This is a genomic window from Myroides sp. C4067 (assembly GCF_038039665.1).
Taxonomy (GTDB): domain Bacteria; phylum Bacteroidota; class Bacteroidia; order Flavobacteriales; family Flavobacteriaceae; genus Flavobacterium; species Flavobacterium odoratimimum.
In genome coordinates this window covers 1-57,671 of sequence record NZ_JBBPHJ010000008.1, presented here as the reverse complement: position 1 = coordinate 57,671, position 57,671 = coordinate 1, and the positions used below count along the sequence as shown (strand labels likewise).

Genomic DNA, 57,671 nt, shown 5'->3' with positions numbered 1-57,671 from the left:
TTTATACTGAATATAGGTATAATTCTTTCTTTTTTTATGTTCTCAAAGATTAAGAGTAAAGTTAGGTACATATATTTAGGGGCAGCATTGCTTTTTGTATGCTATATGATGTTTATAGCTATCCGTATTCAATTAGTTTCATTAGTATGTATAGGAGTAATCTATTATATTTTCTATAATAAGATGAAGGTGTTGTATAAGTTAGGATTACTGATATTGTTACTATCTTTTAGTATTGGGATAGTATCAGTTAGTCCAACTCTTAAAAATCGCTTTGAAGTAGATACTTTAATTGGGACAAATGTGATTGATAAGTTAGCAGAAAAAGAACCTAGAATAGTAATATGGAGATGTGCTAGTTCTATAGCAAAAGGAGAAGATTTTAGTCCTATAGTAGGAGTGGGTAATATTGGTATTATAGATAATAAATTAGCTCAATGCTATGATGACTCTACACGTGATAATAAAATGAGACAATATTTTCTTGATGCATTATTTAATACTCATAACCAATTTATCGAATATTATTTATTATCAGGTGCTATAGGTGTATTGTTGTTGTTTAGTTTATTTTTTAGAACGGCAGTAATAGTTAGAAAAAACTTTTTTTCAATAGGATTATTGGTTTGTCTATTTAATTTTTGTTTTGTTGAAAACTTATTAGATAGACAATTAGGAGCTTATTTGTTTGGGTTTACTTTGTTTTTGATAGTTAGTATAAAGTTTTTTGATAATAAAAAAGAGGCTTAATGAAGAAAGCATTGGTAGTAGATTGGTATGATAAATATGGTGGGGCGGAACGTGTAGTAGCTATTTTGAATAAAGAATATAGTTTTGATGAAACATATACAATGGTAAATGTTATGTCTGAGAATGATTTGAATAAAATTTACACTCTGCAGAATAGAAAAATTATTACGTCATCATTACAGATATTTGGTAAGTTTTTTAGAGTGTTATTTCCATTGTTTCCTTTTTTTATTAGAAAATTGAAAGTTGACTCAGATATAGAGGTGATTATCTCATCTTCTCACTGTGTAGCTAAAGGAATTAGGAAAAGTAGAAAAGAGCAAGTACATTTTAGTTATTTTCAAGCAAGGAACTTTAAGTATATTTGGGAAGAAGCAGCATTGTATTTTGGTGTATTTACACCACTTTTCACACCACTTTTTAGATTTCTTCAGAAACAAGATTATAAGCAAGCACAGTTACCAGATTATATTATAGTAAACTCTAAGTTTGTTCAACAATGGGTGAAGAAGAACTATAATAGAGATTCAATAGTTATATATCCACCAGTTAATACAGAAAAGTTTAATTTATGTATTGATAAAGAAGACTATTATGTAACTGTAGGTAGACTTGTAGAGTATAAAAGATTTGATGTTATAGTTAAAGCTTTTAAAGATAATGGCAAAAGATTAGTTATTATTGGTGATGGAAGTATGAAGAAAAAACTAGAAACTATTGCCATAGACAGTCAGAATATTGAATTTAAAGGTTTTTTAGAGTCAGAAGATGTTTATAAATATATTAGTAGGGCAAAAGGGTTTATTCATGCTGGAGTTGAAGATTTTGGGATTGCACCATTAGAAGCTCAAGCATGTGGAACACCTGTTATTGCATATGGTCAGGGAGGTGTACTTGAGACTGTGATTGATGGCGTTACTGGTGTTTTATTTGAAGAGCAGACAGAAGTGTCATTGAATAAAGCTATTCAATTTTTTGAAAGAATAGAGTTTGACTTGAATTTAGTAAGACAAAATGCTATGAGATTTTCAGAAAATAATTTTGTAAAAAATATAGATAGTTATATTATGGAAAAGCTATCATATATTGTTTTAAATAAATGATGGTGTTATAGTTGCTGTAACAGTATGTTTGTAATTTTTTAGTTTATTTAAATTAACTATTAATGAGATTTCGTTATAATATTCAAGGGCTTAGAACTGTTGCTGTTCTATTAGTTTTTATATTTCATCTCTCTCCTTCCTTTCTGTAAGGAGGGTTTGTTGGTGTTAATATATCTTTCGCTATATCTGTTTTTTGGTTAGTAGTATTATTCTAGATAAGAAAAGTCGAATAGCTTTTGATTTCTCATAGTTTTATTTAAAATAGATTAAAAGAGAATAGTTCCTGTTTTTGTTGTATTATTAGTTTTAATAGGTGTTCTTGGAGATTATCCAATGTTAAAAACTAATCTTGTCCTAAGATATAGAAAATATATTTGAAAAGATGTCAGTAGTAATGATAGCTTAGAGGTTAATCCATTATCATCTTATGTAAAAGAACTAATAAGTAAGTCAAATAAAGTGGTGTATATGAATCTAAATTGTAATAGAGTTATCAATCAATTGCCATTTATTAATGACACTTTAGGATATTATGATGATTCACATTTTAATGAGTATGGTAGCAGAAAGCTTACTAATTATTTAGATAAGGATTTAGTTCTTTTTTTTAGGAAAGAGGGAATCATAAAATAAATTGAGATGAAAAAAATATTAATAACAGGAGCAGCAGGTTTTTTAGGCTCGCATTTATGTGATCGTTTTATAGCTGAAGGTTTTCACGTAATAGGAATGGATAATCTAATCACAGGTGATTTAAAGAATATCCAACACCTATTTCAATTAGAGAACTTTGAGTTTTATCATCATGATGTAACGAAGTTTGTGCATATACCTGGAGAATTAGATTATATACTTCATTTCGCATCACCAGCGAGTCCGATAGATTATTTAAAGATACCTATTCAGACGCTAAAAGTAGGTTCATTAGGAACGCATAATCTACTTGGCTTAGCTCGTGTAAAAGGAGCACGTATTTTGATAGCATCTACATCAGAGATATATGGAGATCCATTAGTACATCCACAGACAGAAGAATATTACGGAAATGTAAATACGATAGGACCAAGAGGGGTATATGATGAAGCTAAACGATTCCAAGAATCTATTACTATGGCATATCATACATTTCATAATGTAGAAACAAGGATAGTACGTATTTTCAACACTTATGGCCCTCGTATGAGACTTAATGATGGACGTGTTATACCTGCATTTATTGGGCAAGCATTAAGAGGAGAAGATTTAACTGTCTTTGGTGATGGTAGTCAGACTAGATCTTTCTGTTATGTAGATGATCAAGTTGAAGGTATCTATAGATTACTGTTATCAGACTATCACCTACCAGTTAATATTGGAAATCCAGATGAGATTACAATATTAGACTTTGCTAAAGAGATTATTGCCCTTACTCAGTCAGAACAAAAGATTATTTATAAGGATTTACCAATAAATGACCCTTTACAACGTTGTCCTAGTATTGAGAAGGCTAAGAAAATATTAGGTTGGGAACCAAAAGTCGGTAGAAGTGAGGGTATGAACTTGACGTATGAGTACTTTAAAGCTTATTCAAGTGAGGATTTATTAAGAGAAGAACATAAAGATTTTTCAAAGTATATATATTAGTGAGTAAAAATTCAGGTAGATATTCGTATTTAATTAGACCATTGACTATAGCTATTGATTTGTTTGTAATCAATACAATGGCAGCTTTATACTTCTCTAGTTTAAAAGGAGTATATCTATTTCATTTAGTCATTACTATTGGTTGGATTATTGCAGCATGGATGAGCGACTTCTATGGAGTCTTCCGCCATACACGAGTAGTTAAGATTGGAGAGAAAATAGTAAAGCAGTTTGTTCTGATCTTAGTATTGATTACCTCTTTTAACGGGATTGCAGCTAGGTTTGCAGAACCTTTAGATATATTCCTATACTGTGTATATGCTTTTGGGATTATTACAGGAGTGAAGTTTTTTATCTTTTTCTCTTTAAAGTATTTTCGAAAAGTACTAGGGGGGAACTCTAGAAATATCATTTTAATAGGAAAGAGTAAGGAAATATCTTTATTAAATAAACTGTTTATAAAGAGAGGAGATCTTGGATATAGAATAGTTGCTACTTATGATGATGTATTATGTTTAGAAAAAGTAGATGAGATAGAACAACTTATCTTGGAGAATAAGGTAGATGAGATTTATATACAGTTTTCAATAATCCAAGGGGAGGATTATCATAGATTGTTAGAGTTGGCAGATAATAATTTAGTAACATTAAAGTATGTACCTACCCAAAAACAGATTATTACACATAATCTGAAGGTAGACTATTATGACTTGATAGCTATTGTCCCTAGACGTGTTATTCCTTTGGATAAGCCCTATAATAAGTTATTAAAAAGGTTATTTGATATTGTATTCTCTTCTTTAGTGATTGTATTTGTGTTGTCTTGGTTATTTCCTTTACTCGCTATTTTGATTAAAAGAGAATCTAAAGGACCTGTATTCTTTAAACAAAAAAGAACTGGAGTCAATGATGAAGAGTTTGTATGTTATAAGTTCAGGTCTATGGCTGTTAATGATGATTGTGATCAGAAGCAAGCGACTAAGAATGATATGCGTGTAACTAAGATAGGAGCTTTTATTCGTAAAACTAGCTTAGATGAATTCCCTCAGTTTATCAATGTCTTTTTAGGAGATATGTCTATCGTAGGGCCTAGACCTCATATGGTGGTTCATACGAAGTTATATTCAAAGAGAGTAAACAAGTTTATGCTACGTCACCTTATCAAGCCTGGAATTACAGGGATGGCACAGACACATGGATATAGAGGAGAAATAGAAACAGATAGAGATATTATTAATCGATTCAAGTATGATTTGTTTTATTTAGAGAACTGGTCTATACTCTTAGATTTAAAGATTGTGTATCTTACTGTTTACAATGTTTTTAAAGGAGAAAAAAAAGCATATTAATAGGAAAGCATCTAAACTAAATTAGATGCTTTTTTCTTTAGAGTAACTTTCGTTATTGTGTTATTTATATTTATTTTTGGTGTTTAATAACAAACAACACAATTAATGAAAATTTTACTATTAGGTTCAGGAGGACGTGAGCACGCACTTGCTTGGAAAATGCTTCAAAGTTCTAAATGTGAAGAGTTATTCGTAGCACCAGGAAATGCTGGTACAGCGAAAATTGCTAAGAATATAGCGGTCAATCCAAATGATTTTGAAGCAGTAAAGAAGACTGTTCTAGAGCATAAGATTGATATGGTGGTAGTAGGACCTGAAGATCCTCTTGTAAAAGGAATTGTAGATTTCTTTAAAGGAGATGATCTAGTAAATCATATTCCTGTAATAGGACCTTCTATGAAAGGAGCACAATTAGAAGGAAGTAAAGACTTCGCTAAAGAGTTTTTATTTAAACATAATATACCGACAGCTGGTTATGCTACTTTCACAAAAGATACAGTAGAAGAAGGGAAGAAGTTCTTAGAGACAGTAAAAGCTCCTTATGTATTGAAAGCAGATGGATTAGCAGCAGGTAAAGGAGTAGTTATTTTAGAAGACATCAGTGAAGCTAAGGCGGAGTTAGAGAATATGTTAGTAGATGCTAAGTTTGGTGATGCTAGTTCTAAAGTAGTTATTGAAGAATTCTTGTCTGGTATAGAATTGAGTTGTTTTGTATTAACGGATGGTAAATCATATAAGTTATTACCAACTGCAAAAGACTACAAGAGAATAGGAGAAGGAGATAAAGGGTTAAATACAGGAGGTATGGGAGCAGTTTCTCCAGTTCCTTTTGCTACTGATGACTTTTTAAAGAAAGTAGAAGAGAGAGTAGTTATTCCTACTGTAAGAGGATTGCAAGAAGACAACTTAGACTTTAAAGGTTTCGTATTCATTGGATTGATTAAGGTTGGAGATGATCCATTCGTGATCGAGTATAATGTACGTATGGGAGATCCTGAGACAGAAGTGGTGATGCCTAGAGTGAAGACTGATTTAGTAGATCTTTTTGAAGCAGTGGCTAACGAAACACTTGATACAGTAGAGATAGAGTTAGATGAGCGCACAGCTACTACAGTAATGTTAGTATCGGGTGGTTATCCTGAAGAGTATGAGAAAGGAAAAGTAATTACAGGTATAGATGACGTAACAGACTCTATTGTATTCCATGCTGGAACAGCACTAAAAGATGGAGAAGTAGTGACTAATGGTGGTCGTGTATTAGCTGTTACATCTTATGGAAACAGTTACGATGAAGCATTAAAAAAATCTTATCAAAACATAGCTAAGCTAAATTTCGATAAGATTTATTACCGTTCAGATATAGGTTTCGATTTGTAAAAATCGAAACTATTTTAAAAATGAGTGGGCTGTAGTATCTTGGTCATCTTCATTATTTGCTTTGAAGATTTTTAGTTGTTTTAACCAAAAAGCAAAATAGTAGCAAGTAATAAGGATAAACGCCCAAGTAATAATATTTGCAGTCCACCAATTTGTTAATTCTAATTTTGCAAAAAGATCCATTGGAATAAATAGAACTTTTTCAAAAAGGAATCCTAATCCAAGAAAAAATGAAGTCATTGTACTTTATTTTAAATTAAATAAAATTATTTTATTAATCCGTTACTAAACTTATTCAACCGATAAAATGGAAGTATAGGCTTAATATGTACAAAAATATAAAATATATAAATGTTAGCAAGTATTTTTAGTAAAACAAAACCAATTAATTACATTATACTGACCATCTTAATTCTATTAATCAGTGTTTTGTACTTATTTATAGACCAAGATCAGTTGGTTTGGACTACTTATGAGTTTGGTAAAAGAACTGTTTTACTAGCTTTGCTAATGGTGATGATGTATTTATCACAGTTTATTGCTACTCGTAATCGATTAGTAAGGGACAATGCTTATGTACCTCTTTTATTCGTCTCTTTTTTAATGCTATTCCCTACTGTTTTAGTACATAGTAAGGTTATTATAGCCAACTACTTTATCATGTTGGCTCTGAGAAGAATATTCTCATTGCATTCATTGAAGCAGTCTAAGGAGAAGATGTTTGATACCTCTTTATGGATTTTTGTAGCAGGGTTATTTCACTTTTGGAGTGTATTATTTTTACTTCTATTGTTCTTTGCGATAACTTATTTTGGAGCAAAAGATTATAGAAACTGGTTTATCCCAATTATTGCTTTTTTCTGTGTTTCTATATTTTTAGAATTGTACTTAGTGATTACAGACGGTAGTTATTATGACTGGTTCTGGGAGAAGTGTAGAGTGAGCTTTGACTTTATGTATTTTGAAAACGTATATCAGAATATTGCTTTGGCAGTCTATGTACCTATTGCTTTACTATTCTTTGTTAGCCAAGCAGCGAGTATTTCTTCGAAGCCTTTTAATATGCAAAGCACCTATAAGAAAATACTGTTATCTTTCCTTATAGGCGTTGCTATTTATGTGATTTCTGCTGATAAAAACAACGGAACTTTAATATTTACTTTCTTCCCATTAGCTGTATTAGGAGCTAATTATATAGAAGATATTCCACAGAAGTGGAGAAGAGAAGCCATAGTATACAGTGTATTTGGACTAGGAGTATTCTTCTACTTCATGCAGTTAGTATTATAGTTTGTGTCCGTATGCTAGATCTCCAGCATCACCTAGTCCTGGTACGATATAATTGTGATCATCTAATTTCTCATCTAGAGTAGCTACCCATAGATTTACATTATCAGGAAGGTTTTCTTCTAAGTATTGTACTCCTTCAGGAGCAGCGATAACTACAGCTATATGTAGTTCTTTTGGCTTTTCTTCAGCCATTAGCTTATTGATTACAGCTACTAGAGATTGTCCTGTAGCTAACATAGGGTCAATAAGGATCAATATTTTGTCTTGGAATGAAGGTGCCGCTTGATACTCAACTAAGATCTCACTAGCCTCACCGTGTTTTCCATGACGGCGATAAGCAGATACGAATCCATTCTCAGCATTGTCAAAGAAGTTCATAAACCCTGTGTGTAGAGCTAATCCAGCACGTAGGATAGAACATAATACTACATTGTCTTCAATGCACGTTGTGTGTTTTACTCCTAGAGGAGTTTGTACAGCAATATCTTTATAAGGTAACTTCTTGCTTAACTCATAAGACATAATCTCTCCGATTCGCTCGATATTTTTTCTAAATCGCATGCTATCTTTTTGGATATTAACGTCTCTAAGTTGTGCTAGAAAGTGGTTCAGGATACTGTTTTCTGCTGAAATATAATGAATTTTCATCTCGGTATAATTAGTACGATAAAGGTATAAAAACTATATTTGTAAATAAAATAATTAGTATGTTTTCAGAATTAGCATTTCCAATATTCGAAGAGAGTATTCGTGACTATCATAAATTTGATAATGTTGACCAGCCAATCAACAACCCATATCCAAAAGATGATATCAAACATTTATTGTATTTAAAGAACTGGATTGACACTGTTCAATGGCATTTCGAAGATATTATCCGCGATCCACAGATCGATCCTGTAGCTGCATTAACTTTGAAAAGAAGAATTGATGCTTCGAATCAAGAGCGTACAGATATGGTAGAATATATTGATAGCTATTTCTTACAAAAACACAAAGATGTTCAAGTAAAAGCAACTGCTAAGATTAACTCTGAGAGTCCAGCTTGGGCTATTGACAGACTATCTATCTTAGCTCTTAAGATTTATCACATGAATGAAGAAGCTACTAGACCTGAAGCTACTCAAGATCACAGAGATAAATGTCAAGCTAAATTGGATGTACTTTTAGAACAAAAGAAAGACTTAACTACTGCTATCGATGATTTATTAAATGATATCGCTAATGGAGATAAGTATATGAAAGTATACAAGCAAATGAAAATGTACAATGATGAGGAATTAAACCCTGTATTGTACCAAAACAAGAAATAATCATATCTTTGATAAAAAAATATAGAAAGCGTGAGTATTCACGCTTTTCTTGTTCATAACCTAATTTAACTAGTTGTGGCACAGTTGAAACATATATTGGTATTTAGATTGTCTGCTATGGGGGATGTCGCTATGACAGTGCCTGTAGTGCGTGCTTTAGTAGCACAGCATCCAGATGTACGAGTGACTGTAGTATCTCGTCCTTTTTTCAAACCTTTTTTTAAAGATATAGACAGGGTTGATTTCTTTGCAGTTGACGTAAAGAAACGACACAAAGGATTCTTAGGTTTGATTAGATTATTTAGTGACTTAAAGAAGCTTAAGATTGATTATTTTGCTGATTTTCACAATGTACTACGAGCGCAGATTATCAGAACCTTATTTAGTTTAAGTGGTACTAAAGTAGCCGCATTAGACAAAGGAAGAGAAGGAAAGAAAGAACTTACTCGAGCAGAGAACAAAGTCTTTAAACAGTTGCCCACGATGTTTTCTAATCATCAGAATACATTAGCTAAACTTGGTTTTAAAGTGGATTTAACTAATCCTCAGTTCCCTGCTGTACCAGAGTTAGCCCCAGAGTTATTACAATATGTAAAGGAGAAAGATACCGTATGGATAGGAATTGCTCCTTTCGCACAGTATGATACGAAAGTGTATCCTCTTAACTTGATGCAACAAGTAGTAGACTCCTTAGCAGAACGTGAGAAGTCTATCATATTCTTATTTGGAGGAGGAGAAAAAGAAATAGCTTTATTGAACCAGCTAAAGCGCGATAACTATAATGTAATCGTGATGGCAGGTAAGGTGAAGTTTGATATAGAGATTAATCTTATACAGCATTTAGATGTAATGCTATCAATGGATTCAGGAAATGCACATATAGCAGCTATGCTTGGCAAGAAAGTTGTGACTCTGTGGGGAGCGACACATCCTTATGCGGGGTTTGCACCATTTAATCAACCAGCAGACTATTGTATCACTGCAGATAGATCAAAGTATCCATTATTACCTACGTCTGTGTATGGAAATAAGATTGTAGAAGGATATGAGAATGCGATGCATACAATAGATCCACAAGTAGTGTGTGACAAGGTTATAGAAGTAATAAAATCAGATAAATAATTGTATTTTTACAGTATAAAATATTGACTATGAACATAGCAGATTATATTAGAGATATTCAAGATTTTCCGAAGGAAGGTATTGGTTTTAAAGATATCACTCCATTATTAAATGACCATGCAGCTATGGTAGAAGCTACTAATCAGCTATTAGCATTAGTAGGTGATAAGAAGATTGATAGAGTAGTAGGGATGGAGAGTAGAGGTTACTTTTTTGCCACTTTGTTAGCAGAGAAGCTTGGAGCAGGATTTATTCCTGTGCGTAAACCAGGTAAACTTCCTTTTGACACGATATCTGAAGCGTATGGATTAGAGTACGGAACAGATATCCTAGAGATACATACTGATTCGATTAAGCCAGGAGAGAAAGTATTAATCCATGATGATGTATTAGCTACTGGAGGTACAGCAGAGGCTGTATGTAAGCTTGTAGAGCGTTTAGGAGGAGAGATAGTACAAGTAAACTTCTTAATGGAACTATCATTCTTACACGGAAGAGATAAGTTATCTAACTATGACGTGAAGAGCTTAATTAGCTACTAATATAGTAAAAAACATACTTATAGCTCTATTCAGTGTCTTATTATAAGAGACATTGAATAGGGCTTTTTTTATTGTGTTATTGGAGAATAATTCCTCTTTTTTATTCCATTTTATCACCGTTATTATAGGCTAATTTAGTGGAATATTAGGGGTGAAAACGATATCTTTATAGCGTTTAGTTAGAGAATAAAATACCCTTTTTAAAGATGGTTTTTATCTTATTTTAAATATAGGAATAGTGCAGAAATGACGTTCAAAATGAAATATTAGACAATTTGGACTAAAAATATTTTGAATCAATTACGATCAAACTCTTAGTATGTAAGGTGTTGAGCGATGTTTTATTTTTTTAATAAAAACCTTGCATAATCCAATTTTAATTAGAAAACTTTGTTCATGCTTATTTAAGCAGATATAAAACTTATGAAGAGAACCGATTTAAATATTACTTTTATCTCTAACAACATTGCTTTAGCAACTGTTGCGGTTTTCTCATTGTCTACATCGCGGTCATCTCGCGCCCGGGCTTAATCTTTTTTAGCCTTTTTTTAGTATAATGCCTTTTTTGGCATTATATCTGTACATATATCATTGATTTTTTAATGCTTTTCAGACAGTCTGAGGATTATTGTACCTATTCGGTATCAATATCTTGGCTCGTTTGATTCTTAATCACTTGTTTTGAAATGAATTCAAATCAGTTTATCGTTATTCCTGCGAATGAAACACACGTAGGATATGCGGAACAAATTTGTGAAGAAATGGCTCAGTCAGCTCTTGCTAGAGGGACTGGTATTGCTAGAAGAAAACCAGAGTACGTTGCCAATAAAATGGTTGAAGGTAAGGCTGTTATCGCCCTACATGTTGATGGTACTTGGGCTGGTTTTTGTTACATAGAGACTTGGAGTCACGGTGATTATGTAGCCAATTCTGGACTGATTGTGAACCCTGTTTTTAGAAAAGAGGGACTGGCAAAAGCTATTAAAAAATGTGTTTTTGAATTATCTAGAAAGAAATATCCAAAGGCTAAAATATTCGGTCTAACTACAGGGTTTGCTGTTATGAAGATCAACTCAGATTTAGGCTATGAGCCTGTACCTTACTCAGAACTTACTCAGGATGAGATGTTCTGGAAAGGGTGTGAGAGTTGTGTAAACTTCCAAATCTTACAGAGTAAAGAGAAGAAAAACTGTCTTTGTACAGCCATGCTTTGGAACCCAGAAGATAAAGAAAAAGAGCTTCGGAATAAAATAGACCAAAAGACCAAAGCAAAAGAGAGACTTAAAAATATGCAGAAAAAGTACTCATTGCTGAAACGATTGCAAATGCAATTGAAGAAAACAGTCAAAAAAACACATCTATTTTAATTTTAAAACACATCAATCATGAATAATAAGAAAGTTGTATTAGCATTTAGCGGAGGATTAGACACGAGCTTCTGTGTAATTTATTTAAAAGAAGAATTAGGGTATGAAGTACACTCTGTAGTGGTAAACACAGGTGGATTTGATGCAGCAGAAGTGAAGGCTATCGAAGAGAAAGCGTATGCTTTAGGAGTTGCTTCTCACACGACTATCGATGAGACAGAGGACTACTATAACGACAGTGTGAAGTACTTGATCTTTGGTAACGTATTGAAGAATGCTACTTACCCATTATCAGTAAGTGCTGAACGTGTATGTCAGGCTACAGCTATTGCTAATTACGCTAAGAAGATTGGTGCCGAAGCGGTAGCTCACGGTAGTACAGGGGCAGGGAATGACCAAGTGCGTTTTGATATGATCTTTAATATATTGGTGCCTAGTGTACAGATTATTACGCCGATTAGAGATCTAAAATTAAGCAGAGAAGAAGAGATCGAGTTCTTACAAAAACACGGTGTCGAAATCAATGCAGAGAAAGCAAAATATTCAATTAATAAAGGTTTATGGGGAACTTCAGTAGGTGGAAAAGAAACCCTAACCTCTAATCTATATTTACCAGAAGAGGCATGGCCTACACCAGTGACTAAAGCAACTCCTGAAACAGTGGAGATTACTTTTGATAAGGGTGAGCCAGTAGCTTTAAATGGTAAGAAACTAAAACCTACTGAGGTTATCCAACAGTTACAAGACTTAGCTCAACCATTCGGTATCGGTAGAGATATCCATGTAGGAGACACGATTATTGGGATCAAAGGGAGAGTTGGTTTTGAAGCAGCAGGGCCTATTATTTTAGTGAAAGCGCACCACACTTTAGAGAAACATACGTTGACGAAGTGGCAACTAAGTTGGAAGGAGCAGTTGGCGTCATTCTATGGTAACTACCTACACGAAGGACAATTCCACGATCCAGTAATGAGAGATATGGAAGCATTCTTGAGCAGTACACAGCAGACCGTAAGTGGTAAGGTAATCGTAGAGTTACACCCACACCGTTTTGTGGTGATAGGTATAGAGTCAGAGCATGACCTAATGTCTAATAAGTTTGGTAGCTATGGAGAGATGAACAATGCATGGACAGGCGAAGATGTAAAAGGGTTCTCTAAGATCTTTGGTAACCAAGTCATGATTTGGCACAAAGTTAATAACCAAGACCAATAGAACTATGCAGACAATAAAAGCAGGAATAGTAGGAGGTGCTGGCTATACGGGAGGAGAGTTGTTGAGACTTCTCTTACCTCATCCCGCAGTAGAGATCACCTTTGTACACTCTAACAGTAGCGCTGGTAAGCCAGTATATGAGATTCACAGTGACCTATTCGGAGATACAGACTTACATTTTACGAATGTGTTGATGGAGGATATTGATGTATTGTTTTTGTGTATGGGGCATGGAGATTCTAAAGTGTTCTTAGCAGAGAATGACATTGACAAGGAGATTAAGATTATAGACCTCAGCCAAGACTTTAGATTAAAAGATACAGCAGGAGAGTTCGTTTATGGCTTGCCAGAGTTGAATAAAGAGAAGATAAAGAAAGCGAATTATATAGCTAATCCAGGTTGTTTTGCTACAGCATTACAGTTAGCCTTGTTGCCTTTAGCACATGCAGTTAAGATGCCTGAGTCTGTTTATATCAATGCTTTGACAGGGTCTACAGGAGCTGGACAGAGCTTATCTACTACATCTCACTTTAGTTGGAGAGCGAATAATATATCCGTATATAAAGCCTTCACTCACCAACACCTTAGCGAGATAGGAGAAAGCCTTGTACAACTACAATCTGACTATGTACAGAACATTAAGTTTATCCCAGAGAGAGGAGACTTTGCGAGAGGGATTTTTGCAAGTGTGATGTTCGAATCGACTTTGACAGAAGATGAGCTTTACACGATGTACAGTACGTATTATGCATCGCATCCATTTACACACGTAAGTAAAAAGGGCATCGACCTAAAGCAAGTGGTAAATACGAACAAATGCTTGGTGTCTATCGTAAAGAATGGAAATGATGTATTAGTGACTAGTGCGATAGATAACTTACTGAAAGGAGCAAGCGGACAAGCTGTTCAAAACATGAACTTGCTATTCGGATTAGACGAAAAAACAGGTTTACAACTAAAAGCTTCGGCTTTCTAACAACGATTAATTATGATGAAATTATATGATGTATACCCACTTAACCCTATCGAGATTGTAAAAGGATTAGGGAGTAGAGTATATGACAGCAAGGGTCAAGAGTATTTAGACTTATATGGAGGGCACGCTGTGATCTCTATCGGACATACTCATCCACACTATGTAGCGAGATTAACGGACCAATTAAACAAAATCGGATTTTATTCTAATTCTATAGAAATCCCTCTTCAGCAGCAATTAGCTGCATTATTAGGGGAAGTAGCTGGGTTGGACAATTATCAATTGTTTTTGTGTAATTCAGGAGCAGAAGCAAATGAAAATGCTTTAAAATTAGCTTCTTTTTATAATGGTAAAAAGAAAGTTATCGCTTTTGATAAAGCTTTTCACGGGAGAACTTCTCTTGCTGTTTCTGCTACTGATAACCCAAAGATAGTTGCCCCAGTCAATCAGACAGATAATATTATGTTTTTGCCTTTTAACGATGAGCAAGCTCTTGAAGAAGCTTTTGCATCTTATGGAGACGAAGTTACAGCAGTTATTATCGAAGGAATACAAGGTGTAGGTGGGATTAAGGTAGCTACAGATAGCTTCTTAGCGAAAATCAGAAGCCTTACTACACAGTACGATGCAGTATTCATCGCAGACGAAGTACAGTGTGGATATGGACGTACAGGTTCTTTCTACGCAGTGAATGACGGTGGAGTGAGTGCTGATATCTATACGATGGCAAAAGGGATGGGGAATGGATTCCCTATCGGAGCGATAGCGATAGGAGAGCAATTTAAGCCTTGGCACGGACAGTTAGGGACTACTTTTGGAGGAAACCATTTAGCTTGTGCTGCAGCATTATCTGTATTAGAAGTAATGAAGCAAGACAACCTAATGGCAAATACTGCACAGGTTGGAAATTACTTAATCAATGAATTAAAGAAATTAGACAAGATACAGGAAGTAAGAGGAAAAGGATTGATGATCGGAATAGACCTTGCTCCTGAGTTAAAAGATGTTCGTAAAGAACTATTAGTGAAAGACCACATCTTCACGGGTAATGCAAGCCCTAATGTAATTCGGTTGTTACCAGCATTAAATCTGACTCAAGCTGATGCAGATTTATTCTTGGATAAATTCAACAACAGATTACAACAATTCTAAAAAGACAATTACAATGAAACAATTTTTTTCCGTTAACGATATACCTTCTCTATCTAAAGCAGTAAACAGCGCATTAGCGTGTAAGGCAAACCCTTTTGCAGAAGAAACTCTTGGCAAGCACAAAACAATAGGTTTAGTATTCTTAAATCCAAGTTTGCGTACAAGGATGAGTACTCAGAAGGCTGCTGCTAACTTAGGGATGAATGTAATGGTGATGAATATGACATCAGACGGTTGGGCTTTAGAGACTAAAGACGGCGTAGTGATGGACGGAAATACAGCAGAGCATATTAGAGAAGCTGCAGCTGTGATGGGAGAGTACTGTGATATATTAGGACTTCGTTCGTTCCCAGGGTTAAAAGATGCTGAGGAAGACTATAGCGAAGAATTGTTTAGCAAGTTCGCTAAGTACTGTGGCAAACCTGTAGTGAGCTTAGAGAGCGCGACAAGACATCCTCTACAGAGCTTCACAGACTTGATCACCATAGTAGAGCACTTCGACTATAACTATGATGCTGCACAAGATAAATTAGTACCTCAAGGCAAAAAACCTAAAGTAGTATTGACATGGGCACCGCACGTTAAGGCACTTCCGCAGGCAGTACCGAATTCTTTCGCAGAGTGGATGTGTAGAGCTCAGGCAGAAGGTCTTGTAGACTTTGTGGTGACTCATCCAGAAGGTTATGCGCTGAAAGAGGAGTTTACAGCAGGAGCTACAGTGACTACTAATCAGGATGAAGCTTTAGCAGATGCAGACTTCGTATATGTAAAGAACTGGTCGAGTTATGAAGACTACGGACAGATAACGTGTACAGATAAGTCTTGGATGTTGACTCTTGATAAATTAGAAGCAACCAACCAAGCCAAAGTAATGCACTGCCTACCTGTTAGACGTGATTTAGTAATCTCGTCAGAAGTATTAGATAGCGAGCACGCTATCGTGATACAAGAAGCAGGGAACAGAGTATGGGCAGCACAAGCTGTATTAAAAGAAATGCTTAAAAACCAATAAAATATGCAAAGCCTTACAGTTATTAAGATAGGAGGTAATATCGTCGATGACGAGTCTGCGTTAAACGCTTTTTTAGACATCTATGCTCGTATAGAAGGCCCTAAGGTCTTAGTACATGGTGGAGGTAAATTAGCTACGCGTATGGCTGCGCAGTTAGGGATAGAAACTCAGATGGTCAATGGGCGTCGTATCACTGACGAAGCGATGTTGCCTATAGCTGTAATGGTGTATGCGGGTTTAATAAACAAACAAATCACAGCGCAACTTCAAGCAAGAGGTTGTGATGCGATGGGAATCTCAGGAGCAGACGCTAAGCTGATACAGAGTCATAAACGCCCTACTGAGCCAATAGACTATGGTTATGTAGGGGACTTTGAAGCAAGCGATGTGAATGTGGTTCGATTACAACAATTGTTAGAGATAGGGATTAATCCTGTATTCTCTGCGATTACGGCTGATAAGGAAGGCCAACTACTAAATACCAATGCAGATACTATTGCCTCTAATATAGCAGTTGCTCTCGCTACTAAGTATAAAGTAGCTTTAGTATATTGCTTTGAGCACAAAGGGGTACTGCAAGACATTAACGATGAGAACTCTGTGATCACTACCATTAATCAAGAGAACTTTACACAACTAAAACAACAAGGGGTGATAGCTGATGGTATGTTGCCAAAGATAGAGAACGCTTTGGCGGCTGTCAACCAAGGAGTAGATAAGGTATGTATCAAGAAAGCAGAGGATCTATTAGATATAAAAGCTGGTACTACGATTCAACTTTAATATAATATAACAAGACAACTACCCATAACTATACAAAACCACAATGAAAGACAACTTATCACAACAGGCAATAGCTTTATTAGAAAGCCTTATAGCATCTCCATCTTTTAGTAAAGAAGAGCACTTGACTTCTGATCTAATCGCTAACTTTTTAGAGTCTCATGGAGTAGTTATTCACCGAGAGCTTTTTAATGTATGGGCGTTTAATAAGCACTATGATCCGAGTAAGCCTACGATCTTATTGAACTCTCACCACGATACCGTGAGACCAAATAAAGACTATACTCGTGACCCTTTTAAGCCTGAGATTATAGATGGCAAGTTGTTCGGATTGGGGAGTAATGATGCTGGAGGGTGCTTGGTCTCTTTAATCGCTACATTTCTTTACTTCTATGAAAAAGAGGGAATGAAGTATAACTTCTGTATCGCTGCTACGGCAGAAGAAGAGATATCGGGTAATGATGGCTTAGAATTTGTAATACCTAAATTAGGAGAATTAGAATTCGCTATCGTAGGAGAACCTACACAAATGCACTTAGCTGTAGCAGAACGTGGACTAATGGTGTTAGACTGTGTAGCTCATGGGCGCTCAGGACATGCAGCGCGTAATGAAGGAGACAATGCGATATTTAAAGCAATAAAAGATATAGAGTGGTTTAATACCTATCAGTTCCCTAAGGTATCTGAAGAGTTTGGACCTATCAAGATGAGTGTGACAATGATCAATGCTGGTACACAGCATAATGTGGTGCCTTCTACTTGTGATTTTGTTGTAGATGTACGTGTGACAGATGCTTATACAAACGAAGAAGTATTAGAGATGGTGAGACAGCATGTAGACTGTGAGGTCAATGCGCGTTCTACTCGATTAAAGCCTTCGTCTATAGCTAAAGATCACCCTATCGTACAGGCGGGTATAGCACTAGGTAGAGAGACGTATGGCTCACCTACTACGAGTGACCAAGCTTTGTTAAGTATTCCATCGCTTAAGTGTGGACCTGGCGACTCTGCTCGCTCGCATACAGCAGACGAATTCGTCTATGTAAAGGAGATAGAAGAGGGAATAGCCTTGTATATAGAGATGTTAACGCAAATCGTGTAGTAAATGAAATTATGGCAAAAAAACACTACTGTAGATAGTAATGTAGATACCTTCACAGTAGGACAAGATAGAGTGTTAGATATGAACCTAGCGGCATTTGACGTTATGGGGTCACTAGCACATACACAGATGTTAGAAAGTATAGGATTATTAGAGTCAGAAGACTTAGTCCTTATTCAAAAAGAATTAAAACAGATATACCAAGAGATATTAGCTGGTCAATTCGAGATAGAAGATGATGTAGAAGATATACACTCTCAAGTAGAGTTATTATTGACTAGGAGAATAGGTGAAGCTGGTAAGAAGATACATTCAGGACGTTCTAGAAACGACCAAGTATTAGTAGACCTTAAACTTTATTTTCGCCATGAGATAGAGGAGATAGTCACTAAGACGAAGGAAGTATTTGATACATTACAGCAATTGAGTAATCAGTATAAAGATGTTTTACTGCCTGGCTATACGCATTTACAAATCGCAATGCCTTCGTCATTTGGCTTGTGGTTTGGGGCGTATGCAGAGAGCCTTGTAGACGATTTAGAGATGATGCTGGCTGCGTGGAAGGTTACGAATAAGAACCCATTGGGTTCGGCTGCGGGTTATGGTTCATCATTTCCACTAAACAGGCAGATGACTACAGACCTATTAGGCTTTCAATCTATGAACTATAATGTAGTGTATGCACAGATGGGCAGAGGGAAGACGGAGCGTATCTTAGCACAAGGGTTAAGCGCTATTGCAGCTACTTTAGCTAAGTTCGCGATGGACGGATGCTTGTATATGAGTCAGAACATGGGTTTTATCAAATTCCCAGATCATTTGACTACAGGTTCGAGCATTATGCCACATAAGAAGAATCCAGACGTTCTAGAGCTTATTCGTTCAAGATGTAATAAGATACAAGCTTTGCCTAACGAAATAGCCTTAATGACTACTAATTTGCCTTCTGGGTACCACAGAGATCTTCAGTTGTTAAAAGAGAACTTGTTCCCAGCTTTCACTTCATTGAAAGAGTGTTTAGATATTCTGAAATTGATGTTAGACAATATAGAGGTGAATAAAGAGATATTAAGCGATCCGAAATACGACTATTTGTTTAGCGTTGAGGTAGTGAATGATTATGTACTAAAGGGGATGCCTTTTAGAGAAGCATATAAAGAGATAGGGCTGTCGATAGAGGCAGGCACTTATCAACCGTCAAAAGAGGTAAACCATACACACGAAGGTAGTGTAGGTAACCTGATGAATGAAGCAATCAAAGGAGAGTTTGACCGTGTGTACACGTCATTCAACTTTGACCAAGTAAATGAGAAACTAGTAAGTTTAGTGTTGTGATAGATTGAAAGAGGCTTTTCCACGCGGTGGGAGAGCCTCTTGCTATTTATTAATTTATCACTGTTAACTATAATTGATTTAGGGCTGTATGAAGTATAATGCTTTGTACAGCTCTTTTTTATTGTGTTATTGTAATGTGTTTTATATCTCGGCCCAGATTTGCAATCCGCGTGTTATTTCTAAAGTATTAAATGTGCTTTTATTACCTTTTTTTATGGGGTGGTCGGCTAGTGGTCGGCTAGTGATGGGCATTTGGTCGGCTTAAAAGTACCAAAAATAGCCTATCACTAGCCTATCATATAGGGAGCAATAGGCTATCACCTCGGAGTATGATCGCAAAAAAAAGCTCTCCACTGTGGGAGAGCTTAGATTATATCGTATATCTATTATATATCGTCGTAGTCTACATAGATTTCGTCTGATGTAACGATAGCTTGACATGATAGGATAAGTCCGTCTGCTATCTCATCATCTGTAAGGATGCTGTTCTTCTTCATCACAGCAGATCCTTTAACGATCTTACACATACATGAGCTACAGATACCTCCCTGACATGAGTATGGAGCATCTATACCGGCTTTAAGCACACCGTTTAGTAATACTTCACTCTTCGGCATCTCGAAGCTAGCTTCTTCGTCATCTACTAGTGCAGTCACCTTAGTAGTACCTCCTTCTGCCTGTACAGGGTTTACACCATCTGTGTTAGGAGTGAAGATCTCAAAAGCGATTTTGTCTTTAGCAACACCTCTATCTTGTAGAGTAGCACTTACAGTATCGATCATGTCTTCTGGACCACATAAGAAGAAACGAGCGAACTCTTTTTCTTTGTGTTTGTTGTTTACTACGAAGTTGATCGCTGCTTTATCTATACGTCCGAAGATAGAATCGTTCTCTCTAATACGTGAGTAAACGAAGTGGATGAATAGACGCTCTGCGTATTGTTCTTGTAGTTTGTATAATTCGTCGTGGAAGATAGTCTCTTCCGCATTTTTATTACCGTATACTAGTACGAACTTGCTGTTAGGCTCTTGCTCTAATACTGTTTTTAGTATAGACATCACAGGAGTGATACCGCTACCTGCTGCAAAGGCAGCATAGTTATTCGCTACTGAATCATTTGGCTCAAAAGTGAATCTTCCTTCTGGGCTCTCTACTTCTAGCTGATCACCAGCTTTCAGTGTTTCGTTTGCAAAAGTAGAGAACACACCGTGTTCTACTTTTTTTACTGCTACACGTACTTCTCCACTAGTAGGAGTAGAGCAGATAGAGTAAGCTCTACGAATCTCTTTCCCCTCGTGTTGGTATTTAATATTAAGATATTGACCTGCTGTGAATGCAAATTCCTCTTTTAGGTTGGCAGGAATATCAAATGCTATTGATACTGCATTAGGAGTCTCTCTGCGAACTTCTTTTACAGTTAATAGGTTGAATCTTGACATAGGTAGTTTAGTTTGAACTGACAAAAATACAAAAGAGAATGAGTTAAAGGTGTATTTAATGTTATAATGACTAATTCTTTTACAGTTAATTAACGCTTTAGAACTTTCTCTACTTAGGTATTGTCTTATTCTGTGAGAGGATATAGTGGTATGAAGTCAATGAATATGAAGGTTAGCGATGTGATGAGGTATGAAGACTGTATGAAGAGTTCTGTTATTTAGTATAATATCATGGTCAAGGTGTAACAATGCAATAAATACAATGTCTAATAGTTACTATTAAACAAAACCTAACCAATGAAACAATTTGTTACACTTTTTATGCTTCTGATTGGCTTGACTGTATTTGGTCAACTAAAAGGGAGTATAAAAGACACAGAGGGTAATCCCATTAGTTATACTACGGTATATCTAGAGAAAAGCCAACAGAATACAATAAGTAATGAACAGGGACTATATGAATTAAGCTTACCTCAGAAGGGGGAGTATACAATCGTATATCAATTCTTAGGCTATAAGACGCTGCGAAAGAATATTACCTATACTGGAGTTGCCCAGGAGGTAAATGTGGTACTGGAGTCTGAAGACTTCATACTAGAAGATATCGTGATCACAGCTGGTAAGAATCCTGCAGATGATCTGATCCGTCTAGCGATAAAGAACAAGCAGAAGAATACAGAGGGAATGTCTGCTTTCACTGCGGATTTTTACTCTAAAGGAATGCTGAAGACGCTGAAGATGTCTAAGTTTTTTCAAAAGAAGGTGCAGGTGAATGGTAGTGGATTATCTGGTGTGGATTCACTAGGTAGAGGGATAGTGTATCTGTCAGAGACAGTTTCTAGCCTAAAGTATCAAAAACCGAATAAACTAAAAGAACATATTATCGCATCTAAGGTAAGTGGGAGCAATAGTGGATATAGCTTTAATACTGCGGATGAGTCCTTCTATGACTTCTATGATAATCATATCGTGATCGGAGATATGGATACTAAACTAATCTCTCCGATAGCAGATGTAGCGTTCTCATACTATAAGTACACGCTAGAGGCTACCTTCAGAGATCAAGGGGTATTGATTAATAAAATCAAGGTAACGCCTAAGTCATCAGTTCAGCCTGTGTTCTCAGGTGATCTCTACTTAGTAGATGGGATAGGGGCTATCTATGGTATAGATTTAAAAGTAACGGGAGTAAGTGTACAGCAACCATTGATAGAAGAGATCAATGTGAGTCAGAACTTTAGTTATAATGAGGATAATAAGAGCTGGGTGAAGCGCTCGCAGAACCTTGACTTAGTCTTTGGAGCATTAGGAGTACGGATACAAGCCGTGTTCTTAAGTGTGTTTAACAACTATAACTTCACACCTAATTTCACTAGAGCGAGCTTTGATAAAGAGATTTTATCCTTTGCGAAGGATGTGAATAAGAAAGGAGATGATTTCTGGAAAGAGAATAGATTATTTGCTTTGTCAGAAGAGGAGTTGAATGATTATCGCGTGAAGGATAGTATAAGAATAATTAAGGAGTCTCCTGCGTATAAAGATAGTATTCGCAAGAAGCACAATAGATTTAAGATAGGTGATGTGTTCGGTGGATATAACTATAGAGGAGAAGATAATATGTATAGTATCGGCTACACAGGATTAATAGGGATGGATAAACCTGGATTTAATACTGTGCAGGGGTTCAATATGAAGACGGATGTGTATGGTTCTATCTATGATAAGGATAAGATAGGGTATACGTATGGTAAAGCTAGTTTTGGCTACGGGTTTGCCTCTGATAGGTTGAGAGTGTATGGAAAGCTATTGCGCCAGTTTAAAGGAGCGTCTAAATCAGCAATATATATAGAAGGAGGAAGTAAGATAGAACAGTATAATAAGGAGAATATACCTGAGCTACTAAATACTGCATTCTCCCTATTAATGAGAAAGAACTATGCGAAGTACTACAATCACAATGATGTGTATGTGGGGTATTACGGTCAGTTCTTCAATGAAGCTCTAAAGGTACACAGTGCGATAGGGTATGAGGATAGAAGCCCGCTGTATAATAATGCGAATGGCTCATTCTATAAGGGTAGTAGAGCCTATACCTCTAATGATCCGTTAGCTCCTCTAGATATGAACAGTAGTCCGATCACGAATCATCATCTATACAAGTTTAGAGTTGGTACTACGCTATCCTTAGGGATGAACTATGTAAGCTATCCTGACAAGCGTATCTATATGCGCAATCCTAACTATCCTCTGATAGAGGTGAACTATGAAAAGGGATTCAGTGGTAGTGAGAAAGGATTAGAATACGATAAGCTAGAAGCTAGGTTCAGCCAAGGACTAACGGTGAGTAATAAAGGGAGATTCGAGTATAATGTATTAATGGGTAAATATTTTGGAGCTGATGGTATCTCTTATGTGGATAGAAAACACTTCACAGGTAACGAGACTCATCTAAACATCACGAATGATAGATTGACCTCGTTTAACCTATTGCCGTATTATGCTCTAAGTACGAATAAGTCTTATGTAGAGAGTCATTTTGAGTATGATTTTAAAGGATTCTTGATTAATAAGGTTCCTTTGCTAAGAGAGACAGGATGGAATGTAGTATTAGGGTATCACAATGCTATGGTAAGTGATATAAAGCCATATCACGAGTTTACAGCAGGTCTGTCTAACTTCGGATTTGGTAAGATTAATTTCTTCCGTATAGACTATGTACGCTCATATCAAGGTGGGGCGTTTGCTAAAGACGGTATTATGATAGGAGTGAAGAAGAACTTCTAGTTAATCTTCCAGTATTGTTAGATATAAATAGCCCTTATAATCCATGTAGTGATTATAAGGGTCTATATGTAAAGGGATATAAAAAAACACCTCATCTAGATCAGATGAGGTGTTTTTACTATATATCGTTTTCTTATTAGAAGTTCGATTTAAATTGTTCTAAGAAACGTACATCGTTCTCAAAGAACATACGGATATCTCCGATTTGGTATAATAGCATAGCAATACGCTCTATCCCCATACCAAAGGCAAAACCACTGTACTCAGTAGGGTCGATATTACAGTTCTTAAGAACGTTAGGGTCAACCATACCACATCCCATGATCTCTAACCACCCTGTACCTTTAGTAATACGGTAGTCTGTCTCAGTCTTTAATCCCCAATAGATATCTACCTCAGCACTAGGCTCTGTAAATGGGAAGTATGATGGACGTAATCTAATCTTAGATTTACCAAACATCTCTTTAGTGAAGTATAACAAAGTCTGTTTTAAGTCAGCAAAAGAAACATCTTTATCAATGTAAAGACCTTCTACTTGGTGGAATATACAGTGTGAACGAGATGATATAGCTTCGTTTCTAAATACACGCCCTGGAGATATAGTTCTCAGAGGTGGTGTATTCTTCTCCATATAACGAGTCTGTACAGATGAAGTATGTGTACGTAATAGTTGTTCTGGATTCGTCTGAACGAAGAATGTATCTTGCATATCACGAGCTGGGTGATACTCTGGGAAGTTCAACGCAGAGAAGTTATGCCAATCATCTTCAATCTCAGGACCTTCAGAGATATTAAAACCAATGTTATTAAAGATATCAACGATTTGGTTCTTCACTAGTGAAATAGGGTGTCTAGACCCGATCTCTAGAGGGTAACCTGGACGTGTTAAGTCTCCATAAAGACCTTGCACATCTTTAGATTCTAGTTCATCTTGAATAGATTTTACTTTATTCTCGACAGTGCTTTTTAATAGATTGATAGCTTGACCAAACTCTTTTTTCTGCTCATTAGGCACCGTTTTAAAGTGTGCAAATAAGTCGTTTAAAATTCCTTTTTTAGATAAGAATTTAATTCTAAATGTTTCAAGCGTCTCTTTATTATCGGTGTTAAAGTGTTCCGCTTCACCGATGTATTCTTTTATTTTATCTATCATCTTAAGTAAAGTAAAAAGCAAATTTACTGCTTTTCAATTAGACATAAAATTATAAACAGCTATAATTTTTATAATTGTTTCTTATGTTAGTCAATAAACTTACTTTCTAAGAAGTAATTGACTATCGCTTCTTTCATTAAAACCGATTGTTCACCTGCTTTAAGGCTAGGTAGGTTTTCTTTTACATTATAGTGTGGCCATCCGTCCTGGTCAAAGTGATCAAACTCGTAATAACCATAAGGTTCTAATAGACGACAGATAGCAATATGCATTAAGTTCACTTTGTCATCTTTTTTATATCTCTTTTTGATTTTACCTAGTTCTTGTACTCCGATTAAATATATGATAGCTTCTAAGTCTAGTGTCTCTCCGTCTCCGAATCGGTCAGATACTTTCTGAACGACAGCGTCCCATCTAGCTTTTAATTGTTCGTCTCTTGCCATATTGTTAGTTGTAATGGTGACAAATATACTACAGTTCTTCTCTATTGTAATTAATAGAATTGTAATATCTTCGCACAGAATATATTTGAGTATTTATGTTTTTAGATATTATATGCCTTATCGCCGTTATTTTTGCTATTATAAAAGGAGCTAGAGATGGTTTTTTTATTTCAGTAGTTTCTTTTCTATCTCTATTTATCGGAATAATAGGAGCATTGAAATTCTCAAATATTCTCAAAGAATTTCTGATGAATTCTCTAGGATGGGAGTCACCTTCTATTCCTTTACTCGCTTTTGTATTGGCTTTTGTGTTGGCAGTATTAGCTGCACGCTTCATCGCTCAGTTAGCAACTAAGTTTGTACAAGCGGTATTCTTAGGGCTGTTCAACAGACTTTTTGGGGCTGTATTTCAGATCTTGATCGTGATCCTAGTAGGAAGTATCTTTCTCTCTATATTCGATGAGGTTAACGCGATATTTAAGTTCGTCAGTCAGGAGACATTAATGAACTCTACTAGTTATAAAATATATGTATCTCTGTCTGAGTCAGTACTACCTAGTTTATACGATTTAGTTAAATCTCTGTTCTCTAAGAGTATCGATATGATACAGGATATAAAAGAACCCGAAACGATCTAGATATACTTAATCGTATTCTCTTCTATCCATCCTTCTTGTTGATCATCTAGTTTCACTCTGATCCACAATGCTTTTTTCTCTAAGATATACACTTTAGTACCCTCGTGTAGTTCTTTTAGTGTACGAGAGGTGTTCTTCGCGTCTTCTTTCAGGTTTACCTTTTCAGTAAATAAGATAGCAGCTGTAGTCTTAGAAGCATACTTCTGCTCAAATGTAGCTGCGTAGACACTACCTCCTATCACTAGGATAGAAACAAGCATCAATACAAAGCTAATACGCTTAATAGTACTGCTGTGATTCAGATAATATACCACAAAACACAATAGTACTACAAAGGCCATCACTGTGGCTAGTGTAGCCCATTGGTCAACGGATAGCTTCCCTAATGACTGGTGAATTATGTCTTCGTTATCATACTGCTTCACTATCATAATATCGTCTATAAGCTCTTTGCGCGCATAGTTTAGATTAGTCTCTATAGCGGTGTCACTAGGATTAAGCTTTAAGGCTTTCTCATAGTAATAAACAGCATTGACATAATCGCGTGTTTTATAATAAGCATTCGCTAGATTAAAGAATACTTCTGGTGAAGAAGTTTCTTGTTTCTCTATAACTTTAAAGGCTGTGATTGCTTCACTATATTTTTCTTTTTGATACAAGGCATTTCCCTTGTCAAATTGTTGTTTCCAAGAATCCGTTTGTGCCCATGTATGAAAGCTCAAAACAAATATAAAAAGAGTGATGATGTGTTTCATGTTGGTCTATTTGAATTGTTTTTCTAGTTCAGAGATTACTGTAATCGCATTGTCATAATCCTTATTGATATTAACCTGATCAGTCGGAGCGTAACGAGCCCATTCACAAGCGTTCTTTATATCCATAAAGTTCTTAATGGCTTCTTCAGTAATATTTCTATCTGTTAGAATCTCTGTAATGTTTTCATTGCTCATCTCACTAGTCACCATGTCTAGCTTCGCTTTTAGGAAGTTGTGCAGACAGCGCTCTAGTGCTTCATAGAACAATTCTTTATTATTGATGTTTTTCTTCGCTTCTCCTAAGTATTTTCTAGCTAGTCTATTGTTGTTTCTCAATCGGATACCATCTGTGTCTGACGCATATCTACGACGCTGTACCACTACAAGTAAGAATAGCGGTATAGCTGCAAATGGCAGTACTGTAAGGACGTAGAATAACGTAGTGTCCCAATATGTGCTAGTAGAAGCCTCTACTACTGTAGGTGTAGCTTTATTCGGTTGAAACAATTCGCTCTTATCTACTACGTCTGTGTCTTTTGCTTCTGTATTAGTTGGTAGGGTAGGCCCTTCTAGTACATTAATCGCTAAGCTGTCAATGTGAATAGTCTTATACTTCTTAGTACTTAAGTCAAAATATGAGAACTCCATAGGGTCAATCATATAATCCCCTTTATACTGAGGGATAATGATGTAATCGTTCACTCTGCTACCTTGCATACCATGTACCCCAGAAGTAATCTTATCTGAACTAGTAGGGTCATACATCTCTAGAGCAGAGTGCGCAGTAGGGGTGGGAATGGTCAATAAATCCAAGTTACCCTTACCTGCAACTTCAACTTTTAGGTTTAGTTGTTCACCTGATTTAAGGCTTGTCTTAGTTGGTGTTACTTTAAATGTAAATGTCCCAACACCTCCAGAGAAATTGTCAGGCTTACCTGCTTCAGGAAGGTCTTTTGCCTTGATTGTTACTCTACCTGTACTGTATTCTTTCTCCATATACCCAAACTCTGGATATCCGAAGAAGTCACGTCTACCTGTAGGAACTTCTGCTTGTATCATTAACTCAAGAGGATCTATACTAAGATTACCTGCTTCTTGGGCCATTAATACATCTTGTTTTAATATAATGTAGTTATAATCTGTTCCTTTATATTTACCTAGTTTCACTTCAGGTCGTCTAGGGATGTCTACATTGTGCACCCAGAACTTCTCATAAGTAGGTATTTTTCTTCCTGTATATCCTGCGATATTGGTATTGAAGTACAGTTTATATGTTATCGTTACAGGTTCGTTTATATAAGGATTCTGATTCGTCACCTCAGCGACTAGATGTATTTCATCTAGAGCTTTCTGCTGTACTTGATTATACTGCTGTCTAGGGTCTTGCTTTGCTACAGCATCAGATACTGTAATGGTAATCGGTTTGGTTTTATAGACCTGTCCATCTATTTCTATAGATGCTGAACCTATAGATAAAGTTCCTTTCTTCTTCGGTTGTAAGAAGTAAGAATAGGTTTTATTAAAAGACTTTTTACCATTTGTCCAAGCGTAGCTAACAGATTGGTTAGGCCCTCCAACTACAGTGAAATTGTCAAAACGAGGTGGAGAGAAGTTATCTCCATCTTGATTCATAGCAAAGTCAACGCGAACATTGTCGTTAAGCGGTATGTTATCTCTACTTACTGTTGCTTCAAAGCTGATTTGAGCTAAGATTGCTTGAGTGCAAATCAGAGCGAATAATAATATGTAGTAACGCAGTGTTTTCATTGTATTCTACCAGTCTTTTTTTCTTTGTTCATTTTGTCCAGCAGGTTGTCCTTTCTCTGGTTTACCACCTTTAGGACCTCTATTAATTAGCCTCTGCTGTACATCTTTTTCATTTTTATTCATCGCATCTAATATTCGATCCATCTGATCTTGATTAGGTGTTTTAGGGTTATTCTGTTTAGATTGATCTTTTTGATCGTCTTTTCCTTTATCGTCTTTATCCTTATCATTCTGACCATCTTTGTTCTTGTCATCCTGATCTCCTTTATCATTTTGATCTTGATCTTTCTTGTCTTGATCGCCTTTATCCCCTTTGTCTTTATTATCTTTATTTTGGTCTTGATCTTTGTTGTCCTTGTTTTGGTCTTTATTCTGATCTTGATTATCCTTATTCTGATCTTTGTTTTGGTCTTGATTATCCTTGTTGTCTTGATTGTCTTGAGGATTCTCTTTGTTCATTTTCTTCGCTACAGCGTAGTTATAACGCGTCTCATCATCTTTAGGATTGTTTAATAAAGCCTTTTTGTAAGCTTGTTCTGCTGCTTGATAATTCTTAGATTTCATATAAGCATTCCCCAAGTTATGGTAAGCTTGGTGCTTAGCTTCTTTGGTTGTCGCTTTTTGTATCGCTCTAAGGTAGGCAGCTTCTGCTTCTTTGGTTAATTGCTGTTTGTATAAAGAGTTTCCTAAGTTATAATCAGCTACAGACTTACTGTCTTTAGAATTAGCTATTCTATAAGAAGATTCTGCATGAGTATAATGTTTGTTCTCGAATACTTCATTACCTGTGCTCAGTGCTCTACCAGCAGACTGTGCAAATGAGTAAGCAGTAAACAATAAAAATATCGTGATGTAGAATGAGTTTTTCATAATTAATCGCATGCTATTCTTTTTCATTGAACAAATTAAGTTTCTTCATCCAGATAGTCTTTCTTTCTAGTATGAATAAATCGATAAAGATCAGTAAGAAAGCAAATCCTAAGAACCACTGATATTGAGATTGGTACTCTGCGATTTGTTGATCTTCAAAATCTGTTTTTTCTATTTTGCTAAGGTCGTTTTTAATAAGGTCTACAATCTCTTGCGTATTCGAACCGTAATAATACTTTCCTCCAGTAGCATCAGCTATATATTTAAGCGTAGATGGATTGAGCTTTGTAGTAACGATCTCATTGTTCCAATCTCTTTTATATTCCACGCCTTTAGGTGTCTTAATAGGGATAGGTCCTCCTGCCTCTGTTCCTACACCGATGGTGATAATCTTTACTTTCTTTTCTTTTGCTATTTTGATAGCATTCTCCATTTCTTCTCCGTGGTCTTCTCCATCAGAGATAAGGATCATGACTTTGCTTGTATTGGGATTGTCATAGAAATTAGAAGCTACATAGATAGCGTCCTCAAATGCGGTACCTTGTGAAGAGACCATATCTGTGTTCATCGTCTGAAGATACATCTTAGCTACGTAATGATCTGTAGTAATAGGCAACATCGGGAATGCCGTACCTGCATATCCTACTATACCTATTCTATCTGGTCCTAGATTATTGATAATCTGAGAGACTAGTTGTTTCATCTTTGCCAATCTATCAGGAGCCATATCCTGAGCTAACATACTCTTAGATACGTCTAATGTGAATACGATATCAACACCTTGTCTTTTGACTGTAATAACCTTTGTTCCTATCTTAGGATTGATTAAAGCAATTACAATAGATATTAGAGCTACTAGATAAATAGATGCCTTAATGATTGGTTTATTCTTAGATTGATTAGGTGCCAAAGTTTTAATTGCTTTAGCTGTAGCAAATGATTGTTGCTTCTTTTTCTTCCACAAGATATCCCCAATAAAGATTAAGATCAATATTGCTATGATTGAAAATAGAAAAAGATATTGTTTATTGTCTAACTCCCACATAATCTATTATATGAATCCTCTGAATAATGTTTTTTGTAATGTGAAATCAATACACAATAGAATAAAGGCAAGTAACACTAAGAATTGAAACTTGTCATCAGATTTAACGAACTTCTGTTCGTCAATCTTCGTTTTCTCTAATTGATTGATTTCTTCATAAATTGCTTTAAGCTTACTAGTATCTGTTGCTCTAAAGTATTTACCTCCTGTTGTCTTAGCGATAGACTTCATAAGCTCTTCATCTAGTTCTACAGGTACTTTCTCATATACTATTTCACCGTTCTCTCTTATTCCTACTGGAGATTCTGCTAACCCATTAGTACCGATACCAATAGTATATACTTTAATATTGTACTCTTTAGAGATCTCAGCAGCTAATGTAGGGTCTACTGTACCCGTATTATTGACACCATCTGTAAGAAGTATGATAATCTTACTTTTAGCAGGGCTGTCTTTTAATCTGTTTACTGATGTCGCTAAACCTACACCTATAGCAGTACCATCTCTTAGTACATTGTCATATTTTATACTCTTAAGGTCATTTAGTATCAGTAATTTATCACTAGTCACTGGCGTCTTAGTATATGCTTCAGCAGCATAAATAACTAATCCTATACGATCTGTCACACGTTGTGATACGAAGTCTGCAGCTACAGTTTTTAATGCTTCTAAACGGTTTGGTTTTAGATCTCGTGCTAACATACTTCCTGATACGTCCATAGCCATCACGATATCGATACCATGCGTAGAGTGTATCTGTGAATCTACATTCACGATTTGAGGTCTAGCCATACCCACTATAATGGCACTAAGGGCTAGTACTCGTAAGATAATAGAAATAGGCAATAACTTAACTAATAGTGAAGTATGCTCTTGTACACCTTGTATAGTGCTTAGCTTGACAGTAGCACGCTGTTTCTTTCTGTTTTTATACCATACAAATAGGACTATTGGTAATAGTATAAATAACCAGAAGAACTCAGGATTGGCAAAAGTTATATTCTGTATCATTGTTATTTCTCCTCTTTTTTATACTGTATTGAATCAAACATACGTTCTACTAGCTTAGGAGCTATCTCATCTTCTGCTAGATAGAATATCCATACTTGATCTTTGTTAGCACCATTGTCTGTTAATACTCCTTCGAAAATTACTTTTTCTTCTACTTGACTAGTTGGATTCTTGAATGCAAACTCACCATAAACAAGTGTCCCTAGAATACCATTTGCATTCTCAAAGCGTTCATCTTTATACTCTAAGTTTTCTATTTTATTGTTTTGTGTCAGCAATGAAATAGAATAAGTAATCAATTCCTTATCAGTATATTTATATTCCTTAGTGGTAACTACATTATTTAATACAATGTGAATAGGGTCTTCTAGTACACCATATTTAAATTGATTAAGTGATGATATACCATCTGGTTTTCCTTCTTGCAATAAAGGTTCATTCTTACGGATTAGAACTTCAGGAGTTGAGATAGTCAGTCCTGGAGCAGTACCATACGTACTAGTAATCCATTCTTTGTTCATCAGTTTCTTCGTATTGTTGAATGTAAACCAATGATAGTCTTCTTTAGCAGAAGTATTGATAATATACACTATCCCAGTCACAACAACTAAGAAAGCTGTGATGGCTGTAGGGATCCATATACGTATTCTTTTCTTTTTCTTTTTACTTTCCTCTCTTCTTCTGATTAACTCTGTTTGTGTTGCAGCAGAGATAGGATAAGCTGTATTGATACTGTCTATGACATTCTGTATCTTAGAAGTATCTGCTGTTATTTCGCCTTCAGTAGGCTGAGACTTAGCGAACTTAACTAAGTCCGCAGATTCTAGAACTCGTTTTAATTCGTTAATCACCACAGGATCTAGCTTTACCTTCTTATCATTTAAAGTAGCCTTAAGAATAGTGATAATTTCGAAAGTCGTCAATTCTTTCGCTGAGATTCCAAAAGTATCTTCTATAAACCCCCTAGTGATAATACTCATATCAGAATAGTATGGTTTAGCATCACCTCTATTCCAGTTTTTCTTCTCTTCTAGTTTCTTAAGTTTTTTAACTGCTTTCTCATAAGGAGTTTTGTATTTATCATCCTCCGTAAGGTTCTTCTCTTGTTGTCTTCTGATATAGATATAGATACCTATTCCTGCTAGTATAGCGATGAAGATAAACAGTAGATAATACCAATCTGTAGAGAAAGAAGCTCCTTCTTTAGAGATTGACTTGATCTCATAAAGAGGTTGTTTTAATGTATCTACTGCTACATCTTGTACATGTATCTGTATAGAGTCTGTATGAAATAGCTTAGCATCTACTATAACAGGTACAGCAGGAATACTAAAATCACCTGGGTCGAATTGAGTCAAGTGATATTTCTTAATAAGCTCCTGTGTATTATCATTCTTAATCGTATCAATAGGGAATGACTCTACTACATCAAAGTTCCCTATCTGTTCTGTTGCAGGAAATGTAATTAAACTCCCTGTGTTAGAATGGGCCTTTATGGTGTATAGAAAGGTGTCTCCTATTTTTATAGCAGTAGTATCTACTTGCGTTTCTACTCTATTTTGAGCTAGAGTAGAGAAAGTAGCAACTAAAAAAATAATAGCGATATGTAGAAAATTAGATTTCATTGTCCTTATCTCGATTTAAAGTATCCTAGTAATTTTTTGACATAACTATCGTTTACTTCAATATTGATAGTTCCTGCTCCACATTTTTGAAATACTTTGGTAAAGTTTTCTTCTTGCTTGTGGAAGTGAGAAGCATAGGCTTTTCTTACACTAGCATCAGAAGTATTGATTAACTGTTCTGTATGAGTCTCTGCATCGAATACATTGATAAGACCTACATTAGGAAGTTCTTTCTCTCTTTTATCGTAGATTCTTATGCCTGTAATATCGTGTTTTTTTGCCGATATCCTTAAAGTCTGTTCAAAAGAGTGTGTAATGAAGTCTGAAAGCACAAAGACAATAGCTTTCTTCTTGACTACCTTCGAGAGATACTCAAGAGCAAAGCCTACATCTGTCTTTAGACTTTTAGGTTTGAAGTCGATAAGCTCTCTAATGATTCTCAGTACATGTGTTTTTCCTTTTTTAGGAGGAATGAATAACTCTATCTGATCAGAGAACAGTATTAGACCTATTTTATCATTGTTTTGAGTAGCAGAGAAGGCAAGTGTAGCAGCTATTTCGAGTACAATATCCTCTTTAAACTGATCAGTAGACCCGAACGCTTCCGAACCACTCACATCCACTAAGAGCATCATTGTTAACTCACGCTCTTCTTCGAATACTTTGATATAAGGCTCATTATAACGTGCAGTAACATTCCAGTCTATAGCCCTTACATCATCGCCAAATTGATATTGACGCACCTCTGAGAAGGTCATACCTTTCCCTTTAAAAGAAGTGTGATACTCTCCCGAAAAAATATGGTCACTTAATCGCTTTGTTTTTATTTCGATCTTCTTGACCTTCTTTAAGATATCTTTGGTTTCCATGACTATACAGCTTTCAAATTAACAAAATCATCAAAACCTATCTACACTTAACTATAAATAGGTTTTGTATATTAAAAGTTATCCTTGTTCTACTAAGGAACTTCTATTTCATTTACGATTTGGTTAATAATATCTACAGAAGTAATATTCTCAGCCTCTGCTTCATAAGTAACCCCAATTCTATGGCGTAATACATCTATTACTACTGCTCTTACATCTTCTGGAATTACATACCCTCTCTTTTTGATAAACGCATAACATTTAGCTGCTAGAGCTAAGTTGATACTTCCACGAGGAGAGGCACCGAAGCTAATCATAGGTTTTAACTTCTCTAGTTTAAATTGTTCTGGATAACGAGTAGCGAAGATAATATCTAAGATATATTTTTCTATTTTCTCATCCATATATACTTTCTTAACAGCTTCTTGAGCTCGTTGTATTTGTTCTAGAGTTACTACAGCATTAACTTGAGGTTTCTCACCAGCTAAGTTTTGACGGATAACAAGTCTTTCATCCTCTAATTTAGGATAATCAATAACTGTCTTAAGCATAAAACGGTCCATCTGTGCCTCTGGTAGAGGGTAAGTACCTTCTTGCTCTACTGGGTTTTGAGTAGCCATAACTAAGAATGGCTTGTCTAGTTTGAATGTGTCATCACTGATAGTTACTTGTTTCTCTTGCATCGCTTCTAGTAATGCAGATTGTACCTTAGCAGGAGCACGGTTAATCTCATCCGCTAGAATGAAGTTAGCGAATATAGGTCCCTTTCTGATCGAAAAGTCATTTTCTTTTACGTTATAGATCATTGTACCGATAACGTCTGCTGGTAATAAGTCAGGCGTAAACTGGATACGGTTAAATGTTCCATGTACTGCTTTAGATAAAGTATTAATGGCTAAAGTTTTTGCTAATCCAGGTACTCCTTCTAATAAAATATGCCCCTGTCCTAACAAACCAATTAAAAGTCTATCGATCATATGTTTCTGACCAACAATAACTTTATTCATCTCCATGGTTAGGATATCGATAAATGCACTCTCTCTTTCTATTAATTCGTTTAATTCACGGATATCATAATTAGATCCTGTTGTGTCCATATCTATAGTTTTTTTTCTAAAGTAATATACTTTTCTGATTCTTACCGCAAATTCAAAAAATATTCTCTATTAAGTTGTTAATGTATGGTTAAATATAACAAAGAGGTTTCTGATTTAGGTCTGAATTGTGAGTTTCTTTTTATAATTTTAAGAACAAAACAAGAATGTTGTGATTAATAAGCGATTACTTATTAAAAATTTACTAGCGCATTATGATGAGAATAGCTTTTATGATAAGAAGAGGCAACTCAATCTGCACAGTAAATCAGGCAAAGCTAAGTTTTTAAAACATATCTGTGCTTTAGCGAATTCAAATCCAGACAATAGCTCCTATTTATTAGTAGGGATAGAAGATGAAGATAACGAAATAGTAGGTGTAGACTTCTATGATGACAGTAAGATTCAGAACTTAGTCAACGCTTATTTAGATAACCCTCCCCTTATCACCTATGATAATGTGGCTTTTAATGACCTACCCAAAGATAAGGTAGTAGGTCTTGTCTCTATTCGATCAGGTATCGGTCTAACGACGTTTAAGCGGTCAATCAGTGAGATAGCAGAAGGAAGTTATTTCGTGAGGATAGGCAGTACCTCTGTTCCTGATGCAGTAGTACCTCGTAGCACGAATAGGGAAATAGTAAAAAGCATAGAGAAGAACTCTCAGAATGATCTAGCGAGTATCTTAGATAGTGTTATCACCTTTATGACAGATACGCATCGAGATATGAAGCCGAGATATAATGTTTTTAGAGAACAATTTATCATCTGTTGGGCAGGTAATAAAAAGATGGTTAGGGGGATGCCTTTCTATTCTAGAGTTGATATAGAGTTCGTCAATGAGCAGATTAAGTTGTTTTATTCAGATCTAGACTCTGTCACGATTGCGTATAATGGGCATAAGTTTGTGATAACAGAGTATCTAAATCTAGGGCTGAATGATAAGACGAGTTATTACCCATTCGAAGAAGTGATGATCTCCTTCTCAGAGAACGGGACTTATTCTATGACCAACACAGTCTTGTTTAAAGCACCATCCTATAACAGGAATATCCTTGGGCATATCTACGGATCTAGTCTTAATGTTATTTATAAACTTCAGAACAACCTTAAACTGACTTCTAAGGAAGAACGTGTGTTGGGTAAACTATGTTTTAATATGATGCTGTGTTACCTAAACGGTTTTGAAGATGCTAAAGATGAACTAATCTCCGTTAAAGATTATCTAAAATATTCGAATGACCCTCAGCTCTTTATAGCCTTTAAGGAAGTAATGCGTATCTTGCGTAAACTGAAATATGAAACAGAAATAGATGAGTAGAACACTAGTTATAGGAGATATACACGGTGGTTATAAGGCGCTATTACAAGTGATGGAACGCGCAAAAGTAACCCCTTCAGATAAATTAATTTTTTTAGGAGACTATGTAGATGGGTGGAGTGAATCTGAGAAGGTAGTAGAGTATTTATTAGCTTTGAAGGAGACACATAATTGTACATTCTTAAGAGGTAACCATGAGACGCTTTTAGTGAATTGGTTAGAAACAGGTAAGGAGAATAAATTATGGGAAGGCAATGGAGGAGACGCTTCTGTTAAGTCCTATTCTTTAGACAATATCACAAAAGAAATGAGAGAGAAGCATCTCCATTTCTTTAGAAACTTACAGAACTATTATATCGATGAGAACAATAGACTCTTCGTTCATGCAGGTTTTACGAACTTAAGAGGAGTGAAGGACGAGTATATTGAAGAAGGCCTTTATTGGGACAGAACGTTATGGGAGATGGTATTATCTATGGATACAACGATCAGTAAGGAAGACATTAGATACCCGAAGAGATTGTTGCACTATCACGAAATCTTTATAGGACATACACCTGTTACTAATTATGGTTTTAAGTATCCTATGAACTTTGCCAATGTATGGAATATAGATACAGGAGCAGCATTCTTAGGACGTATTTCTATTCTAGATATAGAGACAAAGGAGTATTGGCAGAGCGATGTAGTCGCTGAGCTATACCCAGATGAGGAGGGAAGGAACCATAAATAAAAAACACTTTTATTATATTTGTCACACACAATCTTGTTATATGAAGAAAATATATTTAGTACTATTACTCTTAGTAGGTACAGTAGGAGCTAGAGCACAGGCTGTTAATGAAGTAAAAGTGAATGTGTTTAATACACTTGCACTAGCATCAGTAGAGATCGGGTATGAGCACTTTATTGGGCACAACCAGTCGATAGGAGCTAATTTTAATATCAACGACCGTTTTTCTTACCACAAAGAAAAAGGAGGAAAGAACCAAAAGTTTAATACCAACAGTTTAGTTGTTAACTATAACTACTATTTTGGGTCAGGGAATGATGCACATGGCAGTGGTTATGTAGTATCTCCTTTCTTGAAATACCGCTTTGGAGATTTTAAAGAGAATCTATGGTCAGAAGCAGCAGATACATCTATTAGAACTAAAGTAGATATGAATAGCTTCATCTTTGGAGTAGGCTTCGGGTATAAGTGGGCTTTAGGAGACTCATTCACGATTCATCCTTTTGCAGATATTGCGAGAAACTTCAGTAGTGAAGTGAATGACAGATTCTCTGCTATTGAGTTTAATGCAGGGATTAACTTAGGATATAGATTCTAAACACCTAGATAATAGAATAAAATAGAGGGTGCTTACTAACTGTAAGCACCCTCTATTTTTATAAGTATAGACTAGAAGTCAAATTTAATACCTTGTGCTAATGGTAACTCTGTACCATAGTTGATTGTATTCGTCTGTCTTCTCATATAAGCTTTCCACGCGTCTGACCCAGACTCTCTTCCTCCACCAGTCTCTTTCTCACCTCCGAATGCGCCTCCGATCTCAGCACCAGATGTACCGATATTCACATTAGCGATACCACAGTCAGAGCCTGCATGAGATAAGAATAACTCCATTTCTCTCATACTATTCGTGAAGATAGAAGAAGATAGCCCTTGAGGCACCCCGTTTTGCATAGCGATAGCCTCTTCGATATCTTTGTACTTCATGATGTATAAGATAGGTGCGAATGTCTCAGCCTGTATAATTTCGTAAGTATTCTTACCTTCTATGATACACGGTTTTACATAACATCCACTCTCATACCCAGCACCTTCTAGTACACCACCTTCTACGATGACCTTACCACCTTCAGCTTTTGCCTTTTCTATAGCGTCTAAGTAATCTTTTACAGCTGCTTTATCGATAAGTGGTCCTACGTGATTAGTAGCGTCTAATGGGTTCCCTATTTTTAATTGTGCATACGCCTTTTGTAGTACATCTACTGTTTTATCATATACGCTCTCGTGTACGATCAGCCTTCTCGTACTAGTACAGCGCTGTCCTGCAGTACCTACAGCTCCGAATACAGCCCCTACTAATACCATGTTGATATCAGCATGCTCAGATACGATGATAGCATTATTACCTCCAAGCTCTAGGATAGTATTACCGAAGCGTTCTGCTACAGTCTTAGATACATGTCTACCTATACGAGTAGACCCCGTGAATGACACTAGAGGGATTCTAGGATCCGTGTTGATTAGATCACCACACTCATTACCGATAACTAGGTTACATACACCTTCAGGGATATTGTTTTTCTTGAATACGCCAGCTACGATATTCTGACACGCTACACCACATAATGGTGTCTTAGAACTAGGTTTCCAGATACACACATCACCACATACCCATGCGATCATGGTATTCCAACTCCATACTGCTACCGGGAAGTTAAATGCAGAGATAACACCTACCACTCCGATAGGGTGCCACTGCTCATACATACGGTGCATAGGGCGCTCAGAATGCATCGTTAGTCCGTATAACTGACGAGATAGACCTACTGCGAAGTCACAGATGTCGATCATCTCCTGTACCTCACCTAGACCTTCTTGAAGGCTTTTTCCCATCTCGTATGATACTAGCTTGCCTAAGTATTCTTTTTTATTTCGAAGTTCTTCACCTATTTGTCTTACGATTTCGCCTCGTTTAGGAGCAGGTACTAGTCTCCAGCTTTTAAAAGCCTCCTCTGCAGTAGCCATTACTTTTTGGTAATCTTCTTTTGTAGAAGCTTTTACTTTTCCGATAAGTTGACCGTCTACAGGAGAATAAGATTCTATAATCCTACCGTTAGAAAAAGAGTTAAGACCTGTAGAAGAACCATTGTTCTCTGCCACGAGTCCTAATTTTTCTAATACTTCCGAAATACCAAATTGGTTATTAGATGTCGTCATTTGTTTTTTTATTTATAGTTTGTAATTGATTGTTACTTGCTAATATAAAAAAAAAATTGACAGGGAGTGTAATGTACAGTAATCTACTATTCTACGAATTTTGCATCAGTAGGCATCACAGTCTGACAACACTTACAGGTTCTCAATTCTTCAGATGAGTAGAAATGTTTAAAATGAGGTAAGAAATCTTTCTCTATATCCGTCAATTCAAAATAGACTTCATATAATTTATGATTACAATTTTCGCAGAACCACATTAATCCATCTTTTGCCCCAGGGTCTTTTCTCTTTTTCTCTACCACTAGACCTACAGAGTTCTCTGTACGGATAGGTGAGTGAGGTACCTTAGCAGGTAGTAGATAAATGTCTCCTTCGTTTAAGGTAATGCGCTTGCGCTCGTTATTTTCTTGTATATCGATATAGATAGTTCCTTCTAGTTGAAAGAAGAACTCTTCAGCTTCATTATAGTGAAAATCCTTTCTAGCATTAGGGCCACCTACGACCATAATGATATAATCAGCTGCTTCAGGGTAAATATTTTTATTGCCAACAGGTGGTTTTAATAAATCTTTATTCTCTTTTACCCATTTAAATATATTGAATGATGACTGTGTACTCATAGTATGATATATGAATTAATTACTTCTGCTCAGCCAACTTTGTGGGTTATAGATATCTGTATTTCGAGACAGTAAGAACTTCAACACCGTCTGACCATTACTATTGGTACTGATTGACCCGATGTCTTGTTTTAGACTTACTTTATCTCCTTTTTTCACAGATACCTCACCTAAGTTTTGATAAACAGTTATATAATCTCCATGTTGTATTAATACAGCTTTATTACCACCAGGTAATACCTGTACCTGAAGCACATCCCCTCCGAATACTGCTCTAGCTCTAGCGCCTGCCTCAGTAGTGATCTCTACACCACTATTGTGTATCGTCAGCTGAGTCTGTACAGGGTGAGGCTGATCTCCATAAGGTAGAGAGATATATCCTTTAGCTACTGGCCAAGGAAGCTTACCTTGATTAGCTCTAAAGTTATCTGCTACGATTTTTCCTTCTGGAGTAAGCTCAAAGGCAGTAGCAGACTTCGTAGAAGCAGTAGACTTAGTTGTCTTCTTACCTTCTTTAGCGGCTTTCTCTCTAGCGATACGGTTCGCTTCTTCAATCGCTTCTTTGATCAATTGCTTGATTTTTCTATCGATTGCCTTTGTCTCTTCTTGCTTTTGTTTGATGTGTTTGTTATACTTTTGCTGATCTTTTTGTACGATAGACATTAGGTTCTTTTGTTCTCCTAAATCCTCTTGTAAGTTCTTTTCGTTCTGTTGTTGTTCAGTAAGTAGCTTTTGCTGTTTTGCTTTTTGTGTACTTAGTCTAGCTAGTGCCTCTTTTAGAGATTCAGCCTTAGCCTTTACCTCATCTGCTTGAGATTTTCTATAGTCAGCATATTGCTTCATATACTGTACTCGCTTATAAGCTTGAAGGAAGTTATCTGATGATAATACGAACATCAGTCTACTTTGGCTAGACTTTGTTTTATATGATTTTAATACCAGATCAGCATAGTCTTTTCTAAGTTTAGCCAATTCTGCTTCTAGGGTATTAACCTCTTTTTCTGTTTTAGAGATATTGCTATTCGTTACAGATATTTGTTTTTGAACATTGTTTATTAACTGTCTATTTAAGTTAATCTTACGGTTGTTCTCATCTATTTCTAATAGAATATTTCTCTCTTTTGTCTTTTCTTTTTTAAGTAAATCTTTGACAATATTTATCTCCACTAAGATTTGCTGCTTTCTACGCTCCAGTTGTTCTTGCGTTTCTTTCTTTTGCCCGTAAGCAAAAACAGTACATATTAATAATAAGGATAAATACGCTCGTCTCATTTGTGGATTACTTCTTGTTGATCTTATTGTTTTATTCCGACTTGTTTATAACCTGCTGGAACCTTGTAATTAAAGTTCAAGTTATCATTAAAAGTCACATTGTCATAACGAATGTTCAAATGTATGCTTTTTTCTTGTCTTGCATCTATATTTATTTCAGTAGGAGTCGTATATTTTCCCACTTTTTTATATTCTGGATACGAAATAGTGACAATTCTATTGCTAGATGCTTGAGATATCTCTTCTTTTTTCAATAATCCATTTTGGTCTTCGAAGAAATAAGCAGATTGAATATCTTCTTCTACCTTAGCTTTGATTTTGTGCAATCCTTCTTCTATAGATGCTTCATACTTATTAGTTCCCGACTGAGCATCTAGAGCCTGACCTAATAGCAGATTCTGAAACTTAGTATAGTTCAGGTCTGTACCTAGCCACTGACTTAGCATACTGAAGTCTCCTTTGAAGAATACCTTATTCCATTTCTCATAGTACTGCACCCCTTCTGGAGTTACATATACCTTAGCTATCGGAATACCTATAAAGCGAATGTTCAGCAAGATCTGTTTATCCTTTTCGATAAAGATATCCATAGAGAACTTCTTAGAATCGTTATCCGCCTCATAAGACGCAGAAGAGCGAATAGCAGTGGTAGTGAAGTCTACTATTTGTTTATTGTGGTTGTTTAGAATCGTAAGCACAGTTTTAGCATTACTAGCCTCACTCTCGTCTAGTATACCATCCATGTTCTTCTTCTTACATCCTACGACTAGAAATAAAGTACATATAATAAGTAGGGATATCTTTTTCATAATTGTCTAAAACTATTTTATAGTAGCAAGATAGATAAAAAAAATCCGTTTTAAACTTTATTTAAAACGGATTTAATATTTTAGAGTCTGTTCCTGTATTCAATAAGGATGCAGATATAGTCAAATAAATATATCAACAGAGTATACAGGCGACGTCTATATCATGATTTAGTCTAGTACAGAGTAGTCTCCGATACTGATACTCGTATGCTTACCGTCATAAGTAGCATGGTTACCCACCATAGCATTATCTAGATTTGCATTTCTGATTGTAGAGTTTGTTTGGATAAGACTGTTTTTGATGGTAGCATTCTCTACTTTACAGTTGTCTCCTAGAGATACATTAGGTCCTACAGTTGCATTCACTAGTACTACATTCTCTCCGATATAACATGGACGGATGATCGTACTGTTCTCTAACACTACATTGCTAGATACATAGTTAGCGTTCTCTTGTTCTAAGAAACCTAGCATTCTATTATTCGTATCTACAGTTACATTTTTATTACCACAGTCCATCCACTCATCTACCTGACCAGGTACGAAGCGCATTCCTTTTTGCTTCATATTCTCTAGAGCGTCTGTTAGCTGGTATTCGCCCCCTTTGATAATATTATTATCTAGTAAGTACTCTAATTCTTTGCGCAACGTTTCACCACTTTTAAAGTAGTAGATACCGATGATTGCTAGATCAGAGACAAACTCTTTAGGCTTCTCTACGAAATCTACGATGTCGTTTTTATCATTTAGTTGTACTACACCGAATGCGCTAGGATCTTCTACCTGTTTTACCCAGATAACGCTGTCAGCATCTTTCTCTAGGTTAAAGTCAGCGCGGAATAACGTATCTGCATACGCTACCACGATAGGTCCTTGCATTGCTTCTTTAGCACATAGGATAGCATGAGCAGTTCCTAGAGCTTCGTTTTGATAACATATAGTCCCTTTCGCTCCTAGTTTAGCAGCGATAGCGATTAAGTCTTCTTCTACTTTTTTCCCAAAGCTCTCGTGGATGATAAATGCAATCTCATCTATCGTATCGTTAAGAACTTTAGCGATGTCTTCTACTAATCGGTGTACAATTGGTTTCCCAGCGATAGGGATTAATGGTTTAGGAACAGTTAATGTGTGAGGACGAAGTCTAGACCCACGACCAGCCATTGGTACAATAATTTTCATTTTCTAATATCTTTATATTACAATATCTATTTTACTCCAGTACTACCAAAACCTCCAGCACCTCTATCCGTATCAGTAAGTACTTCTACAGGTTGCCATTGGATTTGTTCGTATTTAGCGATTACCATTTGAGCAATGCGTTCCCCGTTCTCTATCACGAAAGGTTCTTTAGACAGATTGACTAAGATAATTCCTATTTCACCTCTATAATCAGCATCTATAGTACCAGGGCTATTTAGTAAAGTGATTCCTCTTTTTGCAGCTAATCCACTTCTAGGTCTGATCTGTGCTTCGTATCCCTCAGGTAGTTCTATAAATAGACCTGTAGGTACGATGGCTCTCTCTAGAGAGTTTAGCGTGATAGGTTTTTCTAAGTTCGCTCTAAGATCCATTCCTGCAGACTGATTCGTCTCATAATTCGGCAATGAATGTTTAGATTTATTGATGATTTTTACGGTAGTCATATCTATTTTTTAATGATTAACAAAGATAAAAAAGTTATGCTGATAAAAAGCATATTATGCGATTAAGTATGAGTATGATATTGTGTTTTTCATGTTTTTATAGGGATGGTCGGCTTGTGGTCGGCATATGATGGGCATGTGGTCGGCTAAAAAGTACTATAAAATAGCCGACCACCTACCGATCAATAGCCTAGCAAATAATGATCACAAGCACTAGACTCAAAGAATGAAGTTATAATCCTGCTGAAATGAGGAGATGTAAGCAAGGAGTTGTTATAAATTATAGCAATTCTGATCGATAGGGCACTTTAGATTTATTTCGGAGCTATTTTTGTGCTATTCATAAATATAATAATGAGAAGCGATGACCATAGATTTCGTTTAGATATCCTAATAAAGATTGTATTTTTGGTCTAAAGAGTTTCTAGATTTTAAACAGATGTATATAGACAATAAGTATTATCGACTGAGCACTATCCTCTATAGAGTGAAGGATATAGTAGATAAGGCTATATCGAATAACTACTTTTGGCTAAGGGCAGAGATAGGTCAACTAAAAGAAGACCGGAAGGGACATCTCTATCTAGAACTCGTAGAGCACAAAGATGGAGTAGTGCTAGCTAAGTGTCGTGCGAATATATGGCAGTCTAATGCCTATGTGATCAAAAAAACTTTAGGGGAGAATGCGAATGAGATACTGAAGAATGGGGCTGAGATCATGTGTTACTGTGAAGTCACGTTTAGTAATCTATACGGGATGTCTATAAATATACATCGAATAGACTTGTCTTACTCATTAGGGGAGGTAGAACGCATAAAACAAGAGAATCTTAGAAAGCTAGTAGAGCAGGGATATCATCAGCAGAATAAAGAACTGTATCTACCTGCTGTGCTTCAGCGCATAGCTTTAGTAAGTTCTAAAGGGACAGCGGGACATGCAGATTTTATAAAACAACTAGAGGAGAACGAGTATAACTTCGTCTATCATCTAGATCATTATGACTGTCAAGTGCAGGGGGATGGGGCTGTAGCGTCTATACAAGAGGCGCTGAGTGAGATAGAGCCAGATGCGTATGATGTGATCGTGTTGATTAGAGGGGGAGGATCGGCGCTAGACTTAGATGTGTTTAATCACTACGAGTTAGCAGTGACGCTAGCCACGAGTCATACACCAGTATTTACCGGGATAGGACATGAGACTGATAGTTCGTTATCAGACTTTGTAGCTAATCGCTATTTTAAAACGCCGAGTGCCGTAGCAGCTTATATCGTGGAGCGAACTGCTCTGTTCTATACGGATATCAGTAGGATGTATGAAGGCATTATGCAATCTTATAAACAGCATATCACTGTAGAACAGCATAAACTAGAAGTAGCAGAGAAGGAGATAAGGTTATATGGAGTGGCACAAGCCAAACAAAAAAAACAGAAACTAGGTACATTATCTAACAGACTGATAACAGAGGTGAGAAAACGCCTTCATACAGAAGAGTCGTTTATAGAGAGTGCGACGCAGTCTATCTCCTATCGGGCTCAACGCATAACAGGTAAAGAAAATCAGACGCTAAAAGAAAAAACGAAGCTAGTGGCTTATCTAGCACAACAGTGTATCGATGTACATCAACAACGACTGAATACTGCGCTAGAGAAACTGGTCTATCAAGCAAAAGGACAGTTGAAGAAAGAACGTGTGCGATTAGTAACCTTCGAAGAGATTACAACAGCCTACGACTTGAGTTCTATTCTAAGGAAAGGATTTGCGATCGTGATGCACAATGGACAACTGTTGAATGAACACCAAGAATTAAATATAGGAGATGAGCTAGAGATAGCGATCTATAATAAGAAGTATAGAATTATATTAGCAGAAATAAAAGAAGTGAAGCAATGGAACAACTTACTTATGAAAAAGCCGCTTTAGAATTAGAAGCAATTCTGAATAATTTAAAGAATGATGAAGTGACTGTAGACGAACTAGCGAGCAAAGTAGAACGTGCGTCTAAACTAATAGTGTTCTGTAAAGAGAAACTTACAACTACAGAACAACAAGTAGAAGGCATTATAGAGAAACTAGGATTATAAAATAAGAACACGGTCATAGAGATACTCCATGACCGTGTTCATCGTATGTAGTGTGCTATACTTAAGTCTTTCTTTCATGTCTAAGAGAAGACAGGCTATAGCGACCTGTTATAATCATGGTAATAAGTATCCTTAGTTACCAAACGAATCATGATTAGTAGTGCTGTTCTGTATGAAATGTCTTACGTCATCAGAAGAAGGCAACTCGAATACATCTAGGTGGAAATAATCTACAGCGGCTAATACATGGTCGAATATGTCTGCCATGATATTTTCATATACAGCCCATACAGTGGTATTCGTGAAGGTGTATATCTCTATCGGTAGCCCGTGCTCTGTAGGCTGTAGATGCCTTACCATCAGAGGATATTCTTTGTGAATATTAGGATTCTGCTGTATGTATCTCGTCACATACGCTCTAAACATTCCTATATTCGTTATTCTACGTCCATTGATAGGCATAGATTGATCAGCTTGTGTTCTCTCGTTGTATTCTTCTATTTCTTTTTGACGCTCTTCTATATACGGAGCTAATAGTTGTATCTTTTTAAGTAGTTCTATCTCATCCTTCTCTAGATAGCGGATAGAAGAGATTTTAATATTGATACTTCTCTTAATCCTTCTACCTCCAGAAGTTTGCATACCTCTATAGTTTTTAAACGAATCACTGATTAGAAGGTGAGTCGGTATGGTGGTGATTGTCTTGTCAAAGTTCTGCACCTTCACCGTACTTAGGTTCATCTCTAGTACTGTACCATCTGCTCCATACTTAGCCATCTCTATCCAGTCTCCTACGCGCACCATATCATTAGAAGAAACTTGAATACTCGCTACAAATCCCATAATGGTATCTTTAAATACTAGTATAAGAATGGCTGAGGCTGCTCCTAATGAGATTAAGAATTTAATAGGGTCTGTACCTGTGATGATAGAGAATATAATAATCCCAGAGAAGAAATAAACTAGTATGCTAGATACCTGTGCGTAGCTATCTAATGGTTTGTCTGCTAGACGTGGCTTGCTCTTTAGGTAATCTCGGATACTGCGTATAGTAGATCTAATCACTAAGGTCAGAGCCACTGTGACTAAGATATCCGTCAAGGACATCACAAACTTTGTTAGGTTCGGAAAACCTAAAAAGAAAATCGGAAATAAGATCTTCGCTAAGGCGATCGGAATTAAGTGTGTGACATTGTGAAAGAATTTATTTTCTACTAATAAGTCATCGAACGTCGTTTTAGTCTTAGAACTAAAAGTCTTTACTAAGACAATAAAAAAGTTCTTTAGAATATAATCTAAAATGAACATACAGATTGTAAATGACGTTAGTAATAGAATAGCTGTCACTACATGGGTAGCATATTCTGATAGATTTAAGAAGTCTAGCAGGTTGTAGAACCACTGATATAGTCCGTTGAAATCTTCTGTATTGATAATAGAGTTAATATTAGTAACTAGATAGTTATTAATCATCATGTAATTATGGCTTTTATATTTATAGCTCTTTTAATATAAGCATTATAGCAGACAAATACAAATGAGTACTGCTAATGTGTGTGAAAAGTAATTAATTTTTTAGAGAAATCACTTAATAAAAGTATAAACTGTTGAAAAAATAGGTGAGTCTGAAGAGAGTGTATTGTCATGATATAAAAAAAGGCGAAATGCTTAACATCTCGCCTTTTAGAGGGTATTTTATATTTTCTTTTAATGCTATAATTGATTCAGCATAGAGTTGATTTTATCCAGATTAGGAGTTAGGATAACTTCTATACGTCTGTTCTTCGCTTTGCCTTCAGCAGTGGTGTTACTTGCTAGCGGAGCATATTCACTTCTACCTGCAGCTGTAAGATTTCTCTTATCTATCTGAGGCGTTTGCTCTAGAATAGACACGATAGTTAAAGATCGTTTAGTAGATAAGTCCCAATTGGTCTTCACTCCATCTCCTAGATTACCTAATATCTTATCATTATCTGTATGCCCTTCTATCAGTACTGTGATATCAGGGTTATCAGCTAATACCTTGCCTAGCTCTACTACTGCCTCTTTTCCTTCATCACTGATCGTCCAACTACCAGATTTAAATAACAATTTGTTTTCCATAGAGACATAGACACGTCCATTTTTTTGTTCTATAGTCAGTCCTCTACCTTCGAATGCGTTTAGGGCATTAGATAAGTTGTCTTTTAGGGTACGCATCTGCTTATCATTAGCCGCTAAGATACTCTCTAGCTCAGCTACACGTCTTGATTTCTCTTCTAGTTCCGTTTTGGCTTTAGCTAGTCTAGCAGCCTCTGCTTTTAGTGTCTCAGCACTGTGTTGTTCTAAGTTGTTATAAGACTTCTCTAGATCTCTTAGTTTGTTCTGTGCAGCGACTATCTCAGCATTAAGATTACTTCTCTCTTGTTGAAGTTCTTTTAACTGAGCAGCTAGTTGTCTTTTGATATTTTCTAAGTCTGTATTAGAATTATTCATCAAGTCTAATTCACTACTTAGCTGTTCGTTTTCGGCTAACGCATCTTTGTACTGTTGATCTAGTTCATTGTATAACTTGCGTGTCACACATGATGATAACATGGTAAGCGCTAATAAGCCTAGGCTAATCTTTTTAATTGACATAGTTTGTTGTTTTATGAGGGAAAAATAGGGGTTATGCGTCTATCTCTACAAGTATTGGGCAGTGATCAGAGTGCTTTACATCAGGTAGTATAGTCGCGTGTTTTATCTTGCTTCTCATATTCTCTGTCACTAAGTGATAGTCTATTCTCCACCCTTTATTATTATTACGAGCATTCGCTCTGTATGTCCACCAGCTGTAGTTATGTGGCTCTTGGTTGAACATACGGAAGCTGTCTATAAACCCATTGTTGATAAACTTGTCTAACCATGCACGTTCTTCTGGCAAGAAACCTGATACTTTAGCATTGCGCACAGGGTCATGGATATCGATAGCTTGGTGACAGATATTATAGTCTCCACAGATCACTAGGTTAGGAATCTCTTTCTTTAGGTTATCGATATAGTTGAAGAAGTCATCCATATACTGATATTTAAAGTCTAGTCGCTCTATATTAGAGGCAGAAGGTAGGTATAGAGACATCACAGAGATATCGTCATAATCTACTCTTAAGTTTCTACCTTCGAAATCCATATAGTCTATACCTGTTCCGAATACTACGTTCTTAGGTTCTTGTTTACACAAGATAGCTACTCCACTATAGCCTGCTTTCTGAGCAGAATAATAGTATTGGTATGGATATCCAGCAGCTAGTATATCAGCTACAGGTATTTGATCTTCTTTTGCTTTTATTTCTTGTAGACATATAATGTCTGGATTCTCTTCTTGAATCCATTCTATAAATCCTTTGTTTATAGCAGCACGTATTCCATTTACGTTATACGAGATTATCTTCATATAAAATGAGTATGTAGTTTAAAAAATCAAAAATATAAAAAATATATTTTTTGATTTAATATCTTATCTTTGTTTTAATCAGTTATTTATACATTTTGTAATTTCTTTTTTATGAATTATAGTACTAGTCTGATAAAATAAAATGGAATAGCTGAAGATTTTAGTATATTTGTATTACTTAATTTTGAATTTTAATGGGGTTAGTAACGGCGAAAGAAGTAGCAAAGGCAATTAACGTAGATAAGTATGGTTTTCTAGGAACCTTTACGGGGTGGATGTTGATGAAGGCGCTTAAAATCACTACGTTAAATAAAATTTACGACCGCAATAAGCATTTGTCTAATCTAGATTTTTTAAATGCTATCTTAGAAGAATTTCAAATAGAATTTGAAATAGATCCAGAAGAACTTAAGAGACTGCCTAAGAAAGGGCCTTATATAACTATTTCTAATCATCCATTAGGAGGAATAGACGGTATTCTATTGCTTAAACTGATGTTAGAGCATGATCCTGATTTTAAAATTATCGCTAACTTTTTATTACATCGCATAGAGCCATTAAAGCCTTATATTATGCCTGTGAATCCTTTTGAGAACAATAAGGATGTTAAATCAAGCGTTATAGGATTAAAAGATACTTTAAGACATTTAAGTGATGGAAAGCCTTTAGGGATATTCCCTGCTGGGGAAGTGTCTACGTATAAAGATGATAAACTTATCGTAGATAAACCTTGGGAAGAAGGAGCGATTAAGCTGATAAAGAAAGCAAATGTACCTGTAGTACCTATTTATTTTCATGCAACAAATAGTAAGTTATTCTATTTCTTGTCTCAAATAAATCCTACGTTGCGTACAGCTAAACTGCCTTCTGAACTATTGACTCAAAAAAATAGAGTGATCAAAGTAAGGATAGGTAGACCGATATCAGTAGAAGAACAAAGTGAACACTATGATATAAATGATTATGGTAACTTCCTGCGTTTTAAAACATACTTATTGTCGAATGCATATAAGGATGAAGATATACGTAAATGGATTAAAGTACCTTCATTTAATTTCAAATTACCAAAAAGCGTGAAAGATATTATTGAGGCACAGCCAGTAGAGAAGATTTTAGAAGAGATTAATACGCTGAGAGAAGGTAATTATAGATTATTACAGAGTAAGAATTACGAGATATTCTTGTGTAAATCAGATCTAATACCAACGATTCTAACAGAATTAGGACGTTTAAGAGAAATTACGTTTAGACAAGTAGGAGAGGGAACGAATAATGAACTAGACTTAGATCAATACGATAAGTATTATCACCATATGTTCTTATGGGATAATGATACTCAACAGATTTGTGGAGCATACCGTATGGGATTGGGAACAGAGATTTATAAGAAATATGGAATCAATGGGTTCTATTTAAATGAGTTGTTCCGCTTTGAGTCTGAGTTATATCCGATGATGTCTCAGTCTATAGAGATGGGTAGAGCTTTTATCATTAAAGAGTATCAACAGAAGCCAATGCCTCTATTCTTATTGTGGAAAGGTATTGTACATACTACATTGAGATATCCTGAACACAAATACTTAATCGGTGGAGTGAGTATTAGTAATCAGTTCTCTGATTTCTCTAAATCATTAATGATTGAGTTTATGAGATCACACTATTTTGATCCTTATATCGCTCAGTACGTCACTCCTAAGATGGAATATAAAGTAAATCTTAAGGATAGTGAGAAAGATTTGATCTTTAGTGAGACAGATTCTGATTTAAATAAATTCGATAAGATCATTGAGGATGTAGAACCAGGAAAGTTAAGATTGCCTGTATTGATTAAAAAATACATTAAGCAGAATGCAAAGGTGATCGCTTTTAATGTTGATCCATTGTTTAATAATGCAATAGATGGTCTGATGTATATCAAGATTGCTGATCTACCAGAAAGCACAGTGAAACCTGTAATGGAAGAATTCGAAGCAGAACTTGAAAGAAAGATTCAAGAAGAAAATAACAAAAGCGAAAAGCAAGAGTCATAAAAAAAGGAGTTTCTATTGAAACTCCTTTTTGTTTTTAGTATAGTAATTTGATTTTGTCTATAATCGTTTGCGCTAGTTTTTCTTTGCTTTCTATAGTCCATCCTCCGATATGAGGGGATAGTAATACATTCTTAGCTTGTATTAAGTATTGCATAGGTTCAGGAAGAGTATTATCTGAGAACATATTCTCGAAAGAAGACTTCTCGTACTCTAATACGTCTAATGCAGCACCTCTTACTTTACCAGACTTTAAAGCTTCGACTAGATCTGTAGTATTGACAGACTTCCCTCTAGCTGTATTTATAAACCAGAAAGGCTTTTTGAACCCTTGGATTAGTTCCTTGTTGATGAGATACATGGTCTCCGGTGTCTGTGGAGTATGTAGGCTTAGGATATCAGCTCGTTCTTGTAACTCTGCTAAACTTACTTGTTTTGCATAGGCATTCTCTAGTCCTTCTCTGATATCGTGGAAGATTACTTCACAGTCAAACCCTTGTAGGCGTTTGGCAAAAGCATTTCCCATATTTCCATAGCCTATAATACCTACTGTTTTACCTTCTATCTCATGTCCTCTGTTTCCTTCTCTAATCCAGATTCCTTGTCTTACTTCTTGGTCGACTAAGTTGAGTTTATTCATTAGGCTTAGTAGCATCCCTAAGGCGTGTTCTCCTACTGCAGTTCTATTACCTTCTGGAGCAGCGATAAGCGCTATACCTTTAGTCTCTGCATATGCACAGTCTATATTCTCTAGTCCTGCACCGACACGTCCAATGAACTTTAAGTTAGTTGCTTTCTCTAAAAAAGATTGATCAATAGAAAAGCGACTTCGGATAATGATACCTTCATATTCGTGTATGTTTTCTGCTATTTCTTCTTTACTAGCAGTGTAGTTTTCTACATTTTCGTATCCTAGTTCTGCTAGTTGTGTAATCATTAAAGGATGATTACTATCTATATGTAATACTTTCTTAGTGTTCATGGTTGTGATGTAGCTTTAAATAATCTAGAAACCTAAAATAACCTTTGCAATTGAAAAGTAAATTAAGATTCCAAAGATATCATTACTTGTAGTGATAAAAGGACCTGTGGCTAAAGCAGGGTCTATACCATATTTATTCAGTAAGATCGGAACAAAGGTACCGATAAGACTAGCGATGATTATTACACTAATCAGTGCTATAGATACAGTGATACCTATGATATAATCTACCCCTAATAAGAAGTGACTTCCTAGCATCATCAGAATAGCAAGTAAGAAACCATTTAGTAAACTAAGCGTTACTTCTTTTCCTAATCGCTTCCATATAGATCCGGTGATAGAGTTATTAGCTAGTCCTTGTACGATAATAGCAGAAGATTGAACTCCAACATTACCTGCCATAGCCGCAATAAGAGGGGTGAAGAAGAATAGTACACCAAACTTCTCCATAGCTCCTTCAAAACTTCTAGATACATTAACAGCTACGAATCCACCTATCATGGCTAATATTAACCAAGGTAATCTAGCTCGTGTCAGCATAAGGATACTGTCATTAGCCTCTACGTCTTGAGAAATACCTGCTGCTAATTGGTAATCTTTATCTGCTTCTTCTTTAATAACGTCTACGATGTCATCTATGGTAATACGACCTACTAACCTTCCCATTTCATCTATAACAGGAATGGCTTCTAAGTCATACTTCTGCATAATACGAGCTACCTCTACATCTTTTGTATCTACTTTTACTGAGTCTACATTTCTAATATAGACATCACTAATATGGGTAGTAGTAGAAGAGGTAAGGAGGTCTTTTAGCGACAGTCTCCCTTTTAGCCTTCCTTCATTATCTATTACATAGATAGAGTGTACTCTAGATACATGCTCAGCCTGTTTGCGCATTTCTTTGACACAAGTAAGCACTGACCAATTCTCATTAACAGAGACATACTCTTTGGCCATTAACCCCCCTGCAGTGTCCTCGTCATAACGCAATAGTTCAACGATGTCCTTTGCATGCTCTAAATCTTCCAGCTCAGAAAGAACCTCTTCCTTCTTAGATTCTGGTAATTCAGAGATAATATCAGCAGCGTCATCCGTGTCTAATTCGTCTAACTCCTCTGCAATTTCTTTTGGAGATAGCGTTTTTAAGATCTTTTCACGGACATCTTCATTTAATTCTAAAAGGATTTCTGCTGTTACTTCACTATCTAATATATCGAATATGTATATCGCTTCTTCTCCAGAAAGCTCATTCATAATCTCTGCTATATCGGCGTAGTGTAAATCTTTAAGAATCTCTAATAATTCCTTTTCATTCTTTTCAGCGATTAAATCTTCGAATTGTTGTAAAGATTCTCTACTGATTTTAAACTCCATAGGCTTCTATTTTCTTTGTTAGTTCTATAAATTCTTTATAGTCTAATTGTTCTGGTCTTAAATTAAATACTTCTTCGGATCTTATTTCCTCTGGCAAGTTAAAGCTTTTTAAGCTGTTGCGTAATGTCTTTCTTCTCTGATTAAAGGCAGTTTTTACTACTGTAAAGAATAATTTCTCACTACAAGGTAGACTGTAATCTTCTTTACGGATCATACGCATTACTCCTGACTTTACTTTTGGAGGTGGGTTAAATACGTGTTCGTCTACAGTGAACAAATATTCTGTTTCATAGAATGCTTGTGCTAATACTGAAAGTATACCATAAGCTTTAGTTCCTTTTTTCTCACAGATACGTTCTGCTACTTCTTTTTGGAACATCCCTGAGAACTCAGGGATATAGTCTCTTAGTTCTAATGCTCTAAACACGATTTGTGTAGAGATATTATAAGGGAAGTTACCGATTACAGCGAAAGGCTCTTGATTAAAAGCACGTACTATATCGAATTTTAGAAAGTCTTGTGCGAATATATGGTCGTGTAGTTTGTTATAATGAGCATGTAGATAATCTACAGACTCTGTATCTATTTCTACTACGAATGTTTCTATCGGTTTGTCTAATATATATTTGGTTAGAACTCCCATACCTGGACCAATCTCTAATACCTTCTTATATCCTTCTAATGTCAAGGTATCAGCGATTCTCTTTGCGACACTTTCGTCAGTTAAGAAATGCTGACCTAAGTGTTTTTTTGCTCTTACTTTATCCATGGTTATCTTATTGATGTTCGCTGATTAATTCTAGTTCTGTTTTAAATGTTAGCATAAGCTCACCAAAAAGCCGTTTAGCCTCGTTCTCAAAACGATCAAAATCTTCTTTATAGAATTGATCTAGTAATTCTTTACTCTGTGTTTCGAATTGAATAGAATAAGTTTTTCCTCCCATTTCTTCTTCGATGAGTACTTTGACAATTTTAGCTTTGTCAAACTTTCCAGTTGCTAATATTCCTGGTATATAAGCGTTTTTTGTCCATTGCATCCATACGTCATGTGCGCTTTCATGAATGTTGACTGTGATATTATATATGATCATAATTTTAATTACACTGAATGAATTATTTTTTGCAAAGATAAAAAAAGCACCAAATGTCTTATTTCGAATATTTGGTGCTTTTTGTTTATAAGGTTATTGGTGTTAATTAGTCGATAATATCAAATCCTGTGTAAGGGCGTAAAACTTCTGGAATTACGATTCCTTCTGGTGTTTGATAGTTTTCTAAGATACCTGCTAGTACACGAGGTAATGCTAATGAACTACCATTTAAAGTATGTGCTAATTGGTTTTTACCATCTTTATCTCTGAATCTTAATTTCAATCTATTCGCTTGGAATGTCTCGAAGTTAGATACAGAACTAATTTCTAACCATCTGTCTTGTGCTGTAGAGAACACTTCGAAGTCATAAGTAAGAGCTGATGTGAATCCCATATCTCCACCACATAATCTTAAGATTCTATATGGAAGTTTAAGGTCGTTCAATAGTCCTTTAATATGTTCTACCATTCCGTCTAATGCTTGATAAGAATTATCAGGGTGTTCGATACGTACGATTTCTACTTTGTCAAATTGGTGAAGGCGGTTAAGACCTCTTACGTGTGCTCCATAAGATCCCGCTTCTCTACGGAAACATGGTGTATAAGCTGTACACATAATAGGTAACTCTGTCTCTTGTAAGATAACATCTCTAAAGATATTAGTCACAGGAACCTCTGCTGTTGGGATTAAGTATAAATCGTCAACTGTACTGTGATACATTTGTCCTTCTTTATCTGGCAATTGTCCTGTACCGTATCCTGATGCCTCATTGATTAAGTGAGGAACTTGATACTCTCTATATCCTGCATCTGTATTTTTGTCTAAGAAGTAAGAGATTAACGCACGTTGTAAACGAGCTCCTTTACCTTTATATACAGGGAAGCCTGCTCCAGTGATTTTGTTCCCTAGTTCAAAGTCAATGATGTCATATTTCTTTGCTAATTCCCAGTGTGGTAAAGCACCTTCGTGTAGTGTAGGTACTTCTCCTGCTTCGAATACATTTAAGTTATCATCAGCATCTTTACCAGCAGGTACGATATCTGTTGGTACGTTTGGTATAGTATATAACTTCTCAGTTAATAATGCAGATACATTATTAAGCTCTTCAGTTAATTGTTTGCTTTGGTCACGTAAGTTTGATGTTTTCTCTTTGATGATTTCAGCTTTTGCTTTTTCACCACTTTTCATCAACTCCCCGATGCTTTTGGATAGTTTGTTCGATTCTGCTAATACATTGTCTAATTCCACCTGTGTGCTTCTTCTTTTCTCATCTAATTCAAGCACTTCTTTTAGCAAATCGGCAACATCAAGATTTCTTTTGGCTAATCCTTTAACCACTTGCTCTTGATTTTCTCTAATAAAAGCTATCTGTAACATATTATAAATATTAATTGTAAAGCAAAGTTAGAAAATACTTTTCTATTAGCAGCTATTTTACGTACCTCTTTATAAGTTTTGTAGAACATTATGCAGTTTATTTGGTAGTTTATTAGCTTTTCTAAATAATAATTTAATAAATAGAATTGCTTTGAAATAATATGTGAAGTGCTTTTTAGCTTTATTACACTTTGTTTATCTTGTTATTTATGTGAAAGAATTGATAATTTAAACCTTGATTTAAAAAAAAGTGAGATTAGTTAAAGTAATATTTTACTTTTGTCTGAATAATATTAGAGTCTGTAAAAAATAAAAATGGATATACTTATTAAATTATCTCAATTCTTATTGAGTTTGTCGTTGTTAATTATCTTACACGAGTTAGGGCATTTTATTCCTGCTAAACTTTTTAAAACACGTGTCGAGAAGTTTTACTTATTTTTTGATGTTAAGTTTTCTTTGTTTAAAAAGAAAATAGGAGATACTGTTTATGGTATTGGGTGGTTGCCATTAGGAGGGTATGTAAAAATATCTGGTATGGTGGACGAAAGCATGGATACAGACCAATTAGCTGGTGAGCCACAACCATGGGAGTTTAGATCTAAACCAGCTTGGCAACGTTTGATCATTATGTTAGGTGGAGTTACGGTGAACTTTATTTTAGCCTTTGTTATCTATATTGGGATGGCTTATGCGTATGGTGAGTCATATATTGCTAATAAAGATGTAAAGAGCGGAATCTGGGTTCAGAATCCTATCTTAGAAGACGCTGGTCTAAAAACGGGAGACAAGGTATTAAAGGTTGATGGAAAGGAGATTGTGAAGTTTAATAGTCTGCCAGAAGCAATCCTTATGGGGAAAGATATTGAAGTAGAACGTGCTGGTGTGGTAGAGCATGTACAGTTGCCTGTTGACTTCTTAGGACAAATTACAGAGAACAAAGGAAATGGTTTCATAGGACTGCGTATTCCTTTTATTGTAGCAGGATTTGGTGAAAACTCTATTAATGAAGGTACATTAATGGTTAAAGATATTGTGAAGTCTATTAATGGGGTAGAAACACCTTTCTTTGATATGGTAAGCAATGTTTTAGAAGAAAACAAAGGAAAGACTGTTGCTGTTGTAGTGAATCGCGATGGAAAAGATACGACTGTTGATGTAAAGGTAAATCAAGAAGGTAAGATAGAGACATATTATGCTCCTGCTTTGCCATTTGATAATTTACAAAAATTAGGACTATATGAGATCAGTAGAGAGCAATACTCTTTAGCAGAAGCTATTCCTGCAGGGTTACACATGGGGAAAGATAGAATCATGAGTTATTTCGGACAATTAAAGAAAATTGTACAACCTGAGACAGGTGCTTATAAAGGAGTAGGAGGGTTTAAAGCGATTTATGATATCTTCCCTCAGTTCTGGAGCTGGCAAGTGTTCTGGAGTATTACAGCGATGTTATCTATCATGTTAGGGGTTATGAACTTATTACCAATTCCTGCTTTAGATGGTGGACATGTTATCTTTTTATTGTACGAGATGATCTCTGGAAGAAAGCCAAGTGATAAATTCTTGGGTAATGCTCAGATGGTAGGATTCTTCATACTTATTGCATTATTGTTATTTGCGAATGGGAATGATATTTATAAGGCAATTTTTAATTAGATGAAAAAAATATAAAAAAAATGCTTGTTGTGTTTGCAGAAATGAAAAATCGTATTATATTTGCATCGCAATAAAGGTAAGACATCACCTTCCTCCTTAGCTCAGTTGGTTAGAGCATCTGACTGTTAATCAGAGGGTCCT

The 57,671-nt window shown here is 35.8% G+C and carries 54 protein-coding genes (1 of these 54 running past the window's edge); 27 read left to right on the top strand and 27 right to left on the bottom strand.

Annotated elements, in window-relative coordinates:
* The 6 genes from AABL87_RS07750 to purD form a co-directional block, all read left to right on the top strand.
* Nucleotides 1-750, top strand: partial view of an O-antigen ligase family protein gene (locus tag AABL87_RS07750; RefSeq protein ID WP_006262439.1) — the 3' portion only. It extends 471 nt beyond the left edge of the window; 750 of the gene's 1,221 nt are visible here — the last part of the coding sequence; its start codon lies off the left edge, out of view; its stop codon occupies nt 748-750.
* Complete coding sequence (locus tag AABL87_RS07745; protein ID WP_071307010.1) at nt 750-1,853, top strand: glycosyltransferase; 1,104 nt, start codon at nt 750-752, stop codon at nt 1,851-1,853. Before AABL87_RS07750 ends, AABL87_RS07745 begins: the two co-directional genes overlap by 1 nt.
* A gap of 468 nt (nt 1,854-2,321) precedes the next feature.
* Complete coding sequence (locus tag AABL87_RS07740) at nt 2,322-2,486, top strand: hypothetical protein (protein WP_006262437.1); 165 nt, start codon at nt 2,322-2,324, stop codon at nt 2,484-2,486.
* 6 nt (nt 2,487-2,492) lie between these two features.
* Nucleotides 2,493-3,476 carry a UDP-glucuronic acid decarboxylase family protein gene (locus AABL87_RS07735; protein ID WP_341277145.1) on the top strand — a complete coding sequence of 328 codons (984 nt, stop codon included), beginning with the start codon at nt 2,493-2,495 and terminating at the stop codon, nt 3,474-3,476.
* Nucleotides 3,476-4,825, top strand: coding sequence for an exopolysaccharide biosynthesis polyprenyl glycosylphosphotransferase (locus AABL87_RS07730; protein ID WP_006257984.1), 1,350 nt, complete (start codon nt 3,476-3,478; stop codon nt 4,823-4,825). The genes AABL87_RS07735 and AABL87_RS07730 overlap by 1 nt, the downstream gene beginning before the upstream one ends.
* Before the next feature lie 105 nt (nt 4,826-4,930).
* Nucleotides 4,931-6,202 (top strand): phosphoribosylamine--glycine ligase, encoded by a 1,272-nt coding sequence (gene purD, locus AABL87_RS07725; protein ID WP_341277144.1) that lies wholly within the window; start codon nt 4,931-4,933, stop codon nt 6,200-6,202.
* Nucleotides 6,203-6,211: 9 nt separating this feature from the next.
* Here purD and AABL87_RS07720 read toward each other — a convergent pair whose 3' ends face one another.
* Entirely contained in the window at nt 6,212-6,442 is a 231-nt protein-coding gene (locus AABL87_RS07720; protein WP_006257986.1) for a DUF6341 family protein, read from the bottom strand.
* 111 nt (nt 6,443-6,553) lie between these two features.
* Here AABL87_RS07720 and AABL87_RS07715 point away from each other — a divergent pair, with 111 nt between their 5' ends.
* Nucleotides 6,554-7,492: a DUF6427 family protein gene (locus AABL87_RS07715; protein ID WP_006257987.1), complete on the top strand. Its 939-nt coding sequence runs from the start codon at nt 6,554-6,556 to the stop codon at nt 7,490-7,492.
* Here AABL87_RS07715 and upp read toward each other — a convergent pair.
* Entirely contained in the window at nt 7,487-8,140 is a 654-nt protein-coding gene (gene upp, locus AABL87_RS07710; RefSeq protein ID WP_006257988.1) for a uracil phosphoribosyltransferase, read from the bottom strand. The two genes, AABL87_RS07715 and upp, sit on opposite strands and share 6 nt — an antisense overlap.
* Before the next feature lie 59 nt (nt 8,141-8,199).
* Here upp and AABL87_RS07705 point away from each other — a divergent pair, with 59 nt between their 5' ends.
* The 11 genes from AABL87_RS07705 (at nt 8,200) to argH (ending at nt 19,411) form a co-directional block, all read left to right on the top strand.
* Complete coding sequence (locus AABL87_RS07705) at nt 8,200-8,805, top strand: DUF4254 domain-containing protein (protein ID WP_006260432.1); 606 nt, start codon at nt 8,200-8,202, stop codon at nt 8,803-8,805.
* A gap of 75 nt (nt 8,806-8,880) precedes the next feature.
* Nucleotides 8,881-9,927 carry a glycosyltransferase family 9 protein gene (locus tag AABL87_RS07700; RefSeq protein WP_006260431.1) on the top strand — a complete coding sequence of 349 codons (1,047 nt, stop codon included), beginning with the start codon at nt 8,881-8,883 and terminating at the stop codon, nt 9,925-9,927.
* Between the two features lie 29 nt (nt 9,928-9,956).
* On the top strand, nt 9,957-10,469 hold the full coding sequence (locus AABL87_RS07695; protein ID WP_006257991.1) for an adenine phosphoribosyltransferase: 513 nt from the start codon (nt 9,957-9,959) through the stop codon (nt 10,467-10,469).
* A 686-nt stretch (nt 10,470-11,155) separates the two neighbouring features.
* On the top strand, nt 11,156-11,836 hold the full coding sequence (locus AABL87_RS07690; RefSeq protein ID WP_006257992.1) for an N-acetyltransferase: 681 nt from the start codon (nt 11,156-11,158) through the stop codon (nt 11,834-11,836).
* A gap of 18 nt (nt 11,837-11,854) precedes the next feature.
* Complete coding sequence (gene argG / locus AABL87_RS07685) at nt 11,855-13,051, top strand: argininosuccinate synthase (protein WP_341277143.1); 1,197 nt, start codon at nt 11,855-11,857, stop codon at nt 13,049-13,051.
* A 4-nt stretch (nt 13,052-13,055) separates the two neighbouring features.
* Complete coding sequence (argC, locus tag AABL87_RS07680) at nt 13,056-14,027, top strand: N-acetyl-gamma-glutamyl-phosphate reductase (RefSeq protein WP_341277142.1); 972 nt, start codon at nt 13,056-13,058, stop codon at nt 14,025-14,027.
* Between the two features lie 12 nt (nt 14,028-14,039).
* On the top strand, nt 14,040-15,179 hold the full coding sequence (locus tag AABL87_RS07675) for an aspartate aminotransferase family protein (protein ID WP_341277141.1): 1,140 nt from the start codon (nt 14,040-14,042) through the stop codon (nt 15,177-15,179).
* A 13-nt stretch (nt 15,180-15,192) separates the two neighbouring features.
* Nucleotides 15,193-16,191, top strand: a complete 999-nt coding sequence (locus AABL87_RS07670; protein WP_341277140.1) for an acetylornithine carbamoyltransferase — start codon at nt 15,193-15,195, stop codon at nt 16,189-16,191.
* Nucleotides 16,192-16,194: 3 nt separating this feature from the next.
* Complete coding sequence (gene argB, locus AABL87_RS07665; RefSeq protein ID WP_341277139.1) at nt 16,195-16,974, top strand: acetylglutamate kinase; 780 nt, start codon at nt 16,195-16,197, stop codon at nt 16,972-16,974.
* A gap of 43 nt (nt 16,975-17,017) precedes the next feature.
* Nucleotides 17,018-18,076: a M20 family metallo-hydrolase gene (locus AABL87_RS07660; RefSeq protein WP_341277138.1), complete on the top strand. Its 1,059-nt coding sequence runs from the start codon at nt 17,018-17,020 to the stop codon at nt 18,074-18,076.
* A gap of 3 nt (nt 18,077-18,079) precedes the next feature.
* Nucleotides 18,080-19,411, top strand: coding sequence for an argininosuccinate lyase (gene argH, locus AABL87_RS07655; RefSeq protein WP_006257999.1), 1,332 nt, complete (start codon nt 18,080-18,082; stop codon nt 19,409-19,411).
* A 386-nt stretch (nt 19,412-19,797) separates the two neighbouring features.
* Here the strand turns inward: argH and AABL87_RS07650 are convergent, their stop codons facing one another.
* Nucleotides 19,798-20,850: a ferredoxin--NADP reductase gene (locus AABL87_RS07650; RefSeq protein ID WP_341277137.1), complete on the bottom strand. Its 1,053-nt coding sequence runs from the start codon at nt 20,848-20,850 to the stop codon at nt 19,798-19,800.
* 297 nt (nt 20,851-21,147) lie between these two features.
* Between AABL87_RS07650 and AABL87_RS07645 the strand changes: the two genes are divergently transcribed.
* Nucleotides 21,148-23,634, top strand: a complete 2,487-nt coding sequence (locus AABL87_RS07645; RefSeq protein WP_341277136.1) for a DUF5686 and carboxypeptidase regulatory-like domain-containing protein — start codon at nt 21,148-21,150, stop codon at nt 23,632-23,634.
* A 136-nt stretch (nt 23,635-23,770) separates the two neighbouring features.
* Here AABL87_RS07645 and pheS read toward each other — a convergent pair whose 3' ends face one another.
* Nucleotides 23,771-24,787 carry a phenylalanine--tRNA ligase subunit alpha gene (gene pheS / locus AABL87_RS07640; protein WP_036471075.1) on the bottom strand — a complete coding sequence of 339 codons (1,017 nt, stop codon included), beginning with the start codon at nt 24,785-24,787 and terminating at the stop codon, nt 23,771-23,773.
* An 86-nt stretch (nt 24,788-24,873) separates the two neighbouring features.
* On the bottom strand, nt 24,874-25,230 hold the full coding sequence (locus AABL87_RS07635; RefSeq protein ID WP_006258004.1) for a hypothetical protein: 357 nt from the start codon (nt 25,228-25,230) through the stop codon (nt 24,874-24,876).
* A 95-nt stretch (nt 25,231-25,325) separates the two neighbouring features.
* On the opposite strand from AABL87_RS07635, the gene AABL87_RS07630 reads away from it, so the two are divergent.
* On the top strand, nt 25,326-25,868 hold the full coding sequence (locus tag AABL87_RS07630; protein WP_006262428.1) for a CvpA family protein: 543 nt from the start codon (nt 25,326-25,328) through the stop codon (nt 25,866-25,868).
* On the opposite strand, the gene AABL87_RS07625 is transcribed toward AABL87_RS07630, so the two are convergent.
* The 8 genes from AABL87_RS07625 to AABL87_RS07590 form a co-directional block, all read right to left on the bottom strand.
* Nucleotides 25,865-26,623, bottom strand: coding sequence for a tetratricopeptide repeat protein (locus AABL87_RS07625; RefSeq protein WP_006262427.1), 759 nt, complete (start codon nt 26,621-26,623; stop codon nt 25,865-25,867). The genes AABL87_RS07630 and AABL87_RS07625 overlap by 4 nt on opposite strands.
* Nucleotides 26,624-26,629: 6 nt before the next feature.
* Nucleotides 26,630-28,390 (bottom strand): BatD family protein, encoded by a 1,761-nt coding sequence (locus AABL87_RS07620; RefSeq protein ID WP_006262426.1) that lies wholly within the window; start codon nt 28,388-28,390, stop codon nt 26,630-26,632.
* Nucleotides 28,391-28,396: 6 nt separating this feature from the next.
* A complete protein-coding gene (locus AABL87_RS07615; protein WP_006262425.1) occupies nt 28,397-29,272 on the bottom strand; it encodes a tetratricopeptide repeat protein in 876 nt (291 codons plus the stop codon).
* Nucleotide 29,273: 1 nt separating this feature from the next.
* Nucleotides 29,274-30,305 carry a VWA domain-containing protein gene (locus AABL87_RS07610; protein ID WP_006258009.1) on the bottom strand — a complete coding sequence of 344 codons (1,032 nt, stop codon included), beginning with the start codon at nt 30,303-30,305 and terminating at the stop codon, nt 29,274-29,276.
* Between the two features lie 6 nt (nt 30,306-30,311).
* Nucleotides 30,312-31,316 (bottom strand): vWA domain-containing protein, encoded by a 1,005-nt coding sequence (locus tag AABL87_RS07605; protein WP_006260420.1) that lies wholly within the window; start codon nt 31,314-31,316, stop codon nt 30,312-30,314.
* Between the two features lie 2 nt (nt 31,317-31,318).
* Nucleotides 31,319-32,941 carry a BatD family protein gene (locus tag AABL87_RS07600; RefSeq protein ID WP_341277135.1) on the bottom strand — a complete coding sequence of 541 codons (1,623 nt, stop codon included), beginning with the start codon at nt 32,939-32,941 and terminating at the stop codon, nt 31,319-31,321.
* A 5-nt stretch (nt 32,942-32,946) separates the two neighbouring features.
* On the bottom strand, nt 32,947-33,810 hold the full coding sequence (locus AABL87_RS07595; RefSeq protein WP_006258012.1) for a DUF58 domain-containing protein: 864 nt from the start codon (nt 33,808-33,810) through the stop codon (nt 32,947-32,949).
* A gap of 92 nt (nt 33,811-33,902) precedes the next feature.
* Nucleotides 33,903-34,907 carry an AAA family ATPase gene (locus AABL87_RS07590; RefSeq protein ID WP_006258013.1) on the bottom strand — a complete coding sequence of 335 codons (1,005 nt, stop codon included), beginning with the start codon at nt 34,905-34,907 and terminating at the stop codon, nt 33,903-33,905.
* A 169-nt stretch (nt 34,908-35,076) separates the two neighbouring features.
* Between AABL87_RS07590 and AABL87_RS07585 the strand changes: the two genes are divergently transcribed.
* The 3 genes from AABL87_RS07585 to AABL87_RS07575 are packed head-to-tail and all read left to right on the top strand — an operon-like array spanning nt 35,077 to nt 37,556.
* Nucleotides 35,077-36,225: a DUF5929 domain-containing protein gene (locus AABL87_RS07585; RefSeq protein ID WP_006258014.1), complete on the top strand. Its 1,149-nt coding sequence runs from the start codon at nt 35,077-35,079 to the stop codon at nt 36,223-36,225.
* Nucleotides 36,218-36,958 (top strand): metallophosphoesterase family protein, encoded by a 741-nt coding sequence (locus tag AABL87_RS07580; RefSeq protein WP_016649875.1) that lies wholly within the window; start codon nt 36,218-36,220, stop codon nt 36,956-36,958. The genes AABL87_RS07585 and AABL87_RS07580 overlap by 8 nt, the downstream gene beginning before the upstream one ends.
* 40 nt (nt 36,959-36,998) lie before the next feature.
* Nucleotides 36,999-37,556, top strand: coding sequence for a DUF3575 domain-containing protein (locus tag AABL87_RS07575; protein ID WP_006258016.1), 558 nt, complete (start codon nt 36,999-37,001; stop codon nt 37,554-37,556).
* A gap of 71 nt (nt 37,557-37,627) precedes the next feature.
* Here the strand turns inward: AABL87_RS07575 and amaB are convergent, their stop codons facing one another.
* The 6 genes from amaB to dut all read right to left on the bottom strand — a co-directional run bounded on the left by amaB (nt 37,628) and on the right by dut (nt 43,519).
* The gene (gene amaB, locus AABL87_RS07570) at nt 37,628-39,175 is read right to left on the bottom strand and encodes an L-piperidine-6-carboxylate dehydrogenase (RefSeq protein ID WP_006258017.1); all 1,548 of its coding nucleotides are present in this window, start codon (nt 39,173-39,175) and stop codon (nt 37,628-37,630) included.
* A gap of 86 nt (nt 39,176-39,261) precedes the next feature.
* Nucleotides 39,262-39,795 carry a 3-hydroxyanthranilate 3,4-dioxygenase gene (locus tag AABL87_RS07565; RefSeq protein WP_006258018.1) on the bottom strand — a complete coding sequence of 178 codons (534 nt, stop codon included), beginning with the start codon at nt 39,793-39,795 and terminating at the stop codon, nt 39,262-39,264.
* A 15-nt stretch (nt 39,796-39,810) separates the two neighbouring features.
* A complete protein-coding gene (locus AABL87_RS07560; protein WP_341277134.1) occupies nt 39,811-41,067 on the bottom strand; it encodes a murein hydrolase activator EnvC family protein in 1,257 nt (418 codons plus the stop codon).
* Nucleotides 41,068-41,090: 23 nt separating this feature from the next.
* A complete protein-coding gene (locus tag AABL87_RS07555) occupies nt 41,091-41,876 on the bottom strand; it encodes a DUF4292 domain-containing protein (RefSeq protein ID WP_341277133.1) in 786 nt (261 codons plus the stop codon).
* A 168-nt stretch (nt 41,877-42,044) separates the two neighbouring features.
* A complete protein-coding gene (locus AABL87_RS07550) occupies nt 42,045-43,055 on the bottom strand; it encodes a sugar phosphate nucleotidyltransferase (protein ID WP_341277132.1) in 1,011 nt (336 codons plus the stop codon).
* Nucleotides 43,056-43,081: 26 nt separating this feature from the next.
* Nucleotides 43,082-43,519, bottom strand: a complete 438-nt coding sequence (gene dut / locus AABL87_RS07545) for a dUTP diphosphatase (RefSeq protein ID WP_341277131.1) — start codon at nt 43,517-43,519, stop codon at nt 43,082-43,084.
* Between the two features lie 439 nt (nt 43,520-43,958).
* Here dut and xseA point away from each other — a divergent pair, with 439 nt between their 5' ends.
* On the top strand, nt 43,959-45,440 hold the full coding sequence (xseA, locus tag AABL87_RS07540) for an exodeoxyribonuclease VII large subunit (RefSeq protein WP_341277130.1): 1,482 nt from the start codon (nt 43,959-43,961) through the stop codon (nt 45,438-45,440).
* Nucleotides 45,407-45,601 carry an exodeoxyribonuclease VII small subunit gene (gene xseB, locus AABL87_RS07535; RefSeq protein WP_341277129.1) on the top strand — a complete coding sequence of 65 codons (195 nt, stop codon included), beginning with the start codon at nt 45,407-45,409 and terminating at the stop codon, nt 45,599-45,601. Before xseA ends, xseB begins: the two co-directional genes overlap by 34 nt.
* Before the next feature lie 132 nt (nt 45,602-45,733).
* On the opposite strand, the gene AABL87_RS07530 is transcribed toward xseB, so the two are convergent.
* The 3 genes from AABL87_RS07530 to AABL87_RS07520 all read right to left on the bottom strand — a co-directional run bounded on the left by AABL87_RS07530 (nt 45,734) and on the right by AABL87_RS07520 (nt 49,016).
* Nucleotides 45,734-47,077, bottom strand: coding sequence for a mechanosensitive ion channel family protein (locus AABL87_RS07530; RefSeq protein WP_006258025.1), 1,344 nt, complete (start codon nt 47,075-47,077; stop codon nt 45,734-45,736).
* Between the two features lie 237 nt (nt 47,078-47,314).
* Nucleotides 47,315-48,220 (bottom strand): OmpA/MotB family protein, encoded by a 906-nt coding sequence (locus AABL87_RS07525; RefSeq protein WP_341277128.1) that lies wholly within the window; start codon nt 48,218-48,220, stop codon nt 47,315-47,317.
* Between the two features lie 31 nt (nt 48,221-48,251).
* Nucleotides 48,252-49,016 carry an exodeoxyribonuclease III gene (locus tag AABL87_RS07520; protein ID WP_006258027.1) on the bottom strand — a complete coding sequence of 255 codons (765 nt, stop codon included), beginning with the start codon at nt 49,014-49,016 and terminating at the stop codon, nt 48,252-48,254.
* A gap of 194 nt (nt 49,017-49,210) precedes the next feature.
* Here AABL87_RS07520 and AABL87_RS07515 point away from each other — a divergent pair, with 194 nt between their 5' ends.
* Nucleotides 49,211-51,046 (top strand): GNAT family N-acyltransferase, encoded by a 1,836-nt coding sequence (locus AABL87_RS07515; protein ID WP_006258028.1) that lies wholly within the window; start codon nt 49,211-49,213, stop codon nt 51,044-51,046.
* A 34-nt stretch (nt 51,047-51,080) separates the two neighbouring features.
* Here the strand turns inward: AABL87_RS07515 and AABL87_RS07510 are convergent, their stop codons facing one another.
* The 5 genes from AABL87_RS07510 to serS form a co-directional block, all read right to left on the bottom strand.
* Nucleotides 51,081-52,025, bottom strand: a complete 945-nt coding sequence (locus tag AABL87_RS07510; protein ID WP_006258029.1) for a 2-hydroxyacid dehydrogenase — start codon at nt 52,023-52,025, stop codon at nt 51,081-51,083.
* A gap of 24 nt (nt 52,026-52,049) precedes the next feature.
* Nucleotides 52,050-53,402 carry a magnesium transporter gene (gene mgtE / locus AABL87_RS07505; protein WP_006258030.1) on the bottom strand — a complete coding sequence of 451 codons (1,353 nt, stop codon included), beginning with the start codon at nt 53,400-53,402 and terminating at the stop codon, nt 52,050-52,052.
* Complete coding sequence (gene rsmA / locus AABL87_RS07500) at nt 53,392-54,171, bottom strand: 16S rRNA (adenine(1518)-N(6)/adenine(1519)-N(6))-dimethyltransferase RsmA (protein WP_006258031.1); 780 nt, start codon at nt 54,169-54,171, stop codon at nt 53,392-53,394. The genes mgtE and rsmA overlap by 11 nt, the downstream gene beginning before the upstream one ends.
* Nucleotides 54,172-54,178: 7 nt before the next feature.
* On the bottom strand, nt 54,179-54,493 hold the full coding sequence (locus tag AABL87_RS07495; RefSeq protein WP_006258032.1) for a DUF4286 family protein: 315 nt from the start codon (nt 54,491-54,493) through the stop codon (nt 54,179-54,181).
* Nucleotides 54,494-54,599: 106 nt separating this feature from the next.
* Complete coding sequence (gene serS / locus AABL87_RS07490; RefSeq protein ID WP_006260406.1) at nt 54,600-55,871, bottom strand: serine--tRNA ligase; 1,272 nt, start codon at nt 55,869-55,871, stop codon at nt 54,600-54,602.
* A gap of 315 nt (nt 55,872-56,186) precedes the next feature.
* On the opposite strand from serS, the gene rseP reads away from it, so the two are divergent.
* Nucleotides 56,187-57,530, top strand: coding sequence for an RIP metalloprotease RseP (rseP, locus tag AABL87_RS07485; RefSeq protein ID WP_006258035.1), 1,344 nt, complete (start codon nt 56,187-56,189; stop codon nt 57,528-57,530).
* Nucleotides 57,531-57,671: the final 141 nt, after the last annotated feature.

Bases quoted from the DNA above. Each gene is read 5' to 3' on its own strand.
- AABL87_RS07740 (WP_006262437.1), top strand. From the start codon at position 2,322: ATGAATCTAAATTGTAATAGAGTTATCAATCAATTGCCATTTATTAAT.
- xseB (WP_341277129.1), top strand. From the start codon at position 45,407: ATGGAACAACTTACTTATGAAAAAGCCGCTTTAGAATTAGAAGCAATT.
- AABL87_RS07625 (WP_006262427.1), bottom strand. From the start codon at position 26,623: ATGAAACACATCATCACTCTTTTTATATTTGTTTTGAGCTTTCATACA.
- AABL87_RS07525 (WP_341277128.1), bottom strand. From the start codon at position 48,220: ATGTCAATTAAAAAGATTAGCCTAGGCTTATTAGCGCTTACCATGTTA.
- AABL87_RS07610 (WP_006258009.1), bottom strand. From the start codon at position 30,305: ATGTGGGAGTTAGACAATAAACAATATCTTTTTCTATTTTCAATCATA.
- AABL87_RS07510 (WP_006258029.1), bottom strand. From the start codon at position 52,025: ATGAACACTAAGAAAGTATTACATATAGATAGTAATCATCCTTTAATG.
- AABL87_RS07715 (WP_006257987.1), top strand. From the start codon at position 6,554: ATGTTAGCAAGTATTTTTAGTAAAACAAAACCAATTAATTACATTATA.
- AABL87_RS07745 (WP_071307010.1), top strand. From the start codon at position 750: ATGAAGAAAGCATTGGTAGTAGATTGGTATGATAAATATGGTGGGGCG.
- upp (WP_006257988.1), bottom strand. From the start codon at position 8,140: ATGAAAATTCATTATATTTCAGCAGAAAACAGTATCCTGAACCACTTT.
- argH (WP_006257999.1), top strand. From the start codon at position 18,080: ATGAAATTATGGCAAAAAAACACTACTGTAGATAGTAATGTAGATACC.
- AABL87_RS07560 (WP_341277134.1), bottom strand. From the start codon at position 41,067: ATGAGACGAGCGTATTTATCCTTATTATTAATATGTACTGTTTTTGCT.
- AABL87_RS07635 (WP_006258004.1), bottom strand. From the start codon at position 25,230: ATGGCAAGAGACGAACAATTAAAAGCTAGATGGGACGCTGTCGTTCAG.
- AABL87_RS07565 (WP_006258018.1), bottom strand. From the start codon at position 39,795: ATGAGTACACAGTCATCATTCAATATATTTAAATGGGTAAAAGAGAAT.
- AABL87_RS07670 (WP_341277140.1), top strand. From the start codon at position 15,193: ATGAAACAATTTTTTTCCGTTAACGATATACCTTCTCTATCTAAAGCA.
- dut (WP_341277131.1), bottom strand. From the start codon at position 43,519: ATGACTACCGTAAAAATCATCAATAAATCTAAACATTCATTGCCGAAT.
- mgtE (WP_006258030.1), bottom strand. From the start codon at position 53,402: ATGGAGTTTAAAATCAGTAGAGAATCTTTACAACAATTCGAAGATTTA.
- xseA (WP_341277130.1), top strand. From the start codon at position 43,959: ATGTATATAGACAATAAGTATTATCGACTGAGCACTATCCTCTATAGA.
- argB (WP_341277139.1), top strand. From the start codon at position 16,195: ATGCAAAGCCTTACAGTTATTAAGATAGGAGGTAATATCGTCGATGAC.
- AABL87_RS07690 (WP_006257992.1), top strand. From the start codon at position 11,156: ATGAATTCAAATCAGTTTATCGTTATTCCTGCGAATGAAACACACGTA.
- AABL87_RS07580 (WP_016649875.1), top strand. From the start codon at position 36,218: ATGAGTAGAACACTAGTTATAGGAGATATACACGGTGGTTATAAGGCG.
- AABL87_RS07495 (WP_006258032.1), bottom strand. From the start codon at position 54,493: ATGATCATATATAATATCACAGTCAACATTCATGAAAGCGCACATGAC.
- AABL87_RS07720 (WP_006257986.1), bottom strand. From the start codon at position 6,442: ATGACTTCATTTTTTCTTGGATTAGGATTCCTTTTTGAAAAAGTTCTA.
- AABL87_RS07530 (WP_006258025.1), bottom strand. From the start codon at position 47,077: ATGATGATTAATAACTATCTAGTTACTAATATTAACTCTATTATCAAT.
- rseP (WP_006258035.1), top strand. From the start codon at position 56,187: ATGGATATACTTATTAAATTATCTCAATTCTTATTGAGTTTGTCGTTG.
- AABL87_RS07650 (WP_341277137.1), bottom strand. From the start codon at position 20,850: ATGTCAAGATTCAACCTATTAACTGTAAAAGAAGTTCGCAGAGAGACT.
- AABL87_RS07705 (WP_006260432.1), top strand. From the start codon at position 8,200: ATGTTTTCAGAATTAGCATTTCCAATATTCGAAGAGAGTATTCGTGAC.
- AABL87_RS07595 (WP_006258012.1), bottom strand. From the start codon at position 33,810: ATGGAAACCAAAGATATCTTAAAGAAGGTCAAGAAGATCGAAATAAAA.
- AABL87_RS07590 (WP_006258013.1), bottom strand. From the start codon at position 34,907: ATGGACACAACAGGATCTAATTATGATATCCGTGAATTAAACGAATTA.
- AABL87_RS07555 (WP_341277133.1), bottom strand. From the start codon at position 41,876: ATGAAAAAGATATCCCTACTTATTATATGTACTTTATTTCTAGTCGTA.
- pheS (WP_036471075.1), bottom strand. From the start codon at position 24,787: ATGATAGATAAAATAAAAGAATACATCGGTGAAGCGGAACACTTTAAC.
- AABL87_RS07620 (WP_006262426.1), bottom strand. From the start codon at position 28,390: ATGAAAACACTGCGTTACTACATATTATTATTCGCTCTGATTTGCACT.
- AABL87_RS07515 (WP_006258028.1), top strand. From the start codon at position 49,211: ATGGGGTTAGTAACGGCGAAAGAAGTAGCAAAGGCAATTAACGTAGAT.
- AABL87_RS07600 (WP_341277135.1), bottom strand. From the start codon at position 32,941: ATGAAATCTAATTTTCTACATATCGCTATTATTTTTTTAGTTGCTACT.
- serS (WP_006260406.1), bottom strand. From the start codon at position 55,871: ATGTTACAGATAGCTTTTATTAGAGAAAATCAAGAGCAAGTGGTTAAA.
- argG (WP_341277143.1), top strand. From the start codon at position 11,855: ATGAATAATAAGAAAGTTGTATTAGCATTTAGCGGAGGATTAGACACG.
- AABL87_RS07615 (WP_006262425.1), bottom strand. From the start codon at position 29,272: ATGCGATTAATTATGAAAAACTCATTCTACATCACGATATTTTTATTG.
- AABL87_RS07575 (WP_006258016.1), top strand. From the start codon at position 36,999: ATGAAGAAAATATATTTAGTACTATTACTCTTAGTAGGTACAGTAGGA.
- AABL87_RS07645 (WP_341277136.1), top strand. From the start codon at position 21,148: ATGAAACAATTTGTTACACTTTTTATGCTTCTGATTGGCTTGACTGTA.
- AABL87_RS07695 (WP_006257991.1), top strand. From the start codon at position 9,957: ATGAACATAGCAGATTATATTAGAGATATTCAAGATTTTCCGAAGGAA.
- AABL87_RS07550 (WP_341277132.1), bottom strand. From the start codon at position 43,055: ATGAAAATTATTGTACCAATGGCTGGTCGTGGGTCTAGACTTCGTCCT.
- AABL87_RS07675 (WP_341277141.1), top strand. From the start codon at position 14,040: ATGATGAAATTATATGATGTATACCCACTTAACCCTATCGAGATTGTA.
- argC (WP_341277142.1), top strand. From the start codon at position 13,056: ATGCAGACAATAAAAGCAGGAATAGTAGGAGGTGCTGGCTATACGGGA.
- AABL87_RS07735 (WP_341277145.1), top strand. From the start codon at position 2,493: ATGAAAAAAATATTAATAACAGGAGCAGCAGGTTTTTTAGGCTCGCAT.
- AABL87_RS07520 (WP_006258027.1), bottom strand. From the start codon at position 49,016: ATGAAGATAATCTCGTATAACGTAAATGGAATACGTGCTGCTATAAAC.
- AABL87_RS07630 (WP_006262428.1), top strand. From the start codon at position 25,326: ATGTTTTTAGATATTATATGCCTTATCGCCGTTATTTTTGCTATTATA.
- purD (WP_341277144.1), top strand. From the start codon at position 4,931: ATGAAAATTTTACTATTAGGTTCAGGAGGACGTGAGCACGCACTTGCT.
- AABL87_RS07605 (WP_006260420.1), bottom strand. From the start codon at position 31,316: ATGATACAGAATATAACTTTTGCCAATCCTGAGTTCTTCTGGTTATTT.
- amaB (WP_006258017.1), bottom strand. From the start codon at position 39,175: ATGACGACATCTAATAACCAATTTGGTATTTCGGAAGTATTAGAAAAA.
- AABL87_RS07660 (WP_341277138.1), top strand. From the start codon at position 17,018: ATGAAAGACAACTTATCACAACAGGCAATAGCTTTATTAGAAAGCCTT.
- rsmA (WP_006258031.1), bottom strand. From the start codon at position 54,171: ATGGATAAAGTAAGAGCAAAAAAACACTTAGGTCAGCATTTCTTAACT.